51 protein-coding genes and 1 pseudogene (2 of these 52 only partly in view) are annotated in these 57,671 nt (G+C 60.5%); 31 read left to right on the forward strand and 21 right to left on the reverse strand.

The window, feature by feature from the left end; all coding sequences use genetic code 11:
- The 10 genes in view from ACA060_RS28240 to ACA060_RS28285 are tightly spaced (at most 57 nt apart) and all read left to right on the forward strand, a layout consistent with a single transcriptional unit that may run on beyond the window.
- Window positions 1–1,902 carry the 3' portion of a virulence factor SrfB gene (locus ACA060_RS28240; protein ID WP_497314464.1) on the forward strand. Its footprint begins 1,164 nt before the window's first position, so the window shows 1,902 of its 3,066 coding nt (coding positions 1,165–3,066); its start codon lies off the left edge, out of view; its stop codon occupies window positions 1,900–1,902.
- The gene (locus ACA060_RS28245; protein WP_497314465.1) at window positions 1,899–4,610 is read left to right on the forward strand and encodes a putative virulence factor; all 2,712 of its coding nucleotides are present in this window, start codon (window positions 1,899–1,901) and stop codon (window positions 4,608–4,610) included. The genes ACA060_RS28240 and ACA060_RS28245 overlap by 4 nt, the downstream gene beginning before the upstream one ends.
- 3 nt (window positions 4,611–4,613) lie before the next feature.
- Window positions 4,614–5,627 carry a hypothetical protein gene (locus ACA060_RS28250; protein WP_497314467.1) on the forward strand — a complete coding sequence of 338 codons (1,014 nt, stop codon included), beginning with the start codon at window positions 4,614–4,616 and terminating at the stop codon, window positions 5,625–5,627.
- Window positions 5,627–7,618: a vWA domain-containing protein gene (locus ACA060_RS28255; protein ID WP_497314469.1), complete on the forward strand. Its 1,992-nt coding sequence runs from the start codon at window positions 5,627–5,629 to the stop codon at window positions 7,616–7,618. Before ACA060_RS28250 ends, ACA060_RS28255 begins: the two co-directional genes overlap by 1 nt.
- Window positions 7,619–7,628: 10 nt before the next feature.
- Window positions 7,629–8,330 carry an ABC transporter ATP-binding protein gene (locus tag ACA060_RS28260; protein ID WP_497314471.1) on the forward strand — a complete coding sequence of 234 codons (702 nt, stop codon included), beginning with the start codon at window positions 7,629–7,631 and terminating at the stop codon, window positions 8,328–8,330.
- Entirely contained in the window at window positions 8,314–9,537 is a 1,224-nt protein-coding gene (locus ACA060_RS28265; RefSeq protein WP_109635890.1) for an ABC transporter permease, read from the forward strand. Before ACA060_RS28260 ends, ACA060_RS28265 begins: the two co-directional genes overlap by 17 nt.
- Complete coding sequence (locus tag ACA060_RS28270; protein WP_497314473.1) at window positions 9,527–11,071, forward strand: SUMF1/EgtB/PvdO family nonheme iron enzyme; 1,545 nt, start codon at window positions 9,527–9,529, stop codon at window positions 11,069–11,071. Before ACA060_RS28265 ends, ACA060_RS28270 begins: the two co-directional genes overlap by 11 nt.
- A 46-nt stretch (window positions 11,072–11,117) precedes the next feature.
- A complete protein-coding gene (locus ACA060_RS28275; protein WP_109635892.1) occupies window positions 11,118–11,849 on the forward strand; it encodes an OmpA family protein in 732 nt (243 codons plus the stop codon).
- Between the two features lie 4 nt (window positions 11,850–11,853).
- A complete protein-coding gene (locus ACA060_RS28280) occupies window positions 11,854–12,360 on the forward strand; it encodes a hypothetical protein (RefSeq protein ID WP_497314475.1) in 507 nt (168 codons plus the stop codon).
- 57 nt (window positions 12,361–12,417) lie between these two features.
- The gene (locus tag ACA060_RS28285) at window positions 12,418–13,836 is read left to right on the forward strand and encodes a vWA domain-containing protein (RefSeq protein ID WP_497314477.1); all 1,419 of its coding nucleotides are present in this window, start codon (window positions 12,418–12,420) and stop codon (window positions 13,834–13,836) included.
- A 137-nt stretch (window positions 13,837–13,973) separates the two neighbouring features.
- On the opposite strand, the gene ACA060_RS28290 is transcribed toward ACA060_RS28285, so the two are convergent.
- Window positions 13,974–15,950, reverse strand: a complete 1,977-nt coding sequence (locus ACA060_RS28290) for a methyl-accepting chemotaxis protein (protein ID WP_497314479.1) — start codon at window positions 15,948–15,950, stop codon at window positions 13,974–13,976.
- Between the two features lie 182 nt (window positions 15,951–16,132).
- On the reverse strand, window positions 16,133–17,053 hold the full coding sequence (locus ACA060_RS28295) for a LysR substrate-binding domain-containing protein (RefSeq protein ID WP_109635900.1): 921 nt from the start codon (window positions 17,051–17,053) through the stop codon (window positions 16,133–16,135).
- Between the two features lie 158 nt (window positions 17,054–17,211).
- Between ACA060_RS28295 and ACA060_RS28300 the strand changes: the two genes are divergently transcribed.
- Window positions 17,212–18,606, forward strand: coding sequence for a NorM family multidrug efflux MATE transporter (locus tag ACA060_RS28300; protein WP_497314481.1), 1,395 nt, complete (start codon window positions 17,212–17,214; stop codon window positions 18,604–18,606).
- 108 nt (window positions 18,607–18,714) lie between these two features.
- On the opposite strand, the gene ACA060_RS28305 is transcribed toward ACA060_RS28300, so the two are convergent.
- Window positions 18,715–20,388, reverse strand: coding sequence for a putative bifunctional diguanylate cyclase/phosphodiesterase (locus tag ACA060_RS28305; protein ID WP_497314483.1), 1,674 nt, complete (start codon window positions 20,386–20,388; stop codon window positions 18,715–18,717).
- Window positions 20,389–20,658: 270 nt separating this feature from the next.
- On the opposite strand from ACA060_RS28305, the gene rep reads away from it, so the two are divergent.
- Together rep and ACA060_RS28315 are read left to right on the forward strand one after the other, a co-directional pair.
- On the forward strand, window positions 20,659–22,668 hold the full coding sequence (rep, locus tag ACA060_RS28310) for a DNA helicase Rep (RefSeq protein ID WP_109626691.1): 2,010 nt from the start codon (window positions 20,659–20,661) through the stop codon (window positions 22,666–22,668).
- An 84-nt stretch (window positions 22,669–22,752) separates the two neighbouring features.
- Window positions 22,753–23,325, forward strand: coding sequence for a xanthine phosphoribosyltransferase (locus ACA060_RS28315; protein WP_109626693.1), 573 nt, complete (start codon window positions 22,753–22,755; stop codon window positions 23,323–23,325).
- 128 nt (window positions 23,326–23,453) lie between these two features.
- Here ACA060_RS28315 and ACA060_RS28320 read toward each other — a convergent pair whose 3' ends face one another.
- From ACA060_RS28320 to dadA, 6 genes are all read right to left on the reverse strand, one after another.
- Entirely contained in the window at window positions 23,454–25,376 is a 1,923-nt protein-coding gene (locus tag ACA060_RS28320; RefSeq protein ID WP_497314485.1) for an acetyl-CoA hydrolase/transferase C-terminal domain-containing protein, read from the reverse strand.
- A gap of 136 nt (window positions 25,377–25,512) precedes the next feature.
- Window positions 25,513–25,938: a c-type cytochrome gene (locus ACA060_RS28325; RefSeq protein WP_178082276.1), complete on the reverse strand. Its 426-nt coding sequence runs from the start codon at window positions 25,936–25,938 to the stop codon at window positions 25,513–25,515.
- Between the two features lie 170 nt (window positions 25,939–26,108).
- Window positions 26,109–26,657, reverse strand: coding sequence for a cupin domain-containing protein (locus ACA060_RS28330; protein WP_007947433.1), 549 nt, complete (start codon window positions 26,655–26,657; stop codon window positions 26,109–26,111).
- Window positions 26,658–26,785: 128 nt separating this feature from the next.
- Window positions 26,786–27,859 (reverse strand): alanine racemase, encoded by a 1,074-nt coding sequence (alr, locus tag ACA060_RS28335; protein WP_497314487.1) that lies wholly within the window; start codon window positions 27,857–27,859, stop codon window positions 26,786–26,788.
- Window positions 27,860–27,955: 96 nt separating this feature from the next.
- Complete coding sequence (locus ACA060_RS28340; protein ID WP_109626698.1) at window positions 27,956–28,309, reverse strand: RidA family protein; 354 nt, start codon at window positions 28,307–28,309, stop codon at window positions 27,956–27,958.
- A complete protein-coding gene (dadA, locus tag ACA060_RS28345; RefSeq protein ID WP_109635905.1) occupies window positions 28,281–29,585 on the reverse strand; it encodes a D-amino acid dehydrogenase in 1,305 nt (434 codons plus the stop codon). Before dadA ends, ACA060_RS28340 begins: the two co-directional genes overlap by 29 nt.
- Window positions 29,586–29,742: 157 nt before the next feature.
- Between dadA and ACA060_RS28350 the strand changes: the two genes are divergently transcribed.
- Window positions 29,743–30,231 (forward strand): Lrp/AsnC ligand binding domain-containing protein, encoded by a 489-nt coding sequence (locus ACA060_RS28350; protein WP_010465173.1) that lies wholly within the window; start codon window positions 29,743–29,745, stop codon window positions 30,229–30,231.
- 120 nt (window positions 30,232–30,351) lie between these two features.
- Here ACA060_RS28350 and ACA060_RS28355 read toward each other — a convergent pair whose 3' ends face one another.
- Window positions 30,352–30,705, reverse strand: a complete 354-nt coding sequence (locus ACA060_RS28355; protein WP_007947437.1) for a YkgJ family cysteine cluster protein — start codon at window positions 30,703–30,705, stop codon at window positions 30,352–30,354.
- 147 nt (window positions 30,706–30,852) lie between these two features.
- Between ACA060_RS28355 and ACA060_RS28360 the strand changes: the two genes are divergently transcribed.
- Complete coding sequence (locus ACA060_RS28360; protein ID WP_497314489.1) at window positions 30,853–32,145, forward strand: NAD(P)/FAD-dependent oxidoreductase; 1,293 nt, start codon at window positions 30,853–30,855, stop codon at window positions 32,143–32,145.
- A 142-nt stretch (window positions 32,146–32,287) separates the two neighbouring features.
- Here ACA060_RS28360 and ACA060_RS28365 read toward each other — a convergent pair whose 3' ends face one another.
- Complete coding sequence (locus tag ACA060_RS28365; RefSeq protein ID WP_109626702.1) at window positions 32,288–32,533, reverse strand: DUF1127 domain-containing protein; 246 nt, start codon at window positions 32,531–32,533, stop codon at window positions 32,288–32,290.
- Between the two features lie 179 nt (window positions 32,534–32,712).
- Between ACA060_RS28365 and ACA060_RS28370 the strand changes: the two genes are divergently transcribed.
- The gene (locus ACA060_RS28370; RefSeq protein WP_497314491.1) at window positions 32,713–34,146 is read left to right on the forward strand and encodes an aminotransferase-like domain-containing protein; all 1,434 of its coding nucleotides are present in this window, start codon (window positions 32,713–32,715) and stop codon (window positions 34,144–34,146) included.
- A gap of 60 nt (window positions 34,147–34,206) precedes the next feature.
- Window positions 34,207–35,775: a phospholipase D family protein gene (locus ACA060_RS28375; protein WP_497314493.1), complete on the forward strand. Its 1,569-nt coding sequence runs from the start codon at window positions 34,207–34,209 to the stop codon at window positions 35,773–35,775.
- Window positions 35,776–35,849: 74 nt separating this feature from the next.
- Here the strand turns inward: ACA060_RS28375 and ACA060_RS28380 are convergent, their stop codons facing one another.
- The gene (locus ACA060_RS28380) at window positions 35,850–36,995 is read right to left on the reverse strand and encodes an MFS transporter (RefSeq protein ID WP_497314495.1); all 1,146 of its coding nucleotides are present in this window, start codon (window positions 36,993–36,995) and stop codon (window positions 35,850–35,852) included.
- A gap of 190 nt (window positions 36,996–37,185) precedes the next feature.
- Window positions 37,186–38,679, reverse strand: coding sequence for an aldehyde dehydrogenase (locus ACA060_RS28385; protein WP_497314497.1), 1,494 nt, complete (start codon window positions 38,677–38,679; stop codon window positions 37,186–37,188).
- Window positions 38,680–38,917: 238 nt separating this feature from the next.
- On the opposite strand from ACA060_RS28385, the gene ACA060_RS28390 reads away from it, so the two are divergent.
- The gene (locus tag ACA060_RS28390) at window positions 38,918–39,280 is read left to right on the forward strand and encodes a cupin domain-containing protein (protein WP_109626712.1); all 363 of its coding nucleotides are present in this window, start codon (window positions 38,918–38,920) and stop codon (window positions 39,278–39,280) included.
- 182 nt (window positions 39,281–39,462) lie between these two features.
- Here ACA060_RS28390 and rpmG read toward each other — a convergent pair whose 3' ends face one another.
- Both rpmG and rpmB read right to left on the reverse strand, forming a co-directional pair.
- On the reverse strand, window positions 39,463–39,618 hold the full coding sequence (gene rpmG, locus ACA060_RS28395) for a 50S ribosomal protein L33 (RefSeq protein WP_007894709.1): 156 nt from the start codon (window positions 39,616–39,618) through the stop codon (window positions 39,463–39,465).
- An 11-nt stretch (window positions 39,619–39,629) separates the two neighbouring features.
- Window positions 39,630–39,863 (reverse strand): 50S ribosomal protein L28, encoded by a 234-nt coding sequence (gene rpmB, locus ACA060_RS28400; protein ID WP_007894701.1) that lies wholly within the window; start codon window positions 39,861–39,863, stop codon window positions 39,630–39,632.
- A 445-nt stretch (window positions 39,864–40,308) separates the two neighbouring features.
- Between rpmB and ACA060_RS28405 the strand changes: the two genes are divergently transcribed.
- Complete coding sequence (locus ACA060_RS28405; RefSeq protein ID WP_497314499.1) at window positions 40,309–41,895, forward strand: ABC transporter substrate-binding protein; 1,587 nt, start codon at window positions 40,309–40,311, stop codon at window positions 41,893–41,895.
- A 129-nt stretch (window positions 41,896–42,024) separates the two neighbouring features.
- On the opposite strand, the gene radC is transcribed toward ACA060_RS28405, so the two are convergent.
- Window positions 42,025–42,699, reverse strand: coding sequence for a RadC family protein (gene radC / locus ACA060_RS28410; RefSeq protein ID WP_497314500.1), 675 nt, complete (start codon window positions 42,697–42,699; stop codon window positions 42,025–42,027).
- Between the two features lie 136 nt (window positions 42,700–42,835).
- Here radC and coaBC point away from each other — a divergent pair, with 136 nt between their 5' ends.
- From coaBC to ACA060_RS28435, 5 genes and pseudogenes are all read left to right on the forward strand, one after another.
- Window positions 42,836–44,044 (forward strand): bifunctional phosphopantothenoylcysteine decarboxylase/phosphopantothenate--cysteine ligase CoaBC, encoded by a 1,209-nt coding sequence (gene coaBC / locus ACA060_RS28415; RefSeq protein ID WP_497318371.1) that lies wholly within the window; start codon window positions 42,836–42,838, stop codon window positions 44,042–44,044.
- A 5-nt stretch (window positions 44,045–44,049) separates the two neighbouring features.
- Complete coding sequence (gene dut, locus ACA060_RS28420) at window positions 44,050–44,505, forward strand: dUTP diphosphatase (protein ID WP_109626720.1); 456 nt, start codon at window positions 44,050–44,052, stop codon at window positions 44,503–44,505.
- 301 nt (window positions 44,506–44,806) lie between these two features.
- A pseudogene (locus ACA060_RS28425) lies at window positions 44,807–46,210 on the forward strand (phosphomannomutase/phosphoglucomutase); the annotation flags it as partial.
- Window positions 46,211–46,249: 39 nt separating this feature from the next.
- Window positions 46,250–47,155 carry an acetylglutamate kinase gene (gene argB, locus ACA060_RS28430; RefSeq protein WP_109626724.1) on the forward strand — a complete coding sequence of 302 codons (906 nt, stop codon included), beginning with the start codon at window positions 46,250–46,252 and terminating at the stop codon, window positions 47,153–47,155.
- Between the two features lie 189 nt (window positions 47,156–47,344).
- Entirely contained in the window at window positions 47,345–47,548 is a 204-nt protein-coding gene (locus ACA060_RS28435; RefSeq protein WP_497314503.1) for a hypothetical protein, read from the forward strand.
- Between the two features lie 53 nt (window positions 47,549–47,601).
- On the opposite strand, the gene pyrE is transcribed toward ACA060_RS28435, so the two are convergent.
- The gene (gene pyrE / locus ACA060_RS28440) at window positions 47,602–48,246 is read right to left on the reverse strand and encodes an orotate phosphoribosyltransferase (protein WP_497314505.1); all 645 of its coding nucleotides are present in this window, start codon (window positions 48,244–48,246) and stop codon (window positions 47,602–47,604) included.
- A gap of 82 nt (window positions 48,247–48,328) precedes the next feature.
- On the opposite strand from pyrE, the gene crc reads away from it, so the two are divergent.
- Window positions 48,329–49,108 carry a catabolite repression control protein Crc gene (crc, locus tag ACA060_RS28445; RefSeq protein WP_007934608.1) on the forward strand — a complete coding sequence of 260 codons (780 nt, stop codon included), beginning with the start codon at window positions 48,329–48,331 and terminating at the stop codon, window positions 49,106–49,108.
- A gap of 175 nt (window positions 49,109–49,283) precedes the next feature.
- Here the strand turns inward: crc and ACA060_RS28450 are convergent, their stop codons facing one another.
- A complete protein-coding gene (locus ACA060_RS28450) occupies window positions 49,284–49,652 on the reverse strand; it encodes a DUF4870 domain-containing protein (protein WP_109626731.1) in 369 nt (122 codons plus the stop codon).
- 27 nt (window positions 49,653–49,679) lie between these two features.
- Window positions 49,680–50,402, reverse strand: coding sequence for a ribonuclease PH (gene rph, locus ACA060_RS28455; protein ID WP_046045041.1), 723 nt, complete (start codon window positions 50,400–50,402; stop codon window positions 49,680–49,682).
- Window positions 50,403–50,682: 280 nt separating this feature from the next.
- Between rph and ACA060_RS28460 the strand changes: the two genes are divergently transcribed.
- The 6 genes from ACA060_RS28460 to ACA060_RS28485 all read left to right on the forward strand — a co-directional run bounded on the left by ACA060_RS28460 (window position 50,683) and on the right by ACA060_RS28485 (window position 55,974).
- The gene (locus ACA060_RS28460; protein ID WP_109626733.1) at window positions 50,683–51,546 is read left to right on the forward strand and encodes a YicC/YloC family endoribonuclease; all 864 of its coding nucleotides are present in this window, start codon (window positions 50,683–50,685) and stop codon (window positions 51,544–51,546) included.
- A 12-nt stretch (window positions 51,547–51,558) separates the two neighbouring features.
- A complete protein-coding gene (gene gmk / locus ACA060_RS28465; protein WP_497314507.1) occupies window positions 51,559–52,179 on the forward strand; it encodes a guanylate kinase in 621 nt (206 codons plus the stop codon).
- 167 nt (window positions 52,180–52,346) lie between these two features.
- Window positions 52,347–52,610, forward strand: coding sequence for a DNA-directed RNA polymerase subunit omega (gene rpoZ / locus ACA060_RS28470; protein WP_007894670.1), 264 nt, complete (start codon window positions 52,347–52,349; stop codon window positions 52,608–52,610).
- Window positions 52,611–52,667: 57 nt separating this feature from the next.
- The gene (gene spoT / locus ACA060_RS28475) at window positions 52,668–54,773 is read left to right on the forward strand and encodes a bifunctional GTP diphosphokinase/guanosine-3',5'-bis pyrophosphate 3'-pyrophosphohydrolase (RefSeq protein ID WP_109626735.1); all 2,106 of its coding nucleotides are present in this window, start codon (window positions 52,668–52,670) and stop codon (window positions 54,771–54,773) included.
- 24 nt (window positions 54,774–54,797) lie between these two features.
- Window positions 54,798–55,178 (forward strand): RidA family protein, encoded by a 381-nt coding sequence (locus tag ACA060_RS28480; protein WP_003229509.1) that lies wholly within the window; start codon window positions 54,798–54,800, stop codon window positions 55,176–55,178.
- Window positions 55,179–55,233: 55 nt separating this feature from the next.
- A complete protein-coding gene (locus tag ACA060_RS28485) occupies window positions 55,234–55,974 on the forward strand; it encodes a hypothetical protein (protein WP_109626736.1) in 741 nt (246 codons plus the stop codon).
- Between the two features lie 65 nt (window positions 55,975–56,039).
- Here ACA060_RS28485 and ACA060_RS28490 read toward each other — a convergent pair whose 3' ends face one another.
- A complete protein-coding gene (locus ACA060_RS28490) occupies window positions 56,040–56,975 on the reverse strand; it encodes an IS110 family transposase (RefSeq protein ID WP_497314510.1) in 936 nt (311 codons plus the stop codon).
- A gap of 306 nt (window positions 56,976–57,281) precedes the next feature.
- A protein-coding gene (locus ACA060_RS28495; RefSeq protein WP_497314512.1) for an SDR family oxidoreductase crosses the window boundary here: on the reverse strand, window positions 57,282–57,671 show its final stretch. 468 nt of this gene lie beyond the right edge of the window; the window shows 390 of its 858 coding nt (coding positions 469–858); its start codon lies beyond the right edge, outside the window — the gene reads right to left on this strand; the stop codon is at window positions 57,282–57,284.

Consider the following 57,671-nt stretch of genomic DNA (forward strand, 5'->3'; position numbering starts at 1 on the left):
TACGCCACCGCCGCGCCGTTCTCGCACCTGATCAACGAAACCGGCGAGGCACTTTACAGCCTCGAAGAAGATGATCGCCTGCCGGTGTTCATGCCGCGTTACTCGCGCAGCTCACTGATGACCTTCATGCTCGCCGAGGTGCTGGCCCAGGCGCTGTCGCAGATCAACAGCCCGGCCCAGCGTTCGCGCCAGGGGCACACCCGCGTGCCGCGTCAGCTCAACAGCATCACCCTGACCGTGCCGCCGGGCATGCCCCAGGCCGAGCGCAGCATTCTCAACGAACGCATGCAGCAAGCCATCGGCCTGGTGTGGAAAAGCCTCGGCTGGCACGCCGGCGAGGAAGATCCGCATCAGGATCAGGCCGTCAGCCCGCGCACGCCGATCCCGAGCATTCGCGTGGAATGGGACGAAGCCTCCTGCGGCCAGTTGGTGTACCTGTACACCGAGGTCAACGAGAACTTCGCCGGTCACCCGGAAGAGTTTTTCGACACCATCGCCCGGCCGGACAAAGCAGACCGTGAACGCATTACCCTGGCGACCATCGACATCGGCGGCGGCACCACGGACCTGGTGATCACTGACTATCGCCTCGACCGCGCCGGCAACACCGGCAGCGGCAGCAACGTGCACATCGTGCCCGAGCAGCGGTTTCGCGATGGCTTCAAAGTGGCCGGCGACGACATCCTGCTGGACGTGATTCAGGACTTCGTCCTGCCGAGCTTCGAGAAAGCCTTGCAGAACGCCGGCGTCAAAGCCCCGGATTCGCTGATGTCACGGCTGTGCGGCGATGAATCGGTCAGTGCCCAGGACATGATCCTGCGCCAGCAATTGAACCTGCAGGTATTCGCACCGCTGGGCCTGGCGTTGCTCAAGGCCTACGAGCATTACGACCCGCAAGTCCCGCAGGAAGTCACCCCGCAAAGCTACCGCCAGTTGCTGGGCGACAACGCGATCAGCCAGACCGTACTCGACTACGTCAATGCCGCCGTGCGCCGCGATGTCGGTGGCCAGAGCGGTTTCGACCTGTACGAAGCGCTGATCGGCTTCGACCTGCAAAAGCTCCACGCCGCGTTCCTCAACGATCAAATCAACATCACCAAGATCCTCGGCGCGCTCTGTGAAGTGGTCGCGCACTATCCGTGCGATGTTCTGCTGCTGACTGGCCGCCCTTCGCGCCTGCCGGGCATCCAGGCGTTCATTCGCAAAGTGCTGCCGCTGCCACCGGGCCGCATTCTGGCGCTGCAAAACTACCGCACCGGCGGCTGGTATCCGTTCCACAAGAACGGCCGCATCGACGACCCGAAAAGTACCGCTTCGGTGGGCGCCATGCTGTGCCTGTTGTGCGCCAACCACAGCGTGCCGAACTTCTACTTCCGCTCTTCGGCGCTCAAGCCGTATTCGACGGTCAAGCACATCGGCGTCATCGACCTGAACAACGTGATCAAGGATGCCGACGTGCTGTACCGCGACATCCAGTCCGAAGACTACAAAATCAAGCTGCCGGAAATCGGCACAGGCGATGATGCCGACACGCCGCAACTGGAAATGCGCGGAGATCTGCGCCTCGGTTTCCGCCAGTTGGCGGCCGATCGCTGGGCCGCTTCGCCGCTGTACACCCTGCGGTTTACCAAGGCCGGTCGGGAGAAGTTCTCCCGCGCGATTGGGGAAAACGGCAGTGCGCCGCTGCTCAAGGTGCGCTTCGAAGTAAAAGCGGCCGACAAATACACGCGCAAGCAGGATCTGGTCAGCGACCGCCTCTCGGTACGCGACATCGAATCCAACAGTAACAACGTCAACTTCAACCCGCGCAGCGACCTCGAGCTGGAACTCAACACCATGCTCGACGCCGGCCTGAGCGAGACCAAGTACTGGCTCGACAGTGGAAGTGTGAAACGCAAATGAATGACCTGACCCCCGAACAAACTCAGCTTTCAGCCAGTTGGGCCGCTGTTTATGAAGGTGCCGGTCAGGCGCTGGAATGGATTGGCCAGACGCGCGGCAACGCGCCACGCCTGGACAGCGAAGCCGACAGCCTGAACATCCGCCTGCACCGCGCCCGCAACCTGGCCCACAGCCTGGGTCGCGTGGCCTGCACGCCGATGACCATTGGCTTTTTCGGCTTGTCCCAGGCCGGCAAGTCCTATCTGATTTCGGCCCTCGCGGCCGGTCAGAACGGCAAACTGGAGACCGATTTCGGTGGCCAGCGCCTGGACTTCATCAAGCACATCAACCCGGTGGGTGGCGGCAAGGAAGCCACCGGCCTGGTGACGCGCTTCAGCCGCCGCGCCACGCCGAGCCAGGATCCGCAGTTCCCGGTCGAGCTGACGCTGTTCAAGGAAATCGAGCTGGCGAAGATTCTCGCCAACTCCTGGTTCAAGGACTTCGACCTTGAGCGGATCTCCTACGAGATCGACGAAGAGCGCATCCAGCGCGTGCTGAAACCATTCGAAGGCCGCGAAACCGGGCCACTGCAACCGGGCGTCAGCGCCGATGATCTGGTGTCTCTGTGGGATTACCTGCGGGACAACTTCCGCAACTCGGTGAAGAAGCTTGAGCACCTGTATTGGCCGACAGCGTTGCAACTGGCGCCGCGCCTGAATTTCCAGGAACGTGCCGAGCTGTTTTCGATCCTTTGGGGTGAGCAGAGCGAGCTGACGCGTGTGTACCAGCAACTGGCCGGCGCGCTGCACAAGCTCGGCTTGCCCGAGACCGTGTTCGCGCCATTAAAGGCCTTGGTGAGTTTCGAAAACGACACCTACAGCCAGCGCGACAGCATCATGAACGTCGACATCCTCGAGCGCTTCGGCAGCCCGCGGGACTTGCCGATCGACGTGCGGCCTCAGGTCGAAGGACGCCTGCAAAACAGTCAGGGCATCCCGGTCGCGCAACTGGCGGCACTGACGGCCGAGATGACCTTTGGCCTGATCGAAGCCCCGGCGGACGACATCGTCAACCAGGTCGACTTGCTGGACTTCCCCGGTTATCGCGGACGCAAGAAGCTGCACGAGATCGCCAACTCCAGCGACCCGGAGTCCGCCACCAAGGACAACTCCGTCTCGCAGTTGATCCTGCGTGGCAAGGTCGCTTACCTGTTCGAGCGCTACACCGACAACCAGGAAATGAACGCGCTGGTGGTCTGCACCGGCTCGACCAAACAGAGCGACGTCAACGATGTGGGCCCGGTGCTCACGCGCTGGATCGAAAAAACCCAGGGCGCCGACGCAGCCGCTCGCAGCAAGCGCGACACCGGCCTGATCTGGGCGTTGACCATGCTCGACCTGCGCATCACCAACTCCCTGAGCCTGACGTCTGATCAGTACGACGAGAGCTGGAACGGCATGGTCAAGCTGACCATGCTCGAGCGCTTCGGCAGCCTGAGCTGGATGAACGACTGGGCCGGCACGCCGTTCCAGAACACCTTCCTGGTGCGCAAGCCGCGTATGGATGCGGCGTTCATCGTACAAGACGCCAGCGGCGCCGAAACCGGCCTCAACGCGAGCTATCAGGAGCGCGTCGACGCCCTGGGCGCAAGCTTTGCCGGCAACGAACTGGTGTGCAAACACATCAACAATCCCGCCAACGCCTGGAAAGAAATGCTGCGCAACGATGACGGTGGCATCAGCCACTTCAGCGGCAGTTTCAAGGGTGTGGCCAAGATCGAATTCAAACTGCAGCGCATCCGCGAACAGTTGAGCGAATGCCTCGAAGGCTTGACCACTCACGGCTTGAGCACCTGGTATCACGCCGACGGTGACGGTGCCGCAGCCGCCAAGAAAGCCCAGGCGCAGATGATTCTGACCGGCCTGGGCCGTCGCCCGGCCGTGCTCGGCGAGTTCATTGATGAGCTCGACATGCCGAGCGAATCGGTGCGCGACCTGTACCTCAGCGGTGTGTACGAAACCGATGACGCGCCTGCCGCCAGCGATGAGCCTGCCGCGCCGACACCGAGCCAGAGCCTGTACGGCAATGACGCCGGTTTCGACTTCGATTTCGGCGACGACCTGAGCCACGAAGCACCGGTCAGCAGTAAAACCAACACCCCGGCGCCGGAACTGCAAAGCAACGAACACCGCTTTGCCAAAGCCGCGTTCAAGGCCTGGATTGCGCACCTGCGCGAGCTGACCACCCGGCAGAGCCTACTCAACCTGTTGGGGTTGGAAAAGGCGTTGATCGAAGCCGTGGTCGACGAACTGATCACCGCCGGTTACCGCCAGGACCTGCCCGGCCAACTGAGCCGTGCGGTGCTCAAGCGTGCGCAAAGCGGCGCGCGACGCGATCAACTGGTCGAGCGCCAGGTGCTGGAAGTGCAACGGGTGCTGCGCGATTTCGTGTCCTGGTTCGGCTACCTGCAGAAACCGGTCAACGAGCGCCCGAACAGCCGCGCCGGTGCCAAGGCGCCGTTGTTCTCGTTCTACACCGACATCGGTCCGGGACAAGTGCCGGTACTGCCGCCGCAACCGGCGAACCAGGCGCAGCGGTATCTGGGCGACTGGCTTTCGGGCCTGGCCTACATCACGCAGGACAACGCCGGCCATGGTGCCGGTCGCGAAATCACCCCTGAACAGAACGAACGGCTGGGCCATGTGCTCACAGCCTTCACAGCGAGATAAGCAATGCCAATTCGTGTCGACCTGCTCGCCTTAGAACCCAACGTGCCTGGCCAGGCGTGCCTCACTGTGAAGAAATGGCAGGGTGGCGAAGAACGGCTGGAGTTCTCCATTCAGCGCAACCAGGACGGTTTCTACCTCCAGGATCAGAAGGCCTGGAGCAACAACCCGTTCTGGTTCAAGGTCTCGCGCTTCAGCGTTGCGGCCAGTGGTGAAGCCCTTGAAGCCCAGGTCGGCCCGGAAGTGGTCGACCCGCTGCTCGAAGGCGGCGCCAACTCGCAATTCCAGATCGAACTGCGTGAGCAAAGCCTCGATCATAGCGATAAAGGGGTAGTTCGCCCCGGTGTGGGCCTGTTGCCGTCTACTGCGGGCGGTCAAACACGCTCGACTTATGGTGGTGCGGACCTGACCGCGCCCCGTGCGCCAGAACCCGAAATTCCGGAGCTGCCGGAATTGGTCCTGCCCACCGCCGAGCCAGAAATCGAACTGGAGTCGGTGCCCAACGAACCCGCCTACACCCCGCCTCCGCCCCCGGTGAAGAAAAGCAACAAAGGCCTCATCGGCCTCGCGCTCGTCGTGCTGTTGCTGGTGGCCGCCGCGGCCGGGTTCTGGTTTTACAAACGCACTCCGGCGCCTGTCCCGGCGGTTGCCGTCGCACCGGCCGGTGCCGACGCACAAGCCTGCACCCTCGACAGCATGAACAGTCTGCCCGAGCTGACTTTCGTCCAGACCTGCATCAAGGCCGCGCCCGACAGCGCCAAGTTGCTGGAGATCATCAACGAAGCCAAGGCCGGCAAGCACTGCGGCGTCGCCCAGCGCTTGTACGCCAACCGTGCCCAGGCCGGTGACTCCTTGATTGCCAACGCCTATGCCCGCGAATACGACCCCAAATACCTGAAGGCCAGCGAGTGCTTCCCGGCCGCGGACAACGCCACCGCCGCCTACTGGTATGAAACGATCCTGACCCAGGACCCGAACAACGCCGAAGCCAAGCAGCGTTTCGAGGAGTTGCAGAAGTGATGCGTTCGTCCCTGAGTCGTTTCCTGCTGAGCGGCGCCGCGCTGTTGGCGCTGTGCATCAGCCCGTTGTCCCAGGCCGATGACAAACCGCTGATCCAGGCCGGTAAGAAAACCCTGTTCCAGCGCGTGCTGACCACCCCGGGCTGCAAGATCAGCCCGACAGCGGGCGGCGCCGCCGGCGATGAGCAACCGGTGTTCAGCCGTTTTTATGTGTACGAACGCGCGCAAGCGGCCAACGCCGAATGGCTGAAAGTCGGCCCCGACAGTTACGGCAAAACCATTGGCTGGCTGCCCGCCAGCTGCACCACCGACTGGAAAATGCAGCTGACGCTGGCCTTCACCAATCCGGCCAACCGCGACCGGCTGCTGTTCTTCAAGGAACGCGCCACCGTCGAAGGCATCCTCGATGCGCCGGACCCGGTGAGCAAAGTCGCCCCACTGCGGGCCACGCTGAAAAAGGGCAAGCAAGCCCCCGGCGTGCTGGCCGAAGAACCTGAATATTTCGTCGACCTGCAAAAGCAGTTCTACCTGTTGCCGGTCCTCAGCGGCGAAGAGGTCATGACCGAGGGCGGTTTCCGCACGCGGCTGCTCAACGTCGCATCGGTCAGTAAACCGGATGACAAGAACGCCAAGGGCGGTGCTGCGAGCGGCGCGGCCGGCGGCAAGGAAGCCGAGGACAAGGCAGCCAGCCAGTTGAAGGAATTCAGCGCAGCGGTGGTGTTTGTCATCGATTCGACGATCTCGATGGACCCGTACATCGACCGCACCCGCGAAGCGATCCGCAAGGTCTATCAGCAGATTGAAGCGCAGAACCTCGGCAAGCAGGTCAAGTTCGGCATGGTCGCTTTCCGCTCCAACACCCAAGCGGTGCCGGGGCTGGAATACACCACCAAGATGTACGCCGACCCTACCAAGGTGAAAGACAGCGCCGACTTTTTCGCCAAGATCGCCGACCTCAAACAGGCCAGCGTGTCGAGCAGCAGCTTCGATGAAGACTCGTTTGCCGGCGTCATGGACAGCATTGACAAGGTCGACTGGAGCCAGTTCGGCGCGCGCTACGTGGTGCTGATCACCGACGCCGGCGCCATCGAAGGCGACGACAAACTGTCGAAAACTGGTTTGAGTGCTTCCCAGGTTCGTCTCGAAGCCGCCAACCCCGGTGTGGCGATTTACACGCTGCACCTGAAAACCCCGGCAGGGATCAAGGACCACGCCAAAGCCGAGGCGCAGTACCAGAATCTGTCGACCTACCCGGGCACCAACACTTCGCTGTATTACCCGGTGAACGCGGGTGACATCCAGGAGTTCGGGCACAAGGTGGATTCGCTGGCCACCGCGATCACCTCGCAGGTGAAAGCCGCCTACATGGGCGAAGACGCCATCGGCAGCGCGGCGAATGCCAAGCAAGACCCGGCCGAGAAGAAAATGCTCGAAGACGCGGCGCTGATCGGCCACGCGATGCAACTGGCTTATCTGGGCGAGAAGACCAACAGCAAGGCGCCGCCGGTGTTCAAGGCGTGGATCACCGATCGCGACCTGATCAAGCAGAACATTCCAACCACCGACGTGCGGGTGCTGCTGACCAAGTCCCAGCTCAGCGACTTGAGCGACGTAATGAAGAAGATTCTCGACGCGGCCAACGAAGGCCTGATCTCGCCGACGGAAATGTTCGAGCGTCTGCGCTCGGTCGCCGCCACCATGGGCGCCGACCCGAACCAGCTCAAGCAGAACGGCAACGCCAAACTGGCGGAAATGGGCGTGCTCGGCGAGTACCTCGAAGACCTGCCGTATCAGAGCGAAGTGCTGAACCTGGACGAAGAAACCTGGAAGAGCTGGGATGGCCTGGCGCAGGAGAAATTCATCCGCACGCTCAATACCAAACTGCGGCACTACCAGCGCTACAACGCTGACGTCGACCGTTGGGTGGCTTTAGCCAAGGACAGCGATGCACGGGACAACGTCTACCCCGTGCCACTGGAAATGATGCCTTAACGAGACGCCGATGCTCGATATCAAGAACCTGCTGGTGCGCCGTGGTGACGGCGCGCTGGCCCACCATGTGCGCCTGCCGCGCTTGCAGGTCGGTGCCGGGGAAATCCTCGCCATCACCGGCGAGAGCGGCAGCGGCAAAAGCACGTTGCTCGAAGCTATCGGCCTGTTGCTTGCACCGATGGAGCTTGAGCGTTTTCGGCTGGGCGCGGCGCAGGATCAGGACATCGCGCAATTGCTGGCTACCGATGACCAACCGGCTTTGGCGGCGGTGCGTTCGCGGCACTTGGGGTTCATTTTGCAAAGCGGCGGCTTGCTGCCGTTCCTGAGCGTGCGCGACAACATCAGCCTGCCCCGCCGCTTGCTCGGTATGCCGGTCAAGAGCGCGCACGTTGATCACGCAGTCGAGGTGTTGCGCCTGCAAGGCTTGCTGGATAAACAACCACAGGCACTCTCGATAGGTGAACGCCAGCGCGTTGCCTGCGTTCGCGCAATTGCCCATGAACCGCTGCTGCTGTTGGCCGACGAGCCCACCGCCGCACTCGATCCGCACAGCGCCCGGCGTTTGTTCGAATTGCTGCTGAGTCTGGTGTCGAGCATGGGCCTGAGTGCCCTGGTGGTCTCCCATGACTGGGCCTTGCTGAAGGATTTCGGCTTGCCGCGACTCGGCGCTATCAGCCGTCAGGGAGAGACACTGTTTGAACCGATGGACTGACCGACTGCGCCTGCTGGGCTCGCTGGCCCTGCAAGACCTCTGGCACGACCGCAAGGTGTCGTTGTGCATCGCCGCCTCGTTGGTGGCGGTGATCGCGCCGCTGTTGCTGCTGTTCGGCCTCAAGCACGGGGTGGTGAGCCAGTTGCAGGACGAACTGCTGCGTGACCCGCGCAACCTTGAAGTGAAGATGCTCAGCAACGGCAATTACGACAGCGCCTGGATAGAACGTGTGCGCCAACGGCCCGAAACCGGCTTTGCCTTGGGCCAGACCCGCTCGCTCAACACCCAGGCGGACTTGCTGATCGGCATGCAACGGTTTGTCGAAGGCGCGGAAATCATCGCCACCGAACCCGGCGACCCGCAACTGAACCTGCCGCAACTCAATCCCACCGGCAACCAAGTGATCCTCAGCGCCCGCGCCGCGCAACGTTTGCAGGCCAAGGTCGGCGACCGTGTGCAAATGCGCGTGTTGCGTCGCCTGGAAGGTGTGAATGAACGCGGTGAGATGACGTTGACGGTGCTGGAAGTGCTCGACGGTGCGCGGTTCGGTCGCGCGGCCGGGTTTGTCGCCCCACCGTTGCTGCTGGACCTGGAGCGCTTTCGCGATGGCTATCAGGTCAGCGCATTCGGCATCGGAACCGGCAAGCCTCTGGGCGATCTGCAACCGCTGTACGCCCGCGCCCGCCTCTACGCCCGCGACATCGACCAGGTCGCGCCGCTGGAACGCTGGCTGAATGAACAACATATCGAAACGTCGAGCCGACTGGCCGACATCGACAACGTCAAAGCCATCAACCATGTGCTGGGGCTGATCTTCGGGGTGATTGCACTGGCGGCGTTGATCGGTTGTGTGGCGTCGATGGTCGGCGCGTTCCTGGCCAACATCGACCGCAAGCGCAAAAGCCTCGCGGTCCTGCGCCTGCTGGGTTTCAAACGCACGGCGGTCGGCGGTTTCGTGGTCCTGCAAGCGCTGGTGCTGAGTCTGGCCGGCTACCTCGGCGGATTGGTTTTTTATGCCGTCGGCAGTCATTTGTTCGACTACCTGCTCGGCAGTAGCCAGGCCACCGGCACCTTCGTTTGCCACATCACACTCTGGCACGGCCTCGCCGCCCTGCTCCTGACCTTTCTGGTCGCTGCACTAGTGGCCGTGATCGGCGCCGTGCGAGCGATCAACATCCAACCTGCGGAGAGTCTGCGTGAGCTATAAACGTTTGGGCTTGCTGTTGCCCCTGAGCCTCGGCTATCTGCTCGACGCCTCGGCGGCGGGCTGGGAAGAGAAGTATTACAACCCGATGCCCGAGGCCAGCGACGTCGTGCTGCCAATGCCGTGCGAAGGTTCGATGGTGTTTCGCAAGGTGTTCATTCCGGTCGCCGGGCCGCTTGACGACTACCCGATCAACATCGGTCAGGACGGCGCGGAATACGGCTATGTCGAACAGACTCGACCGACGTTTATCGCCGGCAGTTTCACCGGCGCGAAGAACGACAAATCCCGCTACTACCTGATGGCCAAGTACGAGATGAGTCAGCTCCAATACGCGGCGTTGACCGAAAAAACCTGCCCCACCGCCGCCACCAAAATGCGCCTGCCGCAAGTGTCGGTAAGCTGGGTGCAAGCCGTTGAAGCGGCCGACAAGTACAACCTGTGGCTGCGTAAAAACGCGGCCGGGAAATTGCCAAAAGAAGACGGCGCACTGGGCTTCCTGCGCCTGCCGACAGAAGTCGAGTGGGAGTTCGCGGCGCGCGGTGGCCTGGAAGTCGGCGCGGCGGAGTTCCGCGACACGCGCTACCCGATGCCCGACGGTATCAACACTTACGAATGGTTCGCCGGGGCGCAATCGTCCAACGGCAAACTGCAATTGTCCGGCCTGCAAAAACCCAATCCGCTGGGCTTGCACGACATGCTCGGCAACGTCGACGAGATGATGTTCGAGCCGTTCCGCCTGAACAAACTCGACCGCCAGCACGGTCAGGCCGGTGGCTACGTGGTGCGTGGCGGCAATTACCTGACCGCTCAGGCCGACCTGCGCACCGGGTTGCGCAAGGAAGAGCCGTACTACAACGCCGAAGGCCAGGTGAAAAACAAAACCACCGGTATGCGACTGGTCCTGGTGTCGCCGACCCTGACGTCGCGCGAACGTGTTGCCAGCATTGAAAGCAGCTGGAAGAAACTCGGCACCGGCAGCAAGGAAACCGAATCGGCCGATAAAGGCACCGTTCAGTCGCTGAACACCCTGGCCTCGGGCGTCGAAGACAAGGCGCTAAAGGAAAAGCTTCAGGCCCTGGAAAACCAATTGCGCGCCAGCAACCAGCAACAGGAAGAAACCCGCGACCAAGCGATCCGCGCCAGCCTTAACCTCGGTGCGTTCCTGTGCACCAAGATGCTCGACGACGGCCAGTACGTGGACTTCCTGCAAAAGAACTACAAGCTCAACTGCGAATCTGCCGACAAAGACGCCAGCTGCGACATGCGCAAAGGCAAGCTCGACGAGCAGAAGGATCGCCTGCACAAACTCAGCCGTTACTACGCCAGCAGCCTGGTGGAATCGGCGACCTTATACGGCCAGCCGCTGCTGGAAGCGCAGGTGCCGGTGATGGAAGAAATCATCACCCGCAACAAACAGCTGCAAGAACTCAAACCCTATTTGCGCACGCACTGGGCCAATCAGAAGACCTTCCTGCAAAAGCAGAAGATCGACACCGATGCCTGGCTGACCAGTTGCAAGACCGTCACTCAATAACTCTCTCAATAACAACACGCCAACACCGTCACCAAGGAGTTTCACCATGTCGCGCAGCCTTTGGACTCGCTTCAAGCTTCAGATCGCTTTCGTCCTCACTGGCAGCCTGTTGCTGACCGGTTGCGCCAACACCGGCAGCTCGATGCTCGGTGGCAGCGAGGGTGCCGACCCGCGCCTGACCCAAAGCAATGACGCAGAGTTCTTCAGCAAATCCGGTTACCAGGCCTGTGCGGTCGGCGCCGGCGTCGGCATCCTCAGTTGCGCACTGTCCAACAGCAGCAACAAAGCGGTCTGCGCTATTGCCGCCGGTATTACCGCGTGTGGCGTGGCCATGGGCGCGAACTACTACCTGGATCAGCGTCGCAGCGAATACTCCGACACCACCACCCGCCTGGCGAAGATGAACAGCGACGTCGAGCAAGACACCCAGAACGTGATCGCCCGTACCGCAACCGCTCAGCAAGTGATCAATGATGATCAGGCGCAAATCGCCCAGATCAAAAAGGACATCGCCAACAAGAAAGTCGACAAGACCAAGGCCCAGGCGCAGATCGCCGAGATTGACCAGAACATCGCACGCCTGCGTAAAGACCTCGGCAACATGCGCAACAAGGTCACCGAATACACCAAAGTGGCGGATGCCGAGCGTGCACAAGGCGCCGGTGCCGAGATCAAGCAGGTGGACGTGAGCATTATGAAAATGAACCAGAAAGTCGCCGCCCTGCAAAAGGAAGTCGACGGTCTGTACAACCAGCGTTCCGCGATCACCCTGGGCTAAGCACATGACTCTACGACAGCTGGCGGTCCTCACCGCCGTCCTGGCCTTGAGCGGTTGCGCGACCAAGCCCGGGGAATGCGATGCGACCAATCGCGACAGCAGCATGCTGACCAAGATGAACTGCGACTACTCTGGTGGTTACAGCGATCAGGTCAAGCAGAAGGAACTGGCCCTGACCGCGTCCCGTCAGGAAAACGCGATGTTCCGCCAGGTGTACGAGAACATTCAGGCCCAGCAGCTCAGCACCAAGACCGACCTGGCCAGCCAGCAGAAATCCCAGGCGGCGCTGAACCAGTCGCTGGGTCAGTTGCTGTCTTCGCTCAAGGCTCGGCATGGCAATAAAGGCCAGATACAGAAGCAGATTGCCGGGCTTGAGCAGCAGCTCAAGGCTTCGCAAACGGCGCCCGCGACCAAGGCGTCTCCAGCGACGCTGGCCGCCAAGCAGGAACAACTGAAGGCCTTGCAGAAGAAAGTGAATCAGCTGCAATTCAGCCTCGGTTACGAAGAGTAACTTTTCACCCCGCAGGCCTCCCGATGGAGGCCCGCACCCTTTTCAGGAATCGTCGTCATGCAGCGGGTTATCAGGGATGCGCAAGCCACACCGGAGGGGATGAGTGCGCTGCAAGCCAAAGTCGCCCTCATCCAGAAACACTTTCCGCCGACCGTCGCCAGCCTCTTCGCCATCCCGCGGATGGGCAGCGGCGACGTGCTGGAATGGTGGACCGAACTGGGTGGCCAACCCACACCCTATGCCGACCTCAACGAGGACGCGCAACGACGTTTGCTGGAAACCTATGAAGTGCGTCAGACGTCCCTGGGACAACTGGCGGACGAACTGCAAAAACGCGGACAGCCCACGGTAGCGGATGACCTGCGCAGCCTGCTCGGCACCCCCGAGCTGGACAAACTCTACAGCCTCAACGGCGAGCCACTGGTGGTGCGCTGGAACCAGCGTCCGCCGAAACCGATCGTGCCGCCGGTGGTTCCGGTGGCGCCGGTCGTACCGCCGTCGCGCCGTGGCTGGTGGATCGCGGCGGCCTTGCTGGCGCTGCTGTTGCTGCTTCTGGCGCTCTGGGCTTATTGGTGGTTTATGCACCGCGAACCCGTCGTTGTGGTCCCGCCTGTAGCGCCCGTGGTGACACCGGTCGAGAAACCGGTCGAGCCTGTTCCCGAGCCTGTCGTGGAACCCGAGCCGGTTCCAGAACCCGAACCGGAACCCGTTCCAGAACCGGTACCGGTACCGGTACCCAAGCCAGTCCCACCGCCAAAACCGGTTGTGGCCGCACCGCCACCGCCACCGGCGCCGACGTTGGACAACTTCGCCTGCCGCAAAAAAGCGCCAAACGCGGAGATCCCGCAATTCGTCGTGGTGCTCGACACCTCGGGCTCGATGGATTTGAACATCAAGTCCGTCAAAGCTGACGAGGACTGGTTCTTCGGCAATGAGCTCAACAAATACCTGGATGTGAACCGCACCACGCAGATTTTCGCCAAGCCCAGCCGCATGGACGTCGCCAAGGATTCGCTGGCCGGCATGATCAACGGGCTGGACCCGAAAATCGACACGCGCCTCATCACCTTCGCCGGCTGCGAAAGCACACCGGACCAGGGCGTATTCAAGTTTGGCGACCGCCAGCGGCTGATCAACGGGATTCGAGGACTGGTGCCCAACGACGGCACACCGCTGGCCGACAGCCTGGCCCACGCGGCAAGCACCGTGGACGGGCGCAATAACGATGCCGTGATCGTGATGTTTGTCGACGGTGAGGACGGTTGCCAGAAAGACGTGTGCGCGGTCTCCCGCCAAATCGCCAGGGACCAACCGCGCCTGCGGGTCAACGTGGTCAAAATCGGCGCCGGTGGCCCGTCACGCTGCATCGCGGAAAACACCGGAGGTCGGGTTTACAGCAGCACCAATGCGGCGGAGCTGGGCAAACAGTTGAAACTGGCGAGCAAGGAAGTGTCTAGCAATGCCAAGTGTGATTGATCGTCTGATCTGAACATTGAGGTGACCCCAATCGCGGGCAAGCCCGCTCCCACAGGTTATATGTCGTTCCAGTTTCTTGTGAACGACACAAATCCTGTGGGAGCGGGCTTGCCCGCGATGGCTATTTCAGAGGCGCCTCAACGAAACCGGTCAACCTCTTGGCGCAAGTCCGCCGCCAGCTTCTCCAGCTCTTTAGCGGTCACGGCCAGGTTCGACACCACTTCCCGCTGCTCACTGTTCGCCAGGGCAATGCTCTGCAGGTTGCTGCTGAGCAAGGTCGCGGTGCTGCTCTGCTCCTGGGTCGCGGTGGTGATCGCCGCGAATTGCTGGCCAGCCGAACGGCTCTGCTCATCGATCCGCGCCAGGGCCGAGGCCACGTTGGCGTTGCGTGACAAGCCTTCCTGCATCAGCACATTGCCCTGCTCCATCGTGCTGATGGCGTTGCCGGTTTCTTGCTGGATGCTTTGAATCATCCCGGAAATTTCATCAGTAGCCTGACGCGTACGCGAAGCCAGGTTACGCACCTCGTCGGCCACCACCGCAAAACCACGACCCTGCTCACCGGCACGGGCCGCTTCGATGGCCGCGTTCAGCGCCAGCAGGTTGGTTTGTTCGGCGATCGAGGTAATCACCCCGACGATGCCGCCGATTTCCTGGGAGCGCTGACCGAGGGTGTTGATTACTGTCGCGGTGCTGTTCAGCGCACCAGCGATTTGTTCCAGAGACGAGGACGCTTCGTCCATCGACGTACGACCGATCTGCGTTTGCTGTGCGTTTTCCTGGGCCAGACGCTGGGTGTTGCCCATGTTGTCGGCAATGTTCAGGGAGGTCGCGCTGAACTCTTCCACGGCACCGGCCATGCTGGTGATTTCGCCCGACTGCTGCTCCATCCCTTCATAGGCACCACCGGACAGACCAGACAACGCCTGGGCGCGGCTGTTGACCTCGCCCGAGGCCTTGCGGATGTGCTCGACCATGGTCGACAAAGCCTGGCTCATCTGGTTGAAGGCACGAGCCAGCTGACCGATTTCGTCATTGCTCGATACGCTCAGGCGCACGCTCAAATCACCGGCGCCCAAGGCTTCTGCCTGACGCACCAGATCACCCAGCGGCGCAAGTTTGCTGCGCAACAGCCAGACTGCCGAGCCGACCGCAATCAGCATCGCCAGCAGGCTGCCGATTGCCAACTGAATGCCGACACTCCAGGTCACGGCGTTGATTTCGGCTTTGGGCATGCTCGCCACCACCGACCACGGGCCACCTTCGAACGGCACGGCCACGCTGTAGAAGTCTTCGGACTTGTCGCTCCAGAAATCACCCTTGCCCGGGGTTTTCGCCAGATCGACGATGGCCGGGACGGCTTGATCCAGCGTTTGCACGCCGGCGATCGGCACCAGCCACTTCTTCTGCTCATCGAGCAGCGCCAGGGAGCCGGTCTGGCCGATGCGGAAGCGTTTCAGATTCTCGAACTGCGCGTTCTGCGCGTCGGTGTAATCGAATCCTACGAACAGCACGGCAATCACCTTGCCGCTGCTGTCGCGCACAGGCGTGTACTGCGTCATGTAGGAGCGGTCGAATAACAAGGCACGACCGACATAGCTCTGACCCGCCATCAAGCGCGCATAAGCCGGGTTAGCGTGATCCAGCAAGGTGCCGATGGCACGGTTGCCATCCTGTTTGGTCAGGGAGGTACTGACCCGGACGAAGTCTTCGCCGCTGCGCACAAACACCGTCGCAACGCCCGCGGTCATTTGCTTGAACTCGTCCACTTCCTTGAAGTTGTTGTTCAACACCTCGCTGCCCAGGTGCAGGCCCGGGGTCTGGGTGCCGGCCACGGCCACTGGCTCGTCCGGATGCACGCTCAGGCCTGCGCTGAAGCGTTTCTCGAACAGACCGGCCAGGCGCTGGGTGCTTTCACGCAACGTGCCGTGAAAAGTACTCAACTGATCGGCCAGCAGCCGGGCTTCACTGGCCAGGTGCTCTTCGCGGGTGGCGAGGTTGGCAGAGTCCAGCGAACGCAGGGCGAATACGGTACTGCCAGTGATGACAATCGCCAGTATCACGGCAAGCGCAAGACCAAGCTGTGAGGCGATCCGGGCACGAGGTTGAGACATGACAGCTCCTGGCCGAGTGACCGGATCATCCTGATCACGATGCGCACTCGGCAAAAATTCAAATGGGAATTGCGACGAACCTGCACGAAGGTTCCACCTGCAGATTTTCGGCGGCAAACCTGAATACTTGAGTAATTAGCGGGGATATGGCGCAAGGCCTCTATTGCAGAGGCTCTAACGATTCAGCTCAAGCGCTCTACAGCCGGTAAATCCATTGTCCGGACCTCGCCTTGCAGGAAATCGCTGAGGCGGCGCAAACGTTCACCTCCCGGGCGGGTTTTCGGCCAGACGAGGTAATAATTCTCTCCACTGGCGACAGCCGTCGGCCACGGCAAACTCAGGCGACCCTGAGCGACATCCTCCGCCACCATCAGCAAATCGCCCATGGACACACCGTAGCCCCGGGCAGCGGCAATCATGCCCAGCTCCAGCGTGTCGAACACCTGGCCACCCTTGAGCGATACCTGATCGGCCAGCCCCATGCGCGCCAGCCATGTTCGCCAGTCGCGGCGGTCCGGCGTCGGGTGCAGCAGTTCGGTGCTCGCCAGACGCGCCACATCCCACGGCTGATCCTTCAGCAGATTTGGCGCGCCCACTGGAATCAGCTCCTCTGGAAACAACAGCGTCGCTTCCCAATCCGGCGGGAAATGGCCGTTGCTGAGGATGACGGCGCAGTCGAAGGGTTCGTGGTTGAAGTCCACGGTATCGATGTCCATCCAGGCGCTGGTCAATTGCACTTCGTTGCCCGGTTGCAAGTGCCGGAAGCGGCTGAGGCGCGCCAACAGCCAGCGCATGGTCAACGTCGACGGGGCTTTCATGCGCAGGATGTCGTCTTCGGCGCGCAAGGTATTGCAGGCGCGTTCGAGCGCGGTAAAACCTTCACGAATGCCGGGCAGGATCAGCCGCGCCGACTCGGTCAGTTGCAGGTTGCGCCCGCTGCGGTGGAACAGTCGGCAGGCAAAATGCTCTTCGAGGGTACGAATGTGTCGACTGACCGCGCTCTGGGTGATCGACAATTCTTCAGCGGCGCGGGTAAACGAGCTATGCCGCGCCGCCGCTTCGAATGCGCGCAGGGCATACAAGGGAGGAAGACGACGGGACATTCGCAAAGCTCCTATAGCGCGGTCACGCCACGTTAGCAGAAACTTGTCAGCATGAGTTTGACTCATGCTACCCATCCTTTTTATCCCTTTGTGAAAAGCCCGCAGAGCGCCGAGAATCGGCTCTCTTCTGTTTACACTGAAATCGAGGCGTGATGACCATGCAGCATCCAGCACGTACCGAACTCTGGGCCATCCTGCGGCTGGCGGGGCCGTTGATTGCCTCGCAGTTGGCGCACATGCTGATGGTCCTCACCGACACCTTGATGATGGCGCGCCTGAGTCCGGAGGCGCTGGCCGGTGGCGGCCTGGGCGCGGCGACGTATTCGTTCGTGTCGATCTTCTGCATCGGCGTGATCGCAGCGGTCGGCACCCTGGTGGCGATCCGTCAGGGCGCGGGCGATATCGTCGGCGCCGCGCGACTGACCCAGGCCGGATTGTGGCTGGCGTGGCTGATGGCGCTGGCGGCCGGTCTGTTGCTGTGGAACCTCAAGCCGGTGCTGTTGCTGTTCGGCCAGACCGAAACCAACGTCCAGGCTGCCGGGCAGTTTCTGCTGATCCTGCCGTTCGCCCTGCCCGGCTACCTGAGCTTCATGGCCCTGCGCGGTTTTACTAGCGCCATCGGCCGGGCGACGCCAGTCATGGTCATCAGCCTCGGCGGCACCGTGGCTAACTTCCTGCTCAACTATGCGTTGATCACCGGGATGTTCGGGCTGCCGAAAATGGGCCTGGTGGGCATCGGGCTGGTCACGGCGATTGTTGCCAACCTGATGGCCGTGGCGCTGGCGCTGCACATCCGTCGGCATCCGGCCTACGACGCTTATCCGCTGCGCCAGGGTCTGTCACGTCCAAACCGTCAGTATCTGAAGGAACTGTGGCGCCTCGGGCTGCCCATCGGCGGCACTTACGCGGTGGAAGTCGGCTTGTTTGCGTTCGCCGCGCTGTGCATGGGCACCATGGGCAGTACGCAACTGGCGGCGCACCAGATCGCCCTGCAGATCGTTTCGGTGGCGTTCATGATCCCGGCGGGCATTTCCTACGCGATCACTATGCGCATCGGCCAGCATTACGGCGCCGGGCAGTTGCTGGATGCGCGCCTGGCCGGTCGGGTCGGGATCGCCTTCGGCGCGGCGGCGATGCTGGGTTTTGCCATGGTCTTCTGGTTCCTGCCGAATCAGTTGATCGGTTTGTTCCTCGACCATAACGACCCGGCATTCCGGGACGTTATCAACCTGGCTGTAAGCTTGCTGGCGGTGGCGGCGTGGTTCGAGCTGTTCGACGGCACGCAAACCATCGCCATGGGCTGCATTCGCGGGCTCAAGGACGCCAAGACCACGTTCCTGGTCGGGCTGGGTTGCTATTGGCTGATCGGTGCGCCAGCGGCGTGGTGGATGGCGTTCAACTTGAACGGGGGGCCGACAGGCGTCTGGTGGGGGTTGGCACTGGGATTGGCGTGCGCGGCGGTGAGCTTGACGCTGGCGTTTGAATGGAAGATGAAGCGGATGATTCGGCGGGAGCCGGCGTCGCAGCGTTTCGACGTCGCCCAGACAGAGTGATATCCCTGTAGGAGCGAGGCTTGCCCGCGAAGGCGGCGCATCAGTTACCAACAATGTCGACTGACACGCCGCCTTCGCGGGCAAGCCTCGCTCCTACAGGGGCTGTGGTTAGCTCACCACTTCCAGGGCGGGCTGCTGGCTGCTGCCAAACGTCAGATACTCAATCAACTCCGCCAACGGCAGCGGCTTGCTGATCAGATACCCCTGCACCTGATCGCAGCCAAACCCGCGCAACAAATCCAGTTGCTCCGCCGTTTCCACGCCTTCGGCCACCACTTCAAGATTGAGGTTGTGCGCCAGGTTGATCATCGCGTGGACCAGTTTGCGGTTCTCTTCGCGCTCTTCCATGCCACCGACAAAGCTCTTGTCGACCTTCAGCAAGGCAATCGGCAGGCTGTTGAGGTGCACGAAGGACGAGAACCCGGTGCCGAAGTCATCCAGTGAGAAGCGCACGCCCAGGCGCCCGAGGGCATCCATGGTCTGCTTCACCAGGTCGCTGCGGCGCATCACAGCGGTTTCGGTCAGTTCGAACTCCAGCCATTGCGCCTCGACGCCGCGCTCGGCGATCAGCCGGCTCAGGGTCGACAGCAATTGGCTGTCCTGAAACTGCCGGAACGACAGGTTGATCGCCATGTGCAGCGCCGGCAAACCGCGCTCGCGCAGCGCCTGCATGTCCCGCAGGGCCCGGGAAATCACCCAGTAACCGAGCGGCACAATCAGACCGCTTTGCTCGGCCAGCGGCACGAACTCGCTGGGCGCCAGCAAACCGCGCTCGGCATGTCGCCAGCGCACCAGGGCTTCGAGGCCGACGATCTGGCCGTCCTCCAGGTTCAGGCGTGGCTGGTAATGCAACTCCAGCTCGTCACGGCGCAAGGCCCGGCGCAGCTCGCTTTCGAGGTCGGCCATGCTGCGGGCATTGCGGTTGATGCGTTCGTTGAAGATATGAAAGGTGCAGCCCTGAGTGCTCTTGGCCTGCTGCATGGCGATGTGTGCGTGCCACATCAGCGGGTCGGCGCCGGCCTGGGCCCGGGCGTGGGCGATACCGAGGCTGGAACCGATCAACAGGCTTTCGCCGTCGACCCAGTAAGGCTCGGCCAGGGCTTCAGTGATGCGTTCGGCCATCCATTCGGCGCGTTGAGGCGCACGGCGGGTGTCGATCAACAGGGCGAATTCGTCGCTGCCCAGCCGCGCCAGCTGATCGCCGGCCTCAAGCTGGCTTTTCAGGCGCGCGACCACTTGCAGGATCAAGCGGTCGCCGGCCTGGTGGCCGAGGGCATCGTTGGCGTGTCGGAAGTTGTCGAGATCAAGGTGACCGAGGGCCAGGCCGCGGCCGTCGTTTTCCGCCAGGCGCGCGGCGAGCAAGGTCTGGAAACCCTGGCGATTGGCGATGCCGGTCAGCGGGTCCTGCTCGGCCAGGCGCTGCAGGGTGTTTTCCAGCAAGCCGCGTTCGCGCACATGGCGCAGGCAGCGGCGCAACATGCCGGGATCGAGATGATCGCGCACCAGCCAGTCGCTTACGCCATCCGGCGGCGCCAGTGGCTCGTGCTCCAGCAATAACACCGTCGGCAAGCTGCAACGGCCAGGAAGCGGCTGAAGCGCAGGAATCGTCAACAACACCGCATTGCGGTTGTCATCGAACAGACTGCTGACCGACTCCCAGCTCGGCGCGCTGATGAGCACGGCCGAGCTCCCCATCGGAGCCAGACACTCGCGCAACAACGCTGTCCACGCCGGCTCTTCAGCCAGTAGCAGCAAACGCAAGGGTTCGACAGGCGTAGACAAGCTAGCTCCCTAGACTCTGCAAAGATGTAGGCGGCAGGCATTATGCCGCGCCATCAACCAATGACCAAATGACCAAATGACATCAGTTATCAAACGTGGCTTTGTGTCTGGAATACGAACATTAGCCGCAAATACACCGCGCATCCTGCTTGAAAGTATCAAAACCGGCAAATAGAGATAGCGTGTTGCGTCACAAGTCGGAGAGAGCAGCACAATTCGCTGAGCCTGTTAAAATGCCGGCCCATTTCATAAACGACTCCCTGATCCTGTATGTCCCGACTCAATCCCCGGCAGCAAGAAGCCGTGAGCTACGTCGGCGGCCCTCTTTTGGTGCTCGCCGGCGCAGGCTCCGGCAAGACCAGCGTGATCACCCGCAAAATTGCTCACCTGATCCAGAACTGCGGCATCCGCGCCCAGTACATCGTCGCCATGACCTTTACCAACAAGGCCGCGCGCGAGATGAAGGAACGAGTCGGCACCCTGCTCAAGGGCGGCGAAGGCCGTGGCCTGACGGTGTGCACGTTCCACAACCTGGGCTTGAACATCATCCGCAAGGAACATGTTCGCCTGGGCTACAAGCCGGGCTTCTCGATCTTTGACGAAACCGACGTCAAAGCCTTGATGACCGACATCATGCAGAAGGAATACTCGGGCGACGACGGCGTCGACGAGATCAAGAACATGATCGGCTCGTGGAAAAACGACCTGATCCTGCCGCCCGAAGCCCTGGAAAACGCGCGCAACCCCAAGGAACAGACCGCCGCCATCGTCTACACCCACTATCAGCGCACGCTCAAGGCGTTCAACGCGGTGGACTTCGACGACCTGATCCTGCTGCCGGTGAAGCTGTTCCAGGAACACGCCGACATCCTCGAAAAATGGCAGAACAAAGTCCGCTACCTGCTGGTGGACGAATACCAGGACACCAACGCCAGCCAGTATTTGCTGGTGAAGTTGCTGATCGGCACGCGCAACCAGTTCACCGTGGTGGGCGACGATGACCAGTCGATCTACGCCTGGCGTGGCGCCCGTCCGGAAAACCTGATGCTGCTCAAGGACGACTATCCGTCGCTGAAAGTGGTGATGCTCGAGCAAAACTACCGCTCCACCAGCCGCATCCTGCGCTGCGCCAACGTGCTGATCTCGAACAACCCGCACGAATTCGAGAAGCAGCTGTGGAGTGAGATGGGCCACGGCGACGAAATCCGCGTGATCCGTTGCCGCAACGAAGACGCCGAAGCCGAGCGCGTGGCCGTGGAACTGCTGACCCTGCACTTGCGCACGGACCGGCCGTACAGCGATTTCGCGATCCTGTATCGCGGTAACTACCAGGCCAAGCTGATCGAGCTGAAGCTGCAGCACCACCAGATTCCGTATCGTTTGTCCGGCGGCAACAGTTTCTTCGGACGTCAGGAAGTGAAAGACCTGATGGCCTACTTCCGCCTGATCGTGAACCCGGATGACGACAACGCCTTCCTGCGGGTGATCAACGTGCCACGCCGGGAAATCGGTTCGACCACCCTGGAGAAGCTGGGCAACTACGCTACCGGGCGCAAAATCTCGATGTACGCCGCCACCGACGAAATCGGCCTGGGCGAGCACTTGGACGCGCGCTTCACCGATCGCCTGTCGCGCTTCAAGCGCTTCATGGACAAAGTCCGCGAGCAATGCGCCGGCGAAGACCCGATCTCGGCGCTGCGCAGCATGGTCATGGACATCGACTACGAGAACTGGCTGCGCACCAACAGCTCCAGCGACAAGGCCGCCGACTACCGCATGGGCAACGTGTGGTTCCTGATCGAGGCGTTGAAGAACACGCTGGAGAAGGACGAAGAAGGCGAGATGACCGTGGAGGACGCCATCGGCAAACTCGTCCTGCGTGACATGCTGGAACGTCAGCAGGAAGAGGAAGATGGCGCCGAAGGCGTGCAGATGATGACCTTGCACGCCTCCAAGGGTCTGGAATTTCCCTACGTGTTCATCATGGGCATGGAAGAGGAAATCCTCCCGCACCGCTCCAGCATCGAAGCCGACACCATCGAAGAAGAACGCCGTCTGGCCTACGTCGGGATTACCCGCGCACGTCAGACCCTGGCCTTCACCTTCGCCGCCAAGCGCAAGCAATACGGCGAGATCATCGATTGCGCGCCGAGCCGCTTCCTTGACGAGCTGCCGCCGGACGATCTGGCGTGGGAAGGCAATGACGACACCCCTGTTGAAGTCAAAGCCGTTCGCGGCAATACCGCATTGGCTGATATACGGGCGATGTTAAAGCGCTAGAATTGAGCACTTTTTAACCGAGTATTTTTTTCCCAAGCATTTTTGACAAGCTAGGCGCGTACGGCGCCAGTAGAGGAACGCTTCATGGAAGCACTGCACCAGAAAATTCGCGAACAAGGCATCGTGCTTTCCGATCAGGTCCTGAAGGTCGACGCCTTTTTGAACCACCAGATCGACCCGGCCCTGATGAAGCTGATCGGCGATGAATTCGCTGCGTTGTTCAAGGACTCGGGCATCACCAAAATCGTTACGATCGAAGCCTCGGGCATCGCTCCGGCGATCATGACCGGCCTGAACCTCGGCGTACCGGTGATCTTCGCGCGCAAGCATCAGTCCCTGACCCTGACTGAAAACCTGCTGTCGGCGACCGTTTACTCGTTCACCAAACAGACCGAAAGCACCGTGGCGATCTCCCCGCGTCACCTGACCAGCAGCGACCGCGTGCTGATCATCGATGACTTCCTGGCCAACGGTAAGGCATCGCAAGCGCTGATCTCGATCATCAAACAGGCCGGCGCCACCGTGGCCGGTTTGGGGATCGTGATCGAGAAGTCGTTCCAGGGTGGGCGTGCCGAGCTGGATGCGCAGGGTTATCGCGTTGAATCGTTGGCTCGGGTGCAGTCGCTGAAGGATGGCGTTGTCACCTTCATCGAATAACCCGCAACACCGCATTTCCCCTGTGGGAGCCAGCCTGCTGGCGATGGCGTCATGTCAATCAACATATTCATGACTGACAGACAGCCATCGCCAGCAGGCTGGCTCCCACAGTTGTTTTGTGGTGGGCGTTATTGCGCGGTGGCTTTGAGGCCGGTGAGCAGCAGTCGCTGAAACAGGTCCTCTTTCAACCCCTCAGGGTTGGTCAGCTGCATCCGCTCCAGATGCTCGGGAAATTCCGAAGCCTCAGGCGCATCCAGCGCAGCCTTGCCCAACTCCAGAATCTCCGTCAGCTTGAACTTGCTCTTCAACCAGTTCAGCGCCCGCAACAAGTCCCGCTCTTCAGCCGTGAAATCACACCCCAGCGGATACTCCGGAAACAACTTCGCATGCCGCGCCTGAATCGCCTGCAAGCGCTCCGGGGTGTTGTCGGCAAAACGCGGATCGATACGGAAACCCTTCGGCAACTTGCCAACATTTTGCGCCTGCTCGATCAGGCCCGACTGGAACCGTGAGTCGCTGATGTTCAACAACGCCTCGATCACCGCCGCGTCGGTCTTGCCGCGCAGATCGGCGATGCCGTATTCGGTGACTACAATGTCCCGCAAATGCCGCGGGATCGTGCAGTGGCCGTATTCCCAGACGATGTTCGAACTGACCTCACCGCCCGCCTCACGCCAACTGCGCAGCAGCAGCACCGACCGCGCGCCCTCCAGCGCATGGCCCTGGGCGACGAAGTTGTATTGCCCGCCGACACCGCTGAGTACACGCCCGTTCTCCAACTGATCGGCCACGCCGGCACCGAGCAGGGTCATGGTGATCACGGTGTTGATGAAGCGCGCATCCAGGCGCTGCAAGCGTTTGAGTTCTTCCTGACCGTAGAGCTCGTTGATATAGCTGATGCGGGTCATGTTGAATTCGAGCCGCTTGCTTTGCGGCAGCTCGCGCAGGCGCTCGTAGAAACTGCGCGGCCCGAGGAAAAACCCGCCATGCACGCTGATGCCGTCGGTTTGCGCGGCTTCGTCGAGGGTGCCGGCATTCGCGTGTTGCTGGGTCGGTACGTCCGGGTAGACCTTTCGCCGAATGATCCCGGCGTCGGCCAGCACCAGCAGACCGTTGACGAACATCTCGCTGCAACCGTAAAGGCCTTTGGCAAAGGGGTCGGTGCCGCCCTCGCGGTCGATCAACTGCGCCCACTGGCTGAGGTTGATCTCCGTCAGCAACGCCTTGTAACCGGCATTGTCGGCCTGGCGCGCCAGCAACGCTGCGGTCAAGGCATCGCCCATGGCACCAATGCCGATCTGCAAGGTGCCGCCGTCGCGCACCAGCGTGCTGGCGTGCAAGCCGATGAAATGATCCTGAAAACCTACTGGCATGTTGGGCGTGGAGAACAACGTGGTGTTGTCCTTCTCGTCGATCAGCAGGTCGAACGCGTCGATGCCGATTTCGGCGTCACCGGGCATGTAGGGCAAGTCGTTGTGGACTTGGCCCACCAACAGGATCGTCTCCCCCGCCTCCCGGCGCTTGGCGATCATCGGAAACAGGTCGAGGGTGATGTCCGGGTTGCAGCTCAGGCTCAGGCGATCCGGGTGCTCGGAATGGCTGGCCACCAGCTGTGCAACCAGGTTCAAACCGGCGGCGTTAATGTCCCGCGCGGCGTGGCTGTAGTTGCTGCTCACGTAATCCTGCTGGGCCGACGCGCTGTGGAGCAGGCTGCCGGGCTGCATGAAAAATTGCTGGATATGAATGTTCGCCGGCAGGCTGTCTTTATGCAGGTCGGCAAGGAAGTCCAGCTCCGGATAATCGCCAAAAACCCGCTCGATAAAGGGTTCGAGAAAGCGCTTTTGCAAACCATCGCCCAAGGCAGGACGGCCCAGGCACAGGGCGGTGTAGATCGTCAGCTGCCGTTCGGGCAATTGCGCGATGCGCTGGAACAACGCGTTGACGAAGTGGTTGGGTTTGCCCAGGCCAAGGGGTAAGCCCATGTGAATATGCGCCGGCAACCGCGCCAATACGTCATCGACCGCTTGCTCGATAGAACACAGCTGCACCATCTGATCCTCCCTTACATTCCTTGAATTGGGGTTGGACCGAGCTTGCCGGGCCTTTACTGCAAAGAATAGTCCCCAAGGCAAAATCGCAGGCACAAAAAAGCCGCTCGTAAGCGGCTTTTTCGCTGTAGATGAACGCTTATTTCAAGCCGGACATCTTCTCGATGGCGCCTTTGAGATCGGCGTCTGTGCAATCGGCACAGGTGCCTTTCGGTGGCATGGCGTTGATGCCGGAGATCGCCTTGGCGAGCAGACCATCAACACCCCCCTCCTTCTTGGAACGCTCGCCCCAAGCAGCGGCATCACCGACTTTCGGTGCGCCCAACAGGCCGGTACCGTGGCAAGCGTTGCAATGTTTCGCAATCACAGAGTCAGGGGTCTTGGCATCACCGCCACCCGCCGAAGCAGCGACTTCCATCCCCTTGCACTCTTGACCCGTCACGCAGACCTGGCCGACTGGCTCAAGGCGTTTGGCAATATCGTCGTTGGTCGCAGCTTGAGCGCTGACAGCCCATAGGGCCAATACGGTTGCTGGTGCAGCCAGCATTTTCATAATTAGATTCACGCGTTCACCCTCAATGGTGGCTAGTCACGCCCACGGCCACGGTTCGCAGGCGGGCGCAAGTATAACGGTAAGCCCGCCGCACTGAAACAACCCCAAAGTCGAAGGGGTCTTGTTACGCGACGGAAAAACGCTTCGGGTGCCTTTGCCGTGCTGGCAGGACGCCTCTTCTCTTAGAAATTCGCGGGCGTGGCTGCGCTGATTAGTCGCGCCGGCGCATCGAACGGATTACGGAAACGGTGTGGCTTGGTACTTTCAAAGTAGTAGCTGTCGCCGGCTTCGAGCACAAAAGTTTCGAGCCCGACCACCAGTTCCAGTCGCCCTTCCACCAAAATGCCGGTTTCCTCGCCCTCATGGGTGAGCATCTCGTCACCGGTGTCGGCGCCAGGCGGGTAGATTTCATTGAGGAACGCGATAGCCCGGCTCGGGTGCGCCCGGCCGACCAGTTTCATGGTCACTGCGCCATCGGAAATATCGATCAGCTCGTTGGCTTTGTAGACGATCTGCGTCGGTTTTTCCTGCAGGATTTCTTCGGAAAAGAACTCGACCATGGACATGGGAATCCCGCCCAGTACCTTCCTCAGCGAACTGATCGAGGGACTGACGCTGTTCTTCTCGATCATGGAAATCGTGCTATTGGTGACACCCGCGCGTTTGGCGAGCTCACGCTGGGAAAGACCTTTGAGCTTACGGATGGATTGCAGTCGTTCACCGACGTCCAATGCTGGAGCCTCCAGGGATTCAGGTTGTAGAAATATTGAGCGTTATCATGGCGACAGCGTTCAGTATTTACAACACTTGGGCCTGAATCCTGTTCGGCCAAACGACTTCCGGTACGGCCTGCTGACCGCTAACCCTCGGAATAGAGCTTTGGCACCCGGCGCAGGTTGCAGAAGATCTGATAGGGAATCGTGTCTGCGGCGGCAGCCACCTCGCTGGCGAGGATGTTCTTGCCCCACAACTCGACGGTCGAACCCAAGCCAGCCTGCGGCACATCAGTCAGGTCGATGCAGAGCATGTCCATCGACACGCGGCCTATCAACTGGCTGCGCTGCCCAGCGACCAATACTGGCGTGCCGGTTGGTGCCTGACGCGGGTAACCATCGGCATAACCCATGGCCACTACGCCCACACGCATCGGCTTGGGGGTGATGAATTTGGCGCCGTAGCCGATCGGCTCACCGGCCGGCAGTTCACGCACGCAAATCACTTTCGATTCCAGGGTCATCACCGGTTGCAGACGGGAAGCCACGGCGTTGGCTTCTTCAAACGGCGTGGCACCGTAGAGCATGATGCCCGGGCGCACCCAGTCGCTCGGAATCTGCGGCCAACCGAGTACCGCCGGCGAATTGCGCAGGCTGATCTCGGCCGACAAACCCTTACGCGCCGCTTCAAAAACAGCGACCTGCTCGGCACTGCTTTGATCGTGCAGCTCATCGGCCCGGGCGAAGTGGCTCATCAATACAATCTTCGCGACTTTGACGCTGGCCAGCAGTCGTTGATAGGCCGCGTGATAATCCTTTGGATGCAGACCCACCCGGTGCATGCCCGAGTCGAGTTTGAGCCAGACCGTGATCGGCTTGCTCAACGCAGCTTGCTCGATGGCTTCGAGCTGCCACAACGAATGCACCACGCACCAGAAATCATGCTCGACGATCAGCGACAGCTCATCGGCCTCGAAAAAACCTTCCAGCAACAACACCGGCGCACGAATACCGGCAGCCCGCAGCTCCAACGCCTCTTCGATACAGGCGACGGCAAAACCGTCCGCCTCGGCTTCCAGCGCCTGGGCGCAACGCACCGCGCCATGGCCGTAGGCATCGGCCTTGATCACGGCGAGGGCCTTGGCCCCCGTCACTTCACGGGCGATCTGGTAGTTGTGACGCAGGGCTTGAAGGTCGATCAGGGCACGGGCTGGACGCATGGCGGCAGGCTTCTAGGCGGTCATGGGAATAAAAACCGGCGCTGGCTGGCGGCGTGAACCGCCAACAGCACCGGGAGAGGGATCTGTCTGACAGGCTTATGGCAGAGCGGCGACAACCGACAGCTCAACCAGGATTTCCGGTTCGCACAGCTTCGACTCGACCGTCGCACGGGCCGGGGCGACGCCTTTTGGCAGCCACTTGTCCCACACCGCGTTCATGCCTTCGAAATGCGCGTCGATGTCTTTCAGGTAAATCGTCACCGACAGCAAACGGCTCTTGTCAGTGCCGGCCAGATCGAGCAAACGCTCGATATTGGCGAGGGTTTCACGGGTCTGCTGTTCAATCCCGGCACTCATGTCGTCGCCGACTTGCCCTGCCAGATAGACGGTGCCGCTGTGGACAACGATCTGGCTCATGCGCTCATTGGTGAGCTGGCGCTGGATTGACATGTTTTGCGGACTCCTGAGTTTTGTTTCCATAGCGAGAAATATCGAGGCCTTCGGCGCTGATCTGCGGCGTTTTCTTCGCCATCAGGTCAGCCAGCAAACGACCGGAGCCGCAGGCCATGGTCCAGCCGAGTGTGCCGTGACCGGTGTTCAGGAACAGGTTCTTGAACGGTGTGGCGCCAACGATTGGCGTGCCGTCCGGGGTGGTCGGACGCAGACCAGTCCAGAAACTCGCCTGGGCCAGATCGCCGCCCTGAGGATAAAGGTCGTTGACGATCATCTCCAGGGTTTCGCGCCGACGCGGGTTCAGCGACAGGTCAAAACCGGCTATCTCAGCCATGCCGCCGACGCGGATGCGGTTGTCGAAACGGGTGATCGCGACCTTGTAGGTCTCGTCGAGAATGGTCGAAGTCGGGGCCATCGCCGGGTTGGTGATCGGCACGGTCAGGGAGTAACCCTTGAGCGGATACACCGGGGCCTTGATGCCCAGCGGCTTGAGCAATTGCGGCGAGTAGCTGCCGAGTGCCAGTACGTAGCGGTCAGCGGTTTCCAGCTTGCCGTCGATCCACACGCCGTTGATGCGATCACCGGCGAAGTCGAGTTTCTGAATGTCTTGACCGAAGCGAAATTCCACGCCCAGTTTCACGGCCATTTCGGCCAGTCGAACGGTGAACATCTGGCAATCGCCAGTCTGGTCGTTCGGCAGGCGCAAGGCACCGGCGAGGATATCGGTGACGTTGGCCAGGGCCGGCTCAACGCGGGCAATACCGGCGCGGTCGAGCAGTTCGAACGGAACGCCGGACTCTTTCAATACGGAAATGTCTTTCGCGGCGCCGTCCAGTTGAGCCTGGGTGCGGAACAGTTGCGTCGTACCAAGGCTGCGGCCTTCGTAGGCAATGCCGGTTTCGGCACGCAATTCGTCGAGGCAGTCACGGCTGTACTCGGACAGACGGACCATGCGCTCCTTGTTCACCGCATAACGGCTGGCGGTGCAGTTGCGCAGCATCTGCGCCATCCACAGGTATTGGTCGATGTCGGCGGTGGCCTTGATCGCCAGCGGTGCGTGACGCTGCAGCAGCCATTTGATGGCCTTGAGCGGCACGCCCGGCGCGGCCCAGGGCGAGGCATAACCCGGAGATACCTGCCCGGCGTTGGCGAAACTGGTCTCCATGGCAGCGGCGGGCTGACGGTCCACCACCACCACTTCGAACCCGGCACGCGCCAGATAATAAGCACTGGTGGTACCGATGACGCCGCTACCCAAGACCATAACGCGCATTTTCATATCCCTCATCGCGGCTTGCCGCTGACGTTCGTAGTTGTCGAGCATTGATGTGCGCAGTGTAAAAAAGATTAGGCAGTGCTTTTCACTATATAACTGCCTATATTTGGCGAGAATTCTCGGCAAAAACCCTTTTCACGGAGGCGCATCCCCTATGCGTACCAACACTCAAACCAAACGTGAGCTGGACAAGATTGACCGCAACATCCTGCGGATCCTGCAAGCGGACGGGCGCATCTCTTTCACCGAGCTTGGGGAAAAGGTCGGGCTCTCGACCACGCCGTGTACCGAGCGGGTCCGGCGCCTGGAGCGCGAAGGGATCATCATGGGCTACAACGCCCGCCTCAATCCGCAGCACCTCAAGGGTAGTCTCCTGGTGTTCGTCGAGATCAGTCTCGACTACAAATCCGGCGATACTTTCGAAGAGTTCCGACGTGCGGTGCTGAAACTGCCCCACGTGCTGGAGTGCCATTTGGTGTCAGGGGATTTCGACTACCTGGTGAAGGCGCGGATTTCCGAGATGGCGTCGTACCGCAAATTGCTGGGCGACATTTTGCTCAAGCTGCCGCATGTGCGCGAATCCAAGAGCTATATCGTGATGGAAGAGGTGAAGGAGAGTTTGTGCCTGCCAATTCCGGATTGAGGCTTTGTGGTGTCTGTTCAGACCCCATCGCTAGCAGGCTAGCTCCCACAGTTGATCTTCGGCGGACATAGATTCAGTGGAAGCTAGCCTGCTAGCGATTACAGGCGACTCGGTCTTCCCTCAGACGAGGACCTGCCGAGTAGAAGCCATGTACTCATGAATCTGCTTCTCCACCCGCGGATGAATCAGCTCCACCGGCCCCCGACCGTTCGGGCACGGCAAGGTCTTGGTAGTGCCAAACAGGCGACAGATCAGCGGCCGCTCGTCATACACCGTGCAGCCGTTGGGCCCAAGGTGCACACAGTTGAGTTCATCCATCGCCGCGTCCTGCTCGGCGCGGGTCTTGCGCGGCAAGCGGGACATTTCTTCCGGCGAGGTGGTCACCGGCCCACAGCAGTCATGGCAGCCGGGCACGCACTCGAACGAGGGGATTTGCTGGCGCAGCGTGCGGATTTTCTGACTGTTGCAGCTCATCGAAGCGGTAACCAAAAGCGGGATAGACCGGGAGTCTGACGCAAAAGCCTCGATCCAGACAGCATCAACCGACCAATGTTGCCGCTGCCGGAAGGTCCGGCTTATGCTCCGTCACATTTTCCAGACACATGAATCAGGGACGCTCACATGAATGCCCGTGCCCAGCACACCGCCTCTTACTACGCCGCCAGCAGCCTGTCGCAGCCTGATCATCCGGTGTTGCAAGGCGACCTGGTGGCGGACGTGTGCGTGGTCGGCGGCGGGTTTTCCGGGCTGAACTCGGCGCTCGAACTGGCAGAACGTGGCTTCAGCGTGGTGCTGCTGGAAGCGCGCAAGATCGGCTGGGGCGCCAGCGGACGCAATGGCGGGCAGTTGATTCGCGGCGTCGGCCACGGCCTCGATCAGTTCGCCAATGCGGTCGGCACCGACGGCGTGCGCCAGATGAAACTCATGGGCCTGGAAGCCGTGGAAATCGTCCGTCAGCGCGTCGAGCGTTTTCAGATCCCTTGCGACCTGACCTGGGGTTACTGCGACCTGGCAAACAAGCCCCGCGACCTCGAAGGCTTTGCCGAAGACGCCGAAGAGCTGCGCGGCCTCGGCTACCGCTACGAAACCCGGCTGCTGCAAGCCAATGAAATGCACACGGTGGTGGGTTCGGACCGCTACGTCGGCGGCCTGATCGACATGGGTTCGGGCCATCTTCACCCGCTTAATCTGGCCTTGGGCGAAGCAGCCGCCGCGCAGCAGCTGGGCGCGAAGCTGTTCGAACAATCGGCAGTGACCCGAATCGACTACGGCCCCGAAGTCACCGTCCATACCGCCCAAGGCTCGGTTCGCGCCAAGACGCTGGTGCTGGGCTGCAACGCCTACCTCAACGAACTCAACCCCGAACTCAGCGGCAAAGTGCTGCCCGCCGGCAGCTATATCATTGCCACCGAGCCATTGAGTGAAGAACTGGCGCATTCACTACTGCCGCAGAACATGGCGGTCTGCGATCAACGGGTGGCGCTGGATTACTACCGGCTCTCGGCGGATCGACGTTTGCTGTTTGGCGGTGCTTGCCATTATTCAGGCCGCGACCCGCAGGACATCGGTGCATACATGCGGCCGAAGATGCTGGAAGTCTTCCCGCAACTGGGCGGGGTCAAGATCGACTATCAATGGGGCGGGATGATCGGCATCGGCGCCAACCGCCTGCCACAGATTGGCCGGCTCAAGGACCAGCCGAATGTGTATTACGCCCAGGCTTACTCGGGCCATGGGGTGAATGCCACGCATTTGGCGGGCAAGTTGTTGGCTGAGGCTATTAGTGGTCAGCAGGGAGGAGGGTTTGATCTGTTTGCCAAGGTGCCGCATATCACCTTCCCGGGCGGCAAGCATTTGCGTTCGCCGTTGCTGGCGTTGGGGATGTTGTGGCATCGGCTTAAAGAGTTGGTCTGAAGGATTTCAGTGCCTGTACCGACGCCTTCGCGGGCAAGCCCGCTCCCACAGGGTTAGGTGGTGAGCGCAAATTTTGTGAACAACACCAACCCTTGTGGGAGCGGGCTTGCCCGCGAAGACAGCCGCAATAACACCGCAAAACTCAGATCCGCCAGAATGGCTTGAGCCCCTCCTCCCGCGCCTGCTCCCGACTCAAACCGACATCCCTCAGTTGCTCCGGCGTGAGCGTCAGCAACGCCTTGCGCGTGTGCAGACGATGCCAGAACAGGCCCCAGCGACTCAGGCCGGACGGCGCGTTGCGCATGACCGCCTCGCGTGCACCGTTTATTTGCCCTGCCGCCAGTTCCTGACTGTGAATCGTCAGCCGCACATCACTCAAGCCGTTCATTTTGATTACTCCTGTTTACTTGGGTAGCCAGAGCTTTCATGATGCGCGGACGGCGAAAAGCATTACAGATTCAACAAGTCTGTATTAACTCCATACAGATTTACCGATTTAGCGTCTGAATCGTATATTTTCACTCGATCTGTATTGGTTAACCGAATCACCCACACCGAGACTGCGCCATGACCCTTTACGTCAACCTCGCCGAATTGCTCGGCACACGTATTGAACAGGGCTTCTATCGCCCCGGTGACCGGCTGCCGTCGGTGCGGGCGTTGAGTGTCGAGCACGGGGTCAGCCTGAGCACGGTGCAGCAAGCGTATCGAGTGCTGGAAGACAGTGGGCTGGCAACCCCGAAACCCAAATCCGGCTACTTCGTACCGGTGGGTCGCGAACTGCCGGAGCTGCCGGCCATCGGCCGCCCGGCCCAGCGCCCGGTGGATATTTCGCAGTGGGATCAGGTACTGGAATTGATTCGCGCGGTCCCGCGCAAAGACGTCGTGCAACTGGGCCGCGGCATGCCGGACATCACCACGCCGACCATGAAACCGCTGCTGCGCAACCTCGCGCGAATCAGCCGTCGGCAGGACATGCCCGGTCTGTATTACGACAACATCTACGGCACCCTCGAACTGCGCGAACAGATCGCCCGCCTGATGCTCGATTCCGGATGCCAGTTAACGGCCCACGACCTGGTGGTGACCACCGGTTGCCACGAAGCGCTGTCCACCAGCATTCGCGCCATCTGCGAGCCGGGGGATATCGTGGCGGTGGACTCACCGAGCTTTCACGGCGCCATGCAGACCCTCAAGGGGCTGGGCATGAAAGCCCTGGAAATCCCTACCGACCCAATCACCGGGATTAGCCTCGATGCCCTTGAACTGGCCCTGGAGCAGTGGCCAATCAAGGCCATACAGTTGACGCCCAACTGCAACAACCCGCTGGGCTACATCATGCCGGAATCGCGTAAACGCGCGTTGTTGACGCTTGCACAGCGATTCGACGTGGCGATTGTCGAAGACGATGTGTATGGCGAGCTTTCCTACAGCTACCCGCGCCCGCGCACGATCAAATCCTTCGACGAAGACGGCCGTGTCCTGCTGTGCAGTTCGTTTTCCAAGACCCTGGCGCCTGGCTTGCGTATTGGTTGGGTTGCACCCGGCCGGTATCTGGAGCGGGTGCTGCACATGAAATACATCAGCACCGGCTCCACGGCACCACAACCGCAGATTGCGATTGCCGAGTTTCTCAAAGCCGGGCATTTCGAACCGCATTTGAGGCGGATGCGCACGCAATACCAACGCAATCGCGACCTGATGATCGACTGGGTCACGCGCTATTTCCCCGCCGGCACCCGCGCCAGTCGCCCGCAAGGCAGCTTCATGTTGTGGGTTGAACTGCCGGACGGCTTCGACACCCTGAAACTGAATCGTGCCCTGCACGATCAGGGCGTACAGATTGCCGTCGGCAGCATCTTTTCCGCCTCGGGCAAATACCGCAATTGCTTGCGGATGAACTACGCTGCCAAGCCAACACCGCAGATCGAAGAGGCTGTGCGCAAGGTCGGCGCCGCGGCGATCAAACTGCTGGCGGAAACGGATTACATCACTGACTGACCTTTCTCAGGAATCCAGCGTCCATATGCCGACATTTGCCGCCAATCGGAACGATCCCACGTGAGAGTCAGACAGCCCCTGCTCGCTCTTCTGCTACTCGCCTCGTTCCTGGGCGGTTGCGCCAGCTTCGATGTTCAGCGCGAACCGAGCCAGGCCTTACCCGCCAGCGATTCGGCATTCGGTCGTTCAATCCAGGCTCAGGCCGCACCCCATGAGGGCCGGTCCGGCTTTCGTTTGCTGTCCAATAGCAGCGAAGCCTTCATGGCCCGCGCCGAGCTGATCCGCAACGCCCAAAGCAGCCTCGACTTGCAGTACTACATCGTGCATGACGGCATCAGCACGCGGATGCTGGTGGATGAATTGCTCAAGGCCGCCGACCGCGGCGTGCGCGTGAGAATCCTGCTCGATGACACCACCAGCGACGGTCTGGGCTGGATCATCGCGACCCTCGCTGCGCACCCGCAGATCCAGATCCGCCTGTTCAACCCGCTGCACCTGGGCCGCGCCACGGGCGTGACGCGCACCATGGGCCGCTTGTTTAACCTGTCGTTGCAACACCGACGCATGCACAACAAGCTGTGGCTGGCAGACAACAGCGCGGCCATCGTCGGCGGTCGCAACCTCGGCGACGAATACTTCGATGCCGAGCCCAACCTGAATTTCACCGACATCGACATGCTCGGCGTCGGGCCGGTGGCCGAGCAGCTTGGCCATAGCTTCGATCAGTACTGGAACAGCGCGCTGAGCAAACCGATCGACGAATTCCTGTCGAGCAGACCGACGCAAAAGGACCTGCAAAATACCCGCACGCGTCTGGAAGAATCGTTGGAAGAGACCCGCAAGCAGAATCATGCGCTGTATCAGCAGTTGATGACTTACACCACCAAGCCACGCATGGACATCTGGCGCCGGGAGTTGATCTGGGCCTGGAACCAGGCGTTGTGGGATGCACCGAGCAAGGTCTTGTCGGACGGCGAGCCTGACCCGCACTTGCTGCTGACCACGCAACTGGCGCCTGAACTGACGGGCGTCAGCAAAGAATTGATCATGATCTCGGCTTACTTCGTACCGGGTCAGCCGGGGCTGGTGTACCTCACCGGCCGGGCCGACGCCGGGGTGTCGGTGCACTTGTTGACCAACTCGCTGGAAGCCACGGATGTGCCGGCCGTGCACGGCGGTTATGCGCCTTATCGCCGGGCGCTGCTGGAACATGGTGTGAAGCTGTACGAACTGCGCCGCCAGCCCGGCGAAGGTGGCGGCAGCGGGCCGCATATTTTTTACAGCAAGTCCTTCCGGGGTTCTGATTCCAGTTTGCACAGCAAGGCGATGATCTTCGATCAGCAGAAATCCTTCATCGGCTCGTTCAACTTCGACCCGCGCTCGGTGCTGTGGAACACCGAAGTCGGGGTGCTGGTGGACAGCCCCGAACTTGCCGCGCATGTGCGCAAAGCGGCCATGGAAGGTATGGCGCCGACCTTGAGTTATCAGGTGCAACTGGAAAATGACCGGATCGTCTGGCAGACCGAAGACAACGGCAAAATGCACACGCTGACCAAGGAACCAGGAAGCTTGTGGCGCCGCTTCAATTCCTGGTTCAGCACGGCGGTCGGGCTGGAGCGGATGCTCTGACCGACGATGAACACCCCTGTGGGAGCGGGCTTGCTCGCTCCCACAGGGATATGTGATTGGTTGGCAGTTTGGGTTTAGGCAGGCTCGGCCACCGTGCCAAACGCGCCTTGACGCATCAGCAAAATCACCAACCCAAACGCCCCCGCCGCCATCAGCAACGGCAACGCATGCCCGCTGATCCACTGGCTGCCAGCACCGGCGGCCAACGGCCCGATCAGACAACCGATGCCCCACAGCTGCGCAATGTGCGCGTTGGCCCGCACCAGCGCATCGTCGCGATAGCGTTCGCCGATCAGGATCAGCGACAAGGTGAACAATCCCCCGGCGCTGGCGCCGAACAGCACCCACAACGGCCAGATCAGCAACGTGTCGATGAGCAACGGAATCGCCAGGCTCGAGACCAGCAACACCACCGCACAACCGGTGAACAGCGTGCGTCGCGACAAGCGATCCGCCAGCGCGCCAATCGGCAGCTGCAGCAAGGCATCCCCCACCACCACGGTGCTGACCATTGCCAGCGCGATGTCTGTGCTGAAGCCCTGACGCAGGCAATACACCGGCAACAAGGTCAGGATCATCGCTTCAAACGCCGCGAACAACGACACCGCCCAGGCAATCGCCGGCAGACCTCGGCAAAAGCCCCACAAGTCGCTGAAGGTCACGCTGCAGGCTTCACTGGTCGGTGCGCCGCTGCGGCCCAGCAACAGGAACGGCGCCGCCGTCAGCAAGCCGACGCCGACCCAGAAGCCGTAATCGTGTTCGGTGCCCAGAACCCCCAGCAGCAACGGCCCGGCGAGCTGACTCAGCGCATAGCTGCTGCCGTACAGCGCCACCAATCGACCGCGCCATTGTTCGACCACCAACTGGTTGATCCAGCTTTCGCCGAGGATGAAGACCAGGGTCAGGATCACCCCGATCATCAGGCGCAACAGCAGCCAGATCGGGTAACTCGGTAACAGCGCCAGCAAGCCGATGGACACCGCCCCGGCCCACAGGCACAGACGCATCAGATTGGCCGTGCCAAGGCGCGAGGCCAGATGGCTGGAGATCTTCGCCCCCAGCAATACGCCAATCGCCGGCATGGCGGCCATCACGCCGATGGCGAACGAACCGTAACCCCAGCCTTCCAGGCGAAACGACACCAGCGGCATGCTGACACCCAGGGCCAGGCCGACACTCAAGACAGACGCCAACACGGCGAAATAAGTCGCCCAACGCATTGCCCGCGCTCCTGTGGATATTTTTTTTCACAGACGACACAAAACAAATGTGGGAGCGGGCTTGCTCGCGAAGAGGCCATCACATCCAACATCATCGTTGGCTGTTACGGCGCCTTCGCGAGCAAGCCCGCTCCCACAGGGGATCTGCGTCGCTCAGGAGCCCGGTTGATTGCCGGGCTCCTTCACTGACTTACAACTTGATCCAGGTCGCCTTCAGCTCGGTGTACTTGTCGAACGCATGCAGCGACTTGTCGCGACCGTTGCCGGACTGCTTGAAGCCACCGAACGGTGCGGTCATGTCGCCGCCATCGTATTGATTGACCCAAACGCTACCGGCACGCAGCGCCTTGGCAGTCAGGTGAGCCTTGGAGATGTCCTTGGTCCACACCGCTGCGGCCAGGCCGTACGGCGTGTCGTTGGCAATCGCAACGGCCTCTTCGGCGGTGTCGAAAGTGATGACCGACAGCACTGGGCCAAAGATCTCTTCCTGAGCGATTTTCATCGCGTTGGTCACGCCGTCGAAAATCGTTGGCTCAACGTAGGTGCCACCGGATTCCTGCAGCGTACGCTTGCCGCCAGCCACCAGTTTGGCGCCATCGCTATGGCCGGATTCGATGTAGGACAGCACGGTGTTCATCTGCTGGGTATCCACCAGCGCGCCGACGTTGGTCGCCGGGTCCAGCGGGTTGCCCGGCTTCCAGGTTTTCAACGCTTCGATCACCAGCGGCAGGAAGGTGTCCTTGATCGAACGCTCGACCAGCAGACGCGAACCGGCGGTGCAGACTTCGCCCTGGTTGAAGGCGATGGCACCGGCCGCCGCTTCGGCTGCGGCTTGCAGGTCCGGGGCATCGGCGAACACGATGTTCGGGCTCTTGCCGCCGGCTTCAAGCCAGACGCGCTTCATGTTCGATTCGCCCGAGTAGATCAGCAATTGCTTGGCGATCTTGGTCGAACCGGTGAACACCAGGGTGTCCACGTCGTTGTGCAGGGCCAGGGCCTTGCCGACAGTGTGGCCGTAACCTGGCAGCACGTTCAGCACACCTTTCGGGATGCCGGCTTCAACGGCCAGCGCAGCGATGCGGATGGCGGTCAGCGGGGATTTTTCGGACGGTTTGAGAATCACCGAGTTACCGGTGGACAGCGCCGGGCCGAGTTTCCAGCAGGCCATCATCAACGGGAAGTTCCACGGCACGATGGCGCCGACGACGCCAACCGGCTCGCGGGTCACCAGACCCAGCTGATCGTGCGGGGTGGCCGCGACTTCGTCGTAGATCTTGTCGATGGCTTCACCGCTCCAGCTCAGGGCTTGCGCCGCGCCGGGAACGTCGATGTACAGGGAATCGCTGATCGGCTTGCCCATGTCCAGGGTTTCAAGCAGGGCCAGCTCTTCGGCGTGCTGCTTGAGCAGGCCGGCGAAACGGATCATGGTGGCTTTGCGTTTGGTCGGCGCCAGGCGCGACCAGACACCGGAATTGAACGTGGCGCGGGCGTTTTCAACAGCGCGTTGGGCGTCAGCGGCGTCACAGCTGGCGATCTTGCCCAGCAGACGGCCATCGACCGGGCTGATGCACTCGAAGGTCTCGGCGGAGACGGCATCGGTGTACTCGCCATTGATGTAGGCGCGGCCTTCGATCTTCAGATCGAGAGCCCGTTGCTCCCAATCGGCACGAGTCAGGGTGGTCATTCGAGTGTCCTCCTCTTGGTGAATACGAGCGCCCTGCGGTCTTCGCGGGCGCTGTCAGGAATTCTGCCCAGCCAGCCTGATTTTTCGGCCCAAGGCAACCGCCACCCTAAACCAGCGGCCGGTGTAGTTTCAATATATTTGACATAAGGCCGGCAAACGGCCTTGCGATGTTCATTTTAATAAACATAGACTTTGGGTCTTTCCAGCCATCGCGCCGCAATCACGGGGACTTACAACAATGAATATCCAGGATGTCGTCGACTTCAGCCTCGCCACTACCGAGCCCGAGCGCTATAAGCCGGACCAGGCAAAAATCCTGAAGGGCGATCCCGAGCAAGTGGTCTACAACCACTACAACAGCCCTTGCGGCCAGTTGAATGCAGGCGTGTGGGAAGGTGCTGTTGGCCAGTGGCATGTGAACTTCACCGAGCATGAGTACTGCGAAATCATTCAGGGCGTTTCCGTGCTGCGCGACAACGAAGGCAACGGCAAGACCCTGCGCGCGGGCGATCGCTTCGTGATCCCGGCGGGTTTCCGCGGCACTTGGGAGGTGCTGGAAACGTGCCGCAAGATCTATGTGGCGTTTGAACAGAAGGCTTGAGGATTTGTGTTAGCCGGGCCGGCCTCTTCGCGGGCAAGCCTCGCTCCTACGGTGAATGGCGTCTGTTCTGTAGGAGCGAGGCTTGCCCGCGAAGGGCACTAACAGGCAACACATAACCCGCAGGCAACAAAAAAGGCCCGTATCTCGCGATACGGGCCTTTTTCGTAAGGAGGAAAAATCAATTACTTGATTTTGCCTTCTTTGTAGATCACGTGCTTGCGAACAACCGGATCAAATTTCTTGATCTCGATTTTGTCCGGAGTAGTACGCTTGTTCTTGTCGGTAGTGTAGAAGTGACCAGTACCGGCGCTCGAAATCAAACGAATCAATTCACGCATGATTAGCTCCCTTAGATCTTGCCGGCTTTGCGGATTTCGGCCAGCACGACAGTGATGCCACGCTTGTCGATGATACGCATGCCTTTGGCAGATACGCGCAGACGCACGAAACGTTTCTCTTCTTCAACCCAGAAGCGGTGATGCTGCAGGTTCGGCAGGAAACGACGACGGGTTTTGTTGTTTGCGTGGGAAATGTTATTCCCAGTCACCGGACCCTTACCGGTAACTTGACATACTCTCGACATGCCTCAGCCCTCTAAAACCACATGCCCAACCCGGCATGGGTTGGCCGCTTAATCTCTCAGTCATTTGGCGCCAGGCGCCGCGTTTCTTTAGAGGTCTTACCGGCTACACCTACAGTGAAGGAACCGGGCCCCTAGAAAAGAGCGCTGCTTTATACCAGAAAGACTGAAGAGCAACAACATTCCGTGTGCGCGGACTTGATAAATTCCCCATTTTTCCGGCGCCGGGCGCCTTGGATAAAGGCTGTCGTCGATTAAGACCGCTCGTCGCAGAGAATCGGCCAATCGACCGATTCCGGGTTTTCCTCGGCCCGCATCACCGAAAACAAGCGCACATAGTCCCCTTAAAATGAAAAAGGGGATAGTCATTTGCAAAAGAGCCCACTAGGGTAAGCCTTTTCCAGACTGCACTTGCAGATGGGCCTTCGATCTGTAAAGGAATCCGACCATGCGCCTCGCTGCCCTACCGCTGTTGCTCGCCCCGCTCCTGCTGAGCCCGCTGGCCCATGCCGCCGCCCTGAGCGTCTGCACCGAGGCCAGCCCGGAAGGGTTCGACGTGGTGCAATACAACTCGCTGACCACCACCAACGCCTCGGCCGACGTGCTGATGAATCGCCTGGTGGACTTTGACACCGCCAGCGGCAAAGTGGTCGCCAGCCTCGCGGACAGCTGGGAAGTGACGCCCGACGGCCTGACGTATGTGTTCAAGCTTCACCCACAGGTGAAATTCCACCGCACCGAGTACTTCAGCCCGACCCGCGAGCTGACCGCCGAAGATGTGAAGTTCAGCTTCGACCGTATGCTCGACCCGGCGAACCCGTGGCACAAAGTCGCCCAGAGCGGTTTCCCGCACGCCCAGTCGATGCAGTTGCCGGCGCTGATCAAGAAAATCGACGCACTGGACCCGCTGACCGTGCGCTTTACCCTCGATCACCCGGACTCGACCTTCCTCGCGACCCTGAGCATGGGCTTCGCCTCGATCTATTCCGCCGAATACGCCGACAAACTGCTGAAGGCCGGCACGCCCGAGAAGCTCAACAGTCAACCAATCGGCAGCGGCCCTTTCGTGTTCACCCGCTTCCAGAAAGACGCGTCGATTCGCTACAAGGCCAACCCGGACTACTTCCGTGGCAAACCATCGGTTGACCCGCTGATTTTCGCCATCACGCCGGATGCCAACGTGCGATTGCAGAAATTGCGTCGCAACGAGTGCCAGATCGCCCTGTCGCCAAAACCACTGGACGTACAGGCCGCGCTGAAAGAACCGACCCTGAAAGTCGAAAAGACTGACGCCTTCATGACCGCGTTCGTCGGCATCAACAGCCAGCATCCACCGCTGGACAAACCTGAAGTGCGCCAGGCCATCAACCTCGCGTTCGACAAAGCCAACTACGTCAAAGCCGTGTTCGAAGACACCGCCGAGGCCGCCAACGGCCCGTACCCGCCCAACACCTGGAGCTACGCCAAAGGCTTGCCGGGTTATCCGCATGACGTCGAGAAGGCCAAGGCATTGATGGCCAAGGCCGGACTCAAGGACGGCTTCCAGACCACCATCTGGACCCGACCTTCCGGTAGCCTGCTCAACCCGAACCCGAGCCTCAGCGCGCAAATGCTGCAATCGGACCTCGCGGAAATCGGCATTCAGGCCGAGATTCGGGTGATTGAATGGGGCGAACTGATTCGCCGCGCCAAGGCCGGTGAGCACGATTTGCTGTTCATGGGCTGGGCCGGCGACAACGGTGACCCGGACAACTTCCTCACGCCGCAGTTTTCCTGCGCCGCGGTCAAGTCCGGCACCAACTTCGCCCGTTACTGCAACCAGGAGCTGGACAAGCTGATCAGCGCCGGCAAGACCACTGGCGAGCAAGGTGTGCGTACCAAGCTCTATGAACAGGCCCAGGCGCAGATTCAGCAGCAAGCGTTGTGGCTGCCGCTGGCTCACCCAACTGCCTTCGCGCTGACGCGTAAAGTCGTTGAGGGTTACTCAGTCAGCCCGTTTGGTCGCCAGGACTACTCCAAGGTCAATCTCAAATAACAGCCACACCACAAAACCCTGTGGGAGCGGGTTTGCTCGCGAAGACGGTGTATCAGGCAGCAATGATGGTGACTGACACTCCCTCTTCGCGAGCAAGCCCGCTCCCACAGGGGATTTGTGTTCGCCCCGCTACATCCACCCGTACTCAGCCATCGACAGCGGATCGCCATCCCCGATGATGAAATGGTCAAGCACTCGCACATCGATCAGATCCAACGCCTCTTGCAGGCGCTTGGTCAGCGTTCGGTCGGCTTGACTGGGATTGGTATTCCCCGACGGATGGTTGTGGCAGAGGATCAACGCTGCGGCGTTGTGGGCCAGTGCGCGCTTGACCACTTGCCTCGGATAGACACTGGTGCTGTCGATGGAGCCGCGAAACAGCACTTCAAAGGTCAGTACTTGATGCCTGGAGTCGAGAAAAAGACAGCCGAACACCTCGTGGGGTTCGTGGCGCAACATTGATTTCAGGTAATCCCGAACGGCCTGTGGATTTTCCAGCGCCGACTTCTGGCGCGCACGCTCAGCCAAATGCCGCCGGCCCATCTCCTGTGCCGCTTGCAACTGCGCAAATTTCGCGGGCCCGAGCCCCAATTGCCTGCTGAATGCTTCCTGATCGGCCTCGAGCAGTGCGCGCAGACTGCCAAACTGATTCAACAGGTGTCGCGCCAGATCTACCGCGCTTTTACCCGATACGCCGGTTCGTAAAAAAATCGCCAGCAGCTCGGCGTCCGAAAGGCTTCCCGAGCCCAACTCAAGCAACCTCTCCCGCGGCCGCTCGGCCGCCGGCCAATCACGAATACTCATAGCACCTCCCTGGAATATGGGCGCCGCTGTTCCATAGCGGTCGCTGTGATATCGTAGCCCATCTTTTTTGCGGGCGATTTCATCCCTGGGGAGGGGGTATCGCCACGCAGTCATCAACGAAATGAAAGGCAGACCTATGCAGCGGCTGTATCGGAAACGCATCGTTCTGGGCGTCGGCGGCGGTATTGCTGCCTATAAGAGCGCCGACCTGGTTCGCCGCCTGATCGACCAGGGTGCCGAAGTGCGCGTGGTCATGACCCGTGGCGGCAGCGAGTTCATCACCCCGTTGACCATGCAAGCCTTGTCCGGCCACCCGGTTCGTCTCGACTTGCTGGACCCGGCGGCTGAAGCTGCCATGGGCCATATCGAGCTGGCCAAGTGGGCCGACATGGTGCTGATCGCCCCCGCTACGGCGGACCTGATCGCTCGTCTGGCCCAAGGCATTGCCGACGACCTGCTGACCACGCTGGTGCTGGCCACCGACGCTGTGGTCGCCGTTGCCCCGGCGATGAACCAGGCCATGTGGCGCGACCCGGCGACGCAGGCCAACCTGCAAATCCTCGAAAGCCGCGACATCAAAGCCTTTGGCCCGGCCTCCGGCAGCCAGGCCTGCGGTGACGTCGGCCTGGGCCGTATGCTCGAAGCCGTCGAGCTCGCCCAGTGCGCGGCGGACTGCTTCAAACGTCAGGCATTGACCGGCAAACACGTGCTGATCACCGCTGGCCCGACCCAGGAAAACATCGACCCGGTGCGTTACATCACCAACCACAGCTCCGGCAAAATGGGCTTTGCCCTGGCCGAAGCCGCCGTGGAAGCCGGTGCTCGCGTCACGTTGATCACCGGCCCTGTGCACCTGCCGACCCCGGATCGCGTCACTCGCATCGACGTGGTCAGCGCCCGCGACATGCTCGCCGCCTGCGAAGCCGCAATCCCTTGCGACCTGTTTATCGCCTCGGCAGCGGTCGCGGATTACCGTCCGGAAGTCGTCGCCCCACAGAAACTAAAGAAAGACCCTACGAACGGCGACGGCTTGTTGCTACAGATGGTGCGTAACCCGGACATCCTGGCCACCATCGCCACACGCCCTGACCGTCCGTTCAGTGTCGGTTTCGCTGCCGAAACCGAACACCTGCTCGACTACGCTGCCCGCAAGTTGAAAGACAAAAACCTCGATCTGATCGTCGCCAACGACGTCGCCAACCCGAGTATTGGCTTCAACAGCGAGGAAAACGCCTGCAGCGTGATCGACCGTGAGCTTCACGCCACACTTTTCGCCCAGACCAGCAAGAGCAAGATTGCTCGCCAGCTGATCACTTTTATCGCCGAACGTCTGAACCAGGTTTAATTTACATGCACGCTTTGCAAGCCAAGATCCTCGACCCCCGCATCGGTACCGAATTCCCGCTGCCGCAGTACGCCACGCCAGGCTCCGCCGGCCTCGACCTGCGCGCCATGCTGGAAAAAGACATTGTGATCAAACCGGGTGAAACCGTGCTGATCCCAACCGGTCTGTCCGTCTACATTGGCGATCCGGGCCTGGCCGCGCTGATCCTGCCGCGCTCCGGTCTGGGCCATAAGCACGGCATCGTGCTGGGCAATCTCGTCGGTTTGATCGACTCGGATTACCAGGGTCCGCTGATGGTTTCGTGCTGGAACCGCGGCCAGACGGATTTCAACATGGTGGTCGGTGAGCGTCTGGCTCAACTGGTGCTGGTACCAGTGGTTCAAGCGCACTTCGAGATGGTCGAAGAGTTCGTTGAAACCGAACGCGGCGCCGGTGGTTTCGGGCATTCCGGCAGCCATTGATCCGATAAAGAACCCTGTGGCGAGGGAGCTGGCTCCCGCTGGGCTGCGAAGTGGCCCCAAGATTTTGTGAGTGCCGCGCACCCAAGCGCAAGCAAGCCTCCTCGCCACAATTCGCACAACGTTCATCTGGAAGGTTTGCCCCCAAAATCAAGGCATTGACCGGTCATTACCCCGCAAACGCAGGTGGCATGGCCTTTACACACCACGAACTCTCAGTGGAAAACGCCGTCATACCCTTCAGTTTGCGCCTGCTGACGAGTTCTTCGCAGACAGGTCCAGCCACCTTCGAGATGGAGCATTTCCAGTAATGAGCACCCCAGCCCAAGTCGCACCCAAGTTCCCCGACAGCATTTTCCGCGCCTACGACATTCGCGGCACCGTCCCGGAATTCTTGAACGCTGAAACCGCTTATTGGCTCGGTCGCGCCATCGGTGCCCAGAGCCTGGCCCAGGACGAACCGAACGTTTCCGTTGGCCGCGACGGCCGTCTTTCCGGCCCGGAACTCGTTGAACAATTGATCAAAGGCCTGGCCGAAAGCGGCTGCCACGTCAGCGACGTCGGCCTGGTGCCAACCCCGGCCCTGTACTACGCCGCCAACGTCCTGGCCGGCAAATCCGGCGTGATGCTGACCGGCAGCCACAACCCGTCGAACTACAACGGCTTCAAGATCGTGATCGCCGGCGACACCCTGGCCAACGAACAGATCCAGGCCCTGCACGACCGCCTCAAGACCAACAACCTGAGCAGCGGCAAGGGCAGCATCACCCAGGTCGAGATCCTCGATCGCTACAACACCGAAATCGTCCAGGACATCAAACTGGCTCGTCGTCTCAAAGTCGTGGTCGACTGTGGCAACGGCGCGGCCGGCGTGATCGCTCCGCAACTGATCGAAGCGTTGAACTGCGAAGTCATCCCGCTGTTTTGCGAGGTCGACGGCAACTTCCCGAACCACCACCCGGATCCGGGCAAGCCTGAAAACCTCGTCGACCTGATCGCCAAGGTCAAGGAAACCAACGCCGACATCGGCCTGGCCTTCGACGGCGACGGCGACCGTGTCGGCGTAGTGACCAACACCGGCAGCATCGTCTACCCGGACCGCCTGCTGATGCTGTTCGCCCGTGACGTACTGGCGCGCAACGCGGACGCGGAGATCATCTTCGACGTCAAATGCACACGCCGCCTGACACCGCTGATCAAGGAATACGGCGGTCGTCCGCTAATGTGGAAGACCGGTCACTCGTTGATCAAAAAGAAAATGAAACAAACCGGCGCCCTGTTGGCCGGCGAAATGAGCGGGCACATCTTCTTCAAGGAGCGCTGGTTCGGTTTTGACGACGGCATTTACAGCGCCGCGCGTCTGCTGGAGATCCTCAGCAAGGAAAAATCCACCGCGGAAGAGCTGTTTGCGACCTTCCCGAACGATATTTCTACGCCGGAAATCAATATCCATGTGACCGAAGAGAGCAAATTCAGCATCATTGATGCATTGCACGACGCGAAGTGGGGCGAAGGCGCCGACCTGACCACCATCGACGGCGTGCGAGTCGACTACGCCAAAGGCTGGGGCCTGGTGCGCGCGTCCAACACCACACCGGTGCTGGTGCTGCGTTTCGAGGCCGATGACGAGGCGGAATTGCAGCGCATCAAGGACGTTTTCAAAGTCCAGTTGAAGCGTGTTGCACCTGATCTCCAACTACCGTTTTGATTTATTGAAGCGCCTTTTATCGAAGTGCCGGAGCCCTGAATGACCCTCGAACGCGAAGCCGCCGCCAACACCGCCAAGGTCCTGTCCGAAGCGTTGCCTTACATTCGCCGCTATGTCGGCAAGACGCTGGTGATCAAATACGGCGGCAACGCGATGGAAAGCGAGGAGCTGAAAACCGGCTTCGCCCGCGACATCGTGCTGATGAAAGCTGTCGGCATCAACCCGGTAGTGGTTCACGGCGGCGGCCCGCAAATCGGCGACCTGCTCAAGCGCCTGTCGATCGAGAGCCACTTCATCGATGGCATGCGCGTGACCGACGCGCAGACCATGGACGTGGTGGAAATGGTCCTCGGTGGCCAGGTCAACAAGGACATCGTCAATCTGATCAACCGTCATGGCGGCAGCGCCATCGGCCTGACCGGTAAAGATGCCGAGCTGATCCGTGCGAAAAAGCTCACCGTGACACGCCAGACGCCAGAGATGACCCAACCGGAAATCATCGACATCGGCCAGGTGGGCGAAGTGGTCGGGATCAACACTGACCTGCTGAACCTGCTGGTCAAAGGCGACTTCATCCCTGTGATCGCGCCAATTGGTGTCGGTGCCAACGGCGAGTCGTACAACATCAACGCCGACCTGGTGGCCGGTAAAGTCGCCGAAGCGCTGAAAGCTGAAAAGCTGATGTTGCTGACCAACATCGCCGGCCTGATGGACAAGTCGGGCACGGTCCTGACCGGCCTGACCACCCAGCAAGTCGACGATCTGATCGCCGATGGCACCATCTACGGTGGCATGCTGCCGAAGATCCGGTGCGCACTGGAAGCGGTTCAGGGCGGCGTCGGCAGCTCGTTGATCATTGATGGCCGGGTGCCGAATGCAATTCTGCTGGAGATCTTCACCGATACCGGTGTGGGCACTTTGATCAGCAATCGCAAGCGTCCCTGATTCAAGAACGGCAATAGATCGCAGCCTTCGCCGGCACCTACGAATGTACGAAAATTCTGTAGGAACTGACGAAGACTGCGATCTTTTTTATGCGCGCGGGAAACGTCCGACCTGAATCAGCGAAACGTCCGACATCCTGCCAGCATCAATCCGCATAGGATCTTCCGTGAATCCACAGGAGAACTCCCCATGCAAAAAGATTACGTTCCTTACGGCAGTGATGTTGCAGCAGGCACCTTTGAATGTGTGGACTGCGGACATCGGTATTCGAATCAGGCCAAAACCTCGATTCCGCCGTGCCCTCAGCACCAGAAATCGACGCACACGCGTAATGGCTGGAAGGTTCTGACCGGTCAGGGCGACGCGGTGAAAGATCCATACCCAAGCAGATAAGCACAGCCGTTTTGTCCGATAAAAAAAGGCCCTGTTCTCACAGGGCCTTTTCTTTAGACGCCGAACTGAGCCCTATAGGCCTCAACGGCTGGCAAATGTTGCTTGAGCTGCGGATCATCCGCCAGGAATTCCAGCACCTGATTCAGCGAAACGATGCTGATCACCGGAATGCCGAAATCACGCTCCACTTCCTGGATCGCCGACAACTCGCCGTTGCCACGCTCTTGACGGTTCAGGGCAATCAGCACGCCCTTGGCCTTGGCGCCGTCCTGGGAAGCGATGATCTGCATCACTTCACGGATGGCGGTGCCGGCGGTGATCACGTCGTCGATGATCAGCACTTCGCCGGTCAACGGCGCGCCAACGAGACTACCGCCTTCGCCGTGGGCCTTGGCTTCCTTGCGGTTGAAGCACCATGGCAAATCACGGTCGTGGTGTTCGGCCAGGGCCACTGCAGTGGTCGCCGCTAACGGGATGCCTTTGTACGCAGGGCCAAACAGTACGTCGAACGAAATACCGCTCTCGACAATGGCTGCCGCGTAGAAACGCCCCAGCTGCGCAAGGGCCGAACCCGAGTTGAACAGCCCGGCATTGAAGAAGTAAGGACTGGTGCGCCCGGACTTCAGGGTGAACTCGCCGAAGCGCAAAACGCCGCGATCGATGGCAAAACGAATGAAATCGCGCTGATACGCTTGCATGAAAAAAACCCCAAATACCACGGATTTAGCTAATTAGGTTGACGCCGTGTATCATACACGCACGCGATTTTTGGGGCCATTTATGCGGATCATCAGTGTGAACGTCAATGGTATTCAGGCTGCAGTGGAGCGAGGTTTGCTCAGTTGGCTGCAAGCACAGAATGCCGACGTCATCTGCCTGCAGGACACCCGCGCCTCCGCCTTTGAACTGGACGATCCAGCCTTCCAACTGGATGGCTACTTCCTTTATGCCTGCGAAGCCGAAGTTCCCGCCCAAGGTGGCGTGGCTTTGTATTCGCGGCTGCAACCGAAGGCAGTCATCAGCGGTCTCGGCTTCGAGACAGCCGACCGCTACGGGCGCTACCTGCAAGCCGATTTCGACAAGGTCAGCATCGCGACCTTGCTGCTCCCTTCGGGGCAGAACGGCGATGAAGACTTGAACCAGAAGTTCAAGCTAATGGACGATTTCGCCCGTTATCTGGATAAACAGCGACGCAAACGTCGCGAGTACATTTATTGTGGCTCGCTGTACGTGGCGCAACAGAAGCTGGATATCAAGAACTGGCGCGACAGCCAGCAATCCCCGGGCTTCCTGGCACCTGAACGTGCCTGGATGGACGAGATTGTGGGCAACATGGGTTACGTCGATGCCCTGCGTGAAGTCAGTCGTGAAGGCGACCAGTACAGCTGGTGGCCGGACAACGAACAGGCGGAAATGCTCAACCTCGGTTGGCGTTTCGACTATCAGTTGCTGACCCCTGGCCTGCGCCGCTTTGTTCGCAGCGCACGCCTGCCACGCCAGCCACGGTTCTCGCAACACGCACCGCTGATCGTGGACTACGACTGGACGCTGACCATCTAAGCGTTTTTTCGCAGACACAAAAAAGCCGACATCGCTGTCGGCTTTTTTGTGCGCGCTGATTTTCTACTGTGGGAGCGGGCTTGCTCGCGAAGGCGGCTTAACATTCAACATTGAAGTTGACTGACCCACCGCTTTCGCGAGCAAGCCCGCTCCCACATAGATATCTGCGTCGTGGCTACTTGATCAACCGCCAGGTGAACGGATACCGATACGGCACCCCTTCATTGGCTTTCACGCCACCTATGATCGTCAGCACCAACGCGCCAATCGCCACCAGACCAAACAGGAAGAACCCGATGATCACCAACATCAGCAAGAAGCAGATGGCGGAGGCAATGGCGACGGTGATCTGAAAATTCAGCGCCTCCTTGCCCTGGGCATCGACAAACGGGTCCATCTCGCGCTTCATCTGCCAGAGAATCAGCGGGCCGATCAACGTGCCGAATGGAATCCAGATCCCCAGCAAGGCGGACAGGTGACAAAACATCGCCCACTGCCGAACGTCTTTGCTCGGGATGGGAAGTAGCTGCTGCTCGTCACTCATGGTGTCCTCCTTGCGTGGAACATCCGATCAGTCGGCCAGTGCGGCCTTTTGCAGTTCGAAGATCTCGGACATGCCTTTCTTCGCCAGTTCAAGCATAGCGTTCAGCTCTTCCGGCTGGAATGGTGCGCCTTCGGCAGTGCCCTGGACTTCGATGAAGCCGCCAGTGCTGGTCATTACCACGTTCAGGTCAGTCTCGGCAGCCGAGTCTTCCAGGTAGTCGAGGTCGAGCACAGGCTCGCCCTGGTACATGCCAACGGAAACAGCAGCGATCATTTGCTTGAGCGGGTCGCCGCCTTTCAGGCCGCCGCGCTTCTTGATCACTTTCAACGCGTCGACCAATGCGACCATGGCGCCGGTGATGGAGGCGGTGCGGGTGCCGCCGTCAGCCTGGATCACGTCGCAGTCGACGTAAAGGGTGACGTCGCCCAGCTTGGACATGTCCAGCGAAGCACGCAGGGAACGACCGATCAGACGCTGGATTTCCAGGGTACGGCCGCCTTGTTTGCCACGGCTCGCTTCACGCTGGTTACGCTCGCCGGTGGCGCGCGGCAACATGCCGTATTCGGCGGTCAACCAGCCTTGGCCCTGACCTTTAAGGAAACGTGGCACGCCGTTTTCGACGCTGACGGTGCAGATGACTTTGGTATCACCGAACTCGACCAGTACAGATCCCTCGGCGTGTTTGGTGTAGTTGCGGGTAATGCGGATCGAGCGGAGCTGATCGGCAGCGCGACCACTTGGACGTTTCATAGGGAATACCTGTACGGAGGACGGAAAACTGCCGAGCATTATAGAGCCGCGCGCCAAGACTGGGCACTTCTAAAAAATCCGCCCGACGATTGAAGGCCCTGAGTAGAGCGTAGAACAGCGCTTTACCGACGGCCTGCAGCCCTTTGTCACACCGTGTGTTTGGGCGCATCCGCCCCACTGCGCTACAATCCTGCGCCTTTGCTGCCTGTCGGCTTTTATTCACAGATATCGGGTTTCGCGAAACCTTTGGTAACGCAAACCTGAATTGCGAGGTACCTCCATGGTGCACAGCATGACCGCCTTCGCCCGCGTTGAAAAAGCCGGCGCCCAAGGCACCCTGAGCTGGGAATTGCGCTCGGTCAACAGCCGCTACCTGGAACCCCACCTGCGCCTGCCAGAGTCGTTTCGCGACCTCGAAGGTGCGGTCCGCGAAGCGCTGCGCCAGGGAATCTCCCGGGGCAAGCTCGAATGCACCCTGCGCTTCACCGAAGAAAACACCGACAAACCTCTGCAAGTGGACCGCGAGCGCGCCGCACAATTGGTCGCTGCCGCCGAGACCATCGCCGGCCTGATCAAGAATCCGGCTGCGCTGAACCCGCTGGAAGTCCTGGCTTGGCCCGGCGTGCTGGTGGGCGACGCCACCGACCCGCAAGCCCTGAATGCTGAAGCACTGGCTTTGTTCAACGAGGGCTTGAGGGAACTCAAGGCCGGCCGCGAGCGCGAAGGCGCGGAGCTGGCGCGGCTGATCAACGATCGCCTGACCTCCATTGAAGGAGACGTGGTGACCCTGCGCGAACTGGTTCCGCAGATGCTTGCCACCCAGCGCCAGAAAGTCCTCGACCGTTTTGCGGACATGAAAGCCGAGATGGACCCGCAGCGGCTGGAACAGGAAATGGTCATGCTCGCGCAAAAGAGCGACGTCGCCGAAGAACTGGATCGCTTGAGCACACACATCATCGAAGTTCGCCGGGTGCTCAAGTCCGGCGGCGCTGCCGGTCGGCGCCTGGACTTCCTGATGCAGGAGCTCAACCGCGAAGCCAATACACTGGGCTCCAAAGCCTTCGACCCGCGCAGCACCCAGGCGGCGGTCAACCTCAAAGTGTTGATCGAGCAGATGCGCGAACAAGTGCAGAATATTGAGTAAGGCAAACCTGACATGACCCACAGCACCGGCACCCTGTACATCATTTCCGCCCCTTCGGGTGCGGGCAAGAGCAGCCTGGTCAAGGCCCTGACCGACGCTGACCAGGAGATCCGCGTCTCCGTCTCCCACACCACACGCGCCATGCGCCCCGGTGAAGTCAACGGCGTGAACTATCACTTCGTCGAACGCGGCGAGTTCGTGAAAATGATCGAGCACGGAGATTTTCTCGAGCGTGCCGAAGTATTCGGCAACCTCTACGGCACTTCGCAAAGCCACCTGCAGCAGACCCTGGACGAAGGCCACGACCTGATTCTGGAAATCGACTGGCAGGGCGCCGAGCAGGTGCGCAAGTTGATGCCTCAGGCGCGCTCGATCTTCATTCTGCCGCCGTCGTTGGAAGCCTTGCACCAGCGCCTGAACAATCGCGGCCAGGACAGCGACGAAGTCATCGAAGGCCGGATGCGCGAAGCCGTCAGCGAAATGAGCCACTACGTTGACTACGATTACTTGATCATCAACGACGATTTCGCCCACGCGCTGAAGGATTTGCAGGCGATTTTCCGTGCCAATCAGCTGCATCAGAAGCGTCAGCAGCAGCGTAACGGAAAACTTTTGGCTGAATTGCTTGGCTAAACAGCCCTTCCCAAAACCGCTGCAAGGGCTTTACATTGGCACTTGCAGCGCGTTGAAGGGCTTGGTCAAAAAATCAGCGCTTCCCTAATCGCTGGTGATTTTTTAAACTGTTGAGTCCGCTCGCCCACCCGGGCAGCGCGCATATTGCATTCGCTCCGAGGAATACCATGGCCCGCGTAACCGTTGAAGACTGCCTGAACCACGTGGAAAACCGTTTTGAGCTGGTCATGCTGTCCACCAAGCGTGCCCGTCAACTGGCCACCGGCGGCAAAGAGCCACTGGTTCAGTGGGAAAACGACAAGCCTACCGTTGTAGCCTTGCGTGAAATCGCTGAAGGCCTGATGAGCTACGAGTTCATCGCCAATGCTGAAATCGTCGAAGACGAACCGCTGTTCGCAGCGTTCGAGGACGAGTCCAACGAGGCCGTCTAAGCCTATGCCTGGTCGACGTAGCACGGCGCGGGGTCACAGCGAACGGCAGGAGTCATCATGCCGAGCATAGACGCCCTCGCCGATCGCTTATCGACCTACCTCGGCAAGGACCAGGTCAACCTGGTCCGCCGAGCGTACTTCTACGCCGAACAAGCCCACGACGGCCAACGCCGCCGCAGCGGTGAGGCGTATGTCACGCATCCTCTTGCCGTGGCGAATATTCTTGCCGACATGCACATGGACCATCAGAGTTTGATGGCTGCAATGCTGCATGACGTGATCGAAGACACCGGTATTGCCAAGGAAGCGCTGCAAGCGCAGTTCGGCGAAACCGTGGCCGAACTGGTCGACGGGGTCAGCAAACTGACCCAGATGAACTTCGAAACCAAAGCCGAAGCCCAGGCCGAAAACTTTCAGAAAATGGCCATGGCCATGGCGCGCGACATTCGTGTGATCCTGGTCAAGCTCGCCGACCGCCTGCACAACATGCGCACGCTGGAAGTCCTGTCCGGTGAAAAGCGCCGGCGGATCGCCAAGGAAACCCTGGAAATCTATGCACCCATCGCCAACCGGCTGGGCATGCACGCCATCCGCATAGAATTCGAAGACCTCGGCTTCAAGGCGATGCACCCGATGCGTTCCGCGCGGATTAACCAGGCGGTCAAACGCGCCCGGGGCAACCGCAAGGAAATCGTCAACAAGATCGAGGAATCCCTCAGTCACTGCCTGGCCATCGATGGCATCCAGGGCGAGGTCAGCGGTCGCCAGAAACACCTCTACGGCATCTACAAGAAAATGCGCGGCAAGCGTCGGGCCTTCAACGAGATCATGGACGTCTACGCGTTCCGGATCATCGTCGACAAGGTCGACACCTGCTACCGCGTGCTGGGTGCTGTGCATAATTTGTACAAACCGTTGCCGGGGCGCTTCAAGGATTACATCGCGATCCCCAAGGCCAACGGCTACCAGTCGCTGCACACCACGCTGTTCGGCATGCACGGTGTTCCGATCGAGATCCAGATCCGCACCCGTGAAATGGAAGAGATGGCCAACAACGGCATCGCCGCGCATTGGTTGTACAAGTCCAGCGGCGACGAGCAGCCGAAAGGCACGCATGCCCGCGCCCGCCAGTGGGTCAAAGGCGTGCTGGAGATGCAGCAACGGGCCGGCAACTCGCTGGAGTTCATCGAGAGCGTGAAGATCGACCTGTTCCCGGACGAGGTCTACGTGTTCACGCCCAAAGGCCGGATCATGGAGCTGCCCAAAGGCTCCACGGCGGTCGACTTCGCTTACGCGGTGCACACCGACGTAGGCAACAGTTGCATTGCCTGTCGGATCAATCGTCGTCTCGCACCGCTGTCCGAACCGCTGCAAAGCGGCTCCACGGTCGAGATTGTCAGCGCCCCGGGCGCGCGGCCGAACCCGGCGTGGCTCAACTTCGTGGTCACCGGCAAGGCGCGGACCCACATCCGCCACGCGCTGAAACTGCAACGCCGCTCCGAATCCATCAGCCTTGGCGAGCGCCTGCTGAATAAAGTGCTCAACGGTTTCGACAGCACCCTGGAGAAAGTCCCGGCCGAGCGCGTCAAGGCGATGCTGACCGAATACCGTCTCGAACTGATCGAAGACTTGCTGGAAGACATCGGCCTGGGCAATCGCATGGCCTACGTGGTCGCCCGCCGCCTGCTCGGCGAAGGCGAACAGTTGCCAAGTCCGGAAGGCCCGCTGGCGATTCGCGGCACCGAAGGCCTGGTCCTCAGCTACGCCAAGTGCTGCACGCCGATCCCGGGCGACCCGATTGTCGGTCACCTGTCTGCGGGCAAAGGCATGGTCGTGCACCTGGACAACTGCCGCAACATCAGCGAAATCCGCCACAACCCGGAAAAATGCATCCAGCTCTCGTGGGCCAAGGATGTCACCGGCGAATTCAACGTCGAGCTGCGCGTCGAACTGGAACACCAGCGCGGCCTGATCGCCCTGCTGGCCAGCAGCGTCAACGCGGCCGACGGCAATATCGAGAAAATCAGCATGGACGAACGCGATGGTCGCATCAGCGTGGTCCAACTGGTGGTCAGCGTGCACGACCGTGTGCACCTGGCCCGCGTGATCAAGAAACTGCGCGCACTGACCGGGGTGATTCGCATCACCCGCATGCGCGCCTAAGCCCACTATTACAAGGAGTCATTCATGACCAAGACTGTTATCACCAGCGACAAGGCCCCGGCCGCTATCGGTACTTATTCCCAGGCGATCAAGGCTGGCAACACCGTCTATATGTCGGGTCAGATTCCCCTGGACCCAAAAACCATGGAACTGGTTGAAGGCTTCGAAGCCCAGACCGTCCAGGTGTTCGAGAACCTCAAAGCCGTGGCCGAAGCCGCTGGCGGTTCGTTCAAGGACATCGTCAAACTGAACATCTTCCTCACCGACCTGAGCCACTTTGCCAAGGTCAACGAGATCATGGGCAAGTACTTTGACCAGCCATACCCTGCCCGCGCCGCCATCGGCGTAGCTGCCCTGCCAAAGGGTTCGCAGGTTGAAATGGATGCCATTCTGGTCATCGAGTAATAAATCCGGCGCAGCCCCAAGGGTTGCGCCGATTTCGTCTTGAAAGGATTCCACCATGCGCCAAGCGCTAGCTCTCTCGCTGGTCGCCCTACTCTTGGGCGGTTGTGCCAGCAACCCTGCCGATCGTGATATCAGCGGCACCTGGATCAATCAGGTGGCGATTGACGCTGCATCCAAAGGCGGCCCCCTGCGCGAAGCGCTTCAGGCTTATGGCCCGAACCTGGAATGGGACGTCAACACCAAGGCCGGCCAGGCCCGCTACACCAACGGTTTTGAAAACGTGGACGGCAAGCTGCTGGGCGAAGAGTCCGGCGCCTGGAAAGTCGACTTTTATGGCAGCTCCGCCAGTGAGCTGAAGCGTGACGGCAAGCAATTGGCCCAGGCCGCCTCCGACAACGAACCGGAACAGGTTTTTGATCGTGCGCTGATCCCCGTGCCGGACGGTGCACCGATGGGCGCCAGCTTCGAACGCGCGCTGTACACCGCCTACATGGGCGGCAGCTGGAAAATCGTCAACGGTCCGGGCGAAGGCAATACCGTGCAATTCCAGGCCGATGGCCAGGTTGCCGGCCTGCCGGGTGCCGATCGCTATGCCCTGTGCCTGGCGGGCGATTGCGCGTCGATGAGCGGCGGCAATGACAATATGTGGCTGCAAGTGAACGGCCAGGGCAATACCTGGATCTTTGCGCGCAAGGGCAAGGAACTGGAGATTGTGCAGGCGGTGAACACGGCTCAGGCAGACGAGATGCCTCAGTTCACGCCGGGCGAGCGCAAGTGGTTGCTGGAAAAGCAGTAACCCGGCCCTGAAGCCAACGCAAAACCAATGTGGGAGATTCTATGTTGCCCGGCAACCCTGAATTCTCAGGCTGACAGGTATTTGCTCTGATTTTTCATCAGGGCAAATGCCACTCGACAGAGCTTTCGGGCCAAGGCAACCAAGGCCTGGGTTTTCGAGAAGCCTCTAGCCAGGTATGCCTCGTAAAACGGCTTCCATTTAGGCGAGCGACACGCCGCCATTGCGGCGTTGTACGCCAAACGACGAACCTCCGGATCTCCTTTTTTGGTCAGGTACCGCTGCCCATTCTTCTTGCCGGAGTCTTCGACTGCCAAGTCCATTCCCAGGAATGCGATGAACGCATCGCTGTTCGCAAAATCGCCCCGCATAAAGGTCGTCGCCAACCCGGTTGCGGTCAGTTCCCCAACGCCTTCGATGGCTTTGCAGCGATCAATATTCGCCTCAATTCCCGCCTCTTTGCTGACCTTGCGCAGCAGTTTCTGAATCGCCTGATCCGCTTGCTTGAACGCCTTCTGCTGAGCGACCTGCACTTTCTTCAACAAGGGTTCATTGGCCCAACTCAACATCAGCCCAGCATGGTTCTGGATCAGCGTTGCACGTCTGTGAAGCAGGCTTTTCAGCGAGCTGTAGGCCTTGGGTGGCGGGCTCCAGACCCGCAGTTTGCTTTGTTCATTCTCCAGGTAACGCGCCAGCAAACGCGCATCGCAGGGATCGTTCTTGGCTCGTTGGCCAACGCCACGGCGGTAATGACTCACGCGATAAGCATCCACCACGTAGACCTGATGACCCATCTCATGGGCCAGCTCTACCGTGTCCAAGTGGTAGATGTTGGTGGCTTCAACGGCGATAGCGCTTTGGGCAGGCAGGGTTTTAAGCCAACGCTTGAGGGCGGTTCGATCGTTCTTGATGTCTTGAATGATTTGCAGGTCGGTGCGATAGACAGCAATTTGGGCCTTGGCGATATCGATACCAACAACCGTCTGCGAAGTAAGGATTGTCATGACGAATCCTCGGAGCTAGGGTTTAAGTGCTTGTTGGGGTCTACCGTTGCGCTGGCTTGTCTCTATCGTCGGTTTACCGATGAATTCCTTATCGGCGCTTTGGGTAGAAGGGGCGGGACGAGAAGTCTCCCACAGTCTGTACTGGTCAGAGTCAGAATCGAGTCTGTAGTCCCACCCACCCCTTCAAGTCTAAACATACAAGCGAGCCTGCTCGCGATGGCGGAGTGTCAAACGACATCCATGGTGAATGTGAGACCGCAATCGCGAGCAGGCTCGCTCCCACATTTGGTTTGTGGTGATGGGAAGTCAGCAGCGGCCTTCGAGAATGGCGGCGTAGCCTTCTCGATAGCTTGGGTACTTTGGCGTCCAGCCCAGGGCCTTCGCCCTGGCATTGCTGCATTGCTTGCTGCCCGTGCGCCGCACGCTCGCGTCGTCAGCCCACTCGGTCACGCCCAGATACTCGCGCAACCACCCCACCACTTCGGCCAGCGGCGCGGGCGCGTCGTCCACTCCGATGTAGACGTCATCCAACGCCACCCCGCGTCGATCCGCTTCAAGCAGAAACGCCATCAACCCCGCAGCGTCATCGGCGTGGATGCGGTTGCCGTAAAGCGGCGGGTCAACGGCCACTCGATAGCCACGACGCACCTGGGTCAGCAGCCATTCGCGGCCGGGGCCGTAAATGCCGGTCAAGCG

Source organism: Pseudomonas sp. LBUM1671, assembly GCF_059695685.1.

Bases quoted from the DNA above. Each gene is read 5' to 3' on its own strand.
- radC (WP_497314500.1), bottom strand. From the start codon at position 42,699: ATGAGTATTCGTGATTGGCCGGCGGCCGAGCGGCCGCGGGAGAGGTTG.
- ACA060_RS28285 (WP_497314477.1), top strand. From the start codon at position 12,418: ATGCAGCGGGTTATCAGGGATGCGCAAGCCACACCGGAGGGGATGAGT.
- crc (WP_007934608.1), top strand. From the start codon at position 48,329: ATGCGGATCATCAGTGTGAACGTCAATGGTATTCAGGCTGCAGTGGAG.
- dut (WP_109626720.1), top strand. From the start codon at position 44,050: ATGCACGCTTTGCAAGCCAAGATCCTCGACCCCCGCATCGGTACCGAA.
- pyrE (WP_497314505.1), bottom strand. From the start codon at position 48,246: ATGCAAGCGTATCAGCGCGATTTCATTCGTTTTGCCATCGATCGCGGC.
- ACA060_RS28385 (WP_497314497.1), bottom strand. From the start codon at position 38,679: ATGACCACCCTGACTCGTGCCGATTGGGAGCAACGGGCTCTCGATCTG.
- ACA060_RS28380 (WP_497314495.1), bottom strand. From the start codon at position 36,995: ATGCGTTGGGCGACTTATTTCGCCGTGTTGGCGTCTGTCTTGAGTGTC.
- ACA060_RS28370 (WP_497314491.1), top strand. From the start codon at position 32,713: ATGACCCTTTACGTCAACCTCGCCGAATTGCTCGGCACACGTATTGAA.
- ACA060_RS28250 (WP_497314467.1), top strand. From the start codon at position 4,614: ATGCCAATTCGTGTCGACCTGCTCGCCTTAGAACCCAACGTGCCTGGC.
- dadA (WP_109635905.1), bottom strand. From the start codon at position 29,585: ATGCGCGTTATGGTCTTGGGTAGCGGCGTCATCGGTACCACCAGTGCT.
- alr (WP_497314487.1), bottom strand. From the start codon at position 27,859: ATGCGTCCAGCCCGTGCCCTGATCGACCTTCAAGCCCTGCGTCACAAC.
- rep (WP_109626691.1), top strand. From the start codon at position 20,659: ATGTCCCGACTCAATCCCCGGCAGCAAGAAGCCGTGAGCTACGTCGGC.
- rpmB (WP_007894701.1), bottom strand. From the start codon at position 39,863: ATGTCGAGAGTATGTCAAGTTACCGGTAAGGGTCCGGTGACTGGGAAT.
- ACA060_RS28490 (WP_497314510.1), bottom strand. From the start codon at position 56,975: ATGACAATCCTTACTTCGCAGACGGTTGTTGGTATCGATATCGCCAAG.
- rpoZ (WP_007894670.1), top strand. From the start codon at position 52,347: ATGGCCCGCGTAACCGTTGAAGACTGCCTGAACCACGTGGAAAACCGT.
- coaBC (WP_497318371.1), top strand. From the start codon at position 42,836: ATGCAGCGGCTGTATCGGAAACGCATCGTTCTGGGCGTCGGCGGCGGT.
- argB (WP_109626724.1), top strand. From the start codon at position 46,250: ATGACCCTCGAACGCGAAGCCGCCGCCAACACCGCCAAGGTCCTGTCC.
- ACA060_RS28390 (WP_109626712.1), top strand. From the start codon at position 38,918: ATGAATATCCAGGATGTCGTCGACTTCAGCCTCGCCACTACCGAGCCC.
- ACA060_RS28485 (WP_109626736.1), top strand. From the start codon at position 55,234: ATGCGCCAAGCGCTAGCTCTCTCGCTGGTCGCCCTACTCTTGGGCGGT.
- ACA060_RS28350 (WP_010465173.1), top strand. From the start codon at position 29,743: ATGCGTACCAACACTCAAACCAAACGTGAGCTGGACAAGATTGACCGC.
- ACA060_RS28435 (WP_497314503.1), top strand. From the start codon at position 47,345: ATGCAAAAAGATTACGTTCCTTACGGCAGTGATGTTGCAGCAGGCACC.
- ACA060_RS28480 (WP_003229509.1), top strand. From the start codon at position 54,798: ATGACCAAGACTGTTATCACCAGCGACAAGGCCCCGGCCGCTATCGGT.
- ACA060_RS28260 (WP_497314471.1), top strand. From the start codon at position 7,629: ATGCTCGATATCAAGAACCTGCTGGTGCGCCGTGGTGACGGCGCGCTG.
- ACA060_RS28300 (WP_497314481.1), top strand. From the start codon at position 17,212: ATGCAGCATCCAGCACGTACCGAACTCTGGGCCATCCTGCGGCTGGCG.
- ACA060_RS28405 (WP_497314499.1), top strand. From the start codon at position 40,309: ATGCGCCTCGCTGCCCTACCGCTGTTGCTCGCCCCGCTCCTGCTGAGC.
- ACA060_RS28295 (WP_109635900.1), bottom strand. From the start codon at position 17,053: ATGTCCCGTCGTCTTCCTCCCTTGTATGCCCTGCGCGCATTCGAAGCG.
- ACA060_RS28355 (WP_007947437.1), bottom strand. From the start codon at position 30,705: ATGAGCTGCAACAGTCAGAAAATCCGCACGCTGCGCCAGCAAATCCCC.
- ACA060_RS28360 (WP_497314489.1), top strand. From the start codon at position 30,853: ATGAATGCCCGTGCCCAGCACACCGCCTCTTACTACGCCGCCAGCAGC.
- ACA060_RS28320 (WP_497314485.1), bottom strand. From the start codon at position 25,376: ATGGTGCAGCTGTGTTCTATCGAGCAAGCGGTCGATGACGTATTGGCG.
- ACA060_RS28460 (WP_109626733.1), top strand. From the start codon at position 50,683: ATGGTGCACAGCATGACCGCCTTCGCCCGCGTTGAAAAAGCCGGCGCC.
- ACA060_RS28245 (WP_497314465.1), top strand. From the start codon at position 1,899: ATGAATGACCTGACCCCCGAACAAACTCAGCTTTCAGCCAGTTGGGCC.
- ACA060_RS28340 (WP_109626698.1), bottom strand. From the start codon at position 28,309: ATGTCAATCCAGCGCCAGCTCACCAATGAGCGCATGAGCCAGATCGTT.
- gmk (WP_497314507.1), top strand. From the start codon at position 51,559: ATGACCCACAGCACCGGCACCCTGTACATCATTTCCGCCCCTTCGGGT.
- ACA060_RS28290 (WP_497314479.1), bottom strand. From the start codon at position 15,950: ATGTCTCAACCTCGTGCCCGGATCGCCTCACAGCTTGGTCTTGCGCTT.
- rpmG (WP_007894709.1), bottom strand. From the start codon at position 39,618: ATGCGTGAATTGATTCGTTTGATTTCGAGCGCCGGTACTGGTCACTTC.
- ACA060_RS28275 (WP_109635892.1), top strand. From the start codon at position 11,118: ATGTCGCGCAGCCTTTGGACTCGCTTCAAGCTTCAGATCGCTTTCGTC.
- rph (WP_046045041.1), bottom strand. From the start codon at position 50,402: ATGAAACGTCCAAGTGGTCGCGCTGCCGATCAGCTCCGCTCGATCCGC.
- ACA060_RS28280 (WP_497314475.1), top strand. From the start codon at position 11,854: ATGACTCTACGACAGCTGGCGGTCCTCACCGCCGTCCTGGCCTTGAGC.
- ACA060_RS28450 (WP_109626731.1), bottom strand. From the start codon at position 49,652: ATGAGTGACGAGCAGCAGCTACTTCCCATCCCGAGCAAAGACGTTCGG.
- ACA060_RS28365 (WP_109626702.1), bottom strand. From the start codon at position 32,533: ATGAACGGCTTGAGTGATGTGCGGCTGACGATTCACAGTCAGGAACTG.
- ACA060_RS28255 (WP_497314469.1), top strand. From the start codon at position 5,627: ATGCGTTCGTCCCTGAGTCGTTTCCTGCTGAGCGGCGCCGCGCTGTTG.
- spoT (WP_109626735.1), top strand. From the start codon at position 52,668: ATGCCGAGCATAGACGCCCTCGCCGATCGCTTATCGACCTACCTCGGC.
- ACA060_RS28315 (WP_109626693.1), top strand. From the start codon at position 22,753: ATGGAAGCACTGCACCAGAAAATTCGCGAACAAGGCATCGTGCTTTCC.